At 30.9% G+C, this 57,671-nt stretch carries 59 protein-coding genes, 2 tRNA genes and 1 riboswitch (1 of these 62 running past the window's edge); of the genes, 28 read left to right on the forward strand and 33 right to left on the reverse strand.

All coding sequences use genetic code 11. The annotated features are described in order from the left end of the window. Window positions 1–179 precede the first annotated feature (179 nt). The 3 genes from rpmB to OWM07_RS04605 form a co-directional block, all read right to left on the reverse strand. Complete coding sequence (gene rpmB / locus OWM07_RS04595) at window positions 180–368, reverse strand: 50S ribosomal protein L28 (RefSeq protein WP_423302497.1); 189 nt, start codon at window positions 366–368, stop codon at window positions 180–182. Window positions 369–557: 189 nt separating this feature from the next. Beyond that, window positions 558–1,826: an ATP-binding protein gene (locus tag OWM07_RS04600; RefSeq protein ID WP_423302498.1), complete on the reverse strand. Its 1,269-nt coding sequence runs from the start codon at window positions 1,824–1,826 to the stop codon at window positions 558–560. Next, a complete protein-coding gene (locus tag OWM07_RS04605; RefSeq protein WP_423302499.1) occupies window positions 1,792–2,967 on the reverse strand; it encodes a PAS domain S-box protein in 1,176 nt (391 codons plus the stop codon). The genes OWM07_RS04600 and OWM07_RS04605 overlap by 35 nt, the downstream gene beginning before the upstream one ends. A gap of 177 nt (window positions 2,968–3,144) precedes the next feature. Between OWM07_RS04605 and glyQ the strand changes: the two genes are divergently transcribed. Further along, complete coding sequence (gene glyQ / locus OWM07_RS04610; protein ID WP_423302500.1) at window positions 3,145–4,014, forward strand: glycine--tRNA ligase subunit alpha; 870 nt, start codon at window positions 3,145–3,147, stop codon at window positions 4,012–4,014. Between the two features lie 67 nt (window positions 4,015–4,081). Further along, complete coding sequence (locus tag OWM07_RS04615) at window positions 4,082–6,109, forward strand: methyl-accepting chemotaxis protein (RefSeq protein ID WP_423302501.1); 2,028 nt, start codon at window positions 4,082–4,084, stop codon at window positions 6,107–6,109. Window positions 6,110–6,232: 123 nt separating this feature from the next. On the opposite strand, the gene OWM07_RS04620 is transcribed toward OWM07_RS04615, so the two are convergent. The 5 genes from OWM07_RS04620 to OWM07_RS04640 are packed head-to-tail and all read right to left on the reverse strand — an operon-like array spanning window position 6,233 to window position 9,974. Continuing rightward, the gene (locus tag OWM07_RS04620; RefSeq protein WP_423302502.1) at window positions 6,233–7,810 is read right to left on the reverse strand and encodes a lytic transglycosylase domain-containing protein; all 1,578 of its coding nucleotides are present in this window, start codon (window positions 7,808–7,810) and stop codon (window positions 6,233–6,235) included. 21 nt (window positions 7,811–7,831) lie between these two features. Continuing rightward, window positions 7,832–8,614: a glycosyltransferase family 2 protein gene (locus OWM07_RS04625; RefSeq protein ID WP_423302503.1), complete on the reverse strand. Its 783-nt coding sequence runs from the start codon at window positions 8,612–8,614 to the stop codon at window positions 7,832–7,834. Window positions 8,615–8,620: 6 nt separating this feature from the next. Further along, window positions 8,621–9,073: an Lrp/AsnC family transcriptional regulator gene (locus tag OWM07_RS04630; protein WP_423302504.1), complete on the reverse strand. Its 453-nt coding sequence runs from the start codon at window positions 9,071–9,073 to the stop codon at window positions 8,621–8,623. A gap of 3 nt (window positions 9,074–9,076) precedes the next feature. After that, the gene (locus tag OWM07_RS04635) at window positions 9,077–9,739 is read right to left on the reverse strand and encodes an endonuclease III domain-containing protein (RefSeq protein WP_423302505.1); all 663 of its coding nucleotides are present in this window, start codon (window positions 9,737–9,739) and stop codon (window positions 9,077–9,079) included. Then, window positions 9,723–9,974, reverse strand: coding sequence for a hypothetical protein (locus OWM07_RS04640; RefSeq protein ID WP_423302506.1), 252 nt, complete (start codon window positions 9,972–9,974; stop codon window positions 9,723–9,725). Before OWM07_RS04640 ends, OWM07_RS04635 begins: the two co-directional genes overlap by 17 nt. A 181-nt stretch (window positions 9,975–10,155) precedes the next feature. Further along, window positions 10,156–10,263: riboswitch (SAM riboswitch) on the forward strand. A gap of 75 nt (window positions 10,264–10,338) precedes the next feature. Between OWM07_RS04640 and metX the strand changes: the two genes are divergently transcribed. From metX to OWM07_RS04670, 6 genes are all read left to right on the forward strand, one after another. Continuing rightward, window positions 10,339–11,472, forward strand: a complete 1,134-nt coding sequence (gene metX, locus OWM07_RS04645; RefSeq protein WP_423302507.1) for a homoserine O-acetyltransferase MetX — start codon at window positions 10,339–10,341, stop codon at window positions 11,470–11,472. Next, window positions 11,469–12,182 carry a class I SAM-dependent methyltransferase gene (locus OWM07_RS04650; RefSeq protein ID WP_423302508.1) on the forward strand — a complete coding sequence of 238 codons (714 nt, stop codon included), beginning with the start codon at window positions 11,469–11,471 and terminating at the stop codon, window positions 12,180–12,182. The genes metX and OWM07_RS04650 overlap by 4 nt, the downstream gene beginning before the upstream one ends. After that, window positions 12,179–12,862, forward strand: a complete 684-nt coding sequence (locus tag OWM07_RS04655; RefSeq protein WP_423302509.1) for an ABC transporter ATP-binding protein — start codon at window positions 12,179–12,181, stop codon at window positions 12,860–12,862. Before OWM07_RS04650 ends, OWM07_RS04655 begins: the two co-directional genes overlap by 4 nt. Then, on the forward strand, window positions 12,855–13,637 hold the full coding sequence (locus OWM07_RS04660) for an ABC transporter permease (RefSeq protein WP_423302510.1): 783 nt from the start codon (window positions 12,855–12,857) through the stop codon (window positions 13,635–13,637). Before OWM07_RS04655 ends, OWM07_RS04660 begins: the two co-directional genes overlap by 8 nt. Continuing rightward, window positions 13,630–15,411: a chloride channel protein gene (locus OWM07_RS04665; protein WP_423302511.1), complete on the forward strand. Its 1,782-nt coding sequence runs from the start codon at window positions 13,630–13,632 to the stop codon at window positions 15,409–15,411. Before OWM07_RS04660 ends, OWM07_RS04665 begins: the two co-directional genes overlap by 8 nt. Window positions 15,412–15,570: 159 nt before the next feature. Beyond that, on the forward strand, window positions 15,571–15,933 hold the full coding sequence (locus tag OWM07_RS04670; protein ID WP_423302512.1) for an STAS/SEC14 domain-containing protein: 363 nt from the start codon (window positions 15,571–15,573) through the stop codon (window positions 15,931–15,933). Here OWM07_RS04670 and OWM07_RS04675 read toward each other — a convergent pair. Genes OWM07_RS04675 through pdxA form a run of 3 tightly spaced genes read right to left on the reverse strand, consistent with a single transcriptional unit; the run spans window position 15,927 to window position 18,283 of the window. Continuing rightward, complete coding sequence (locus tag OWM07_RS04675; protein ID WP_423302513.1) at window positions 15,927–16,523, reverse strand: 3'-5' exonuclease; 597 nt, start codon at window positions 16,521–16,523, stop codon at window positions 15,927–15,929. The two genes, OWM07_RS04670 and OWM07_RS04675, sit on opposite strands and share 7 nt — an antisense overlap. Next, the gene (gene rsmA / locus OWM07_RS04680; RefSeq protein ID WP_423302514.1) at window positions 16,516–17,325 is read right to left on the reverse strand and encodes a 16S rRNA (adenine(1518)-N(6)/adenine(1519)-N(6))-dimethyltransferase RsmA; all 810 of its coding nucleotides are present in this window, start codon (window positions 17,323–17,325) and stop codon (window positions 16,516–16,518) included. The genes OWM07_RS04675 and rsmA overlap by 8 nt, the downstream gene beginning before the upstream one ends. After that, a complete protein-coding gene (gene pdxA, locus OWM07_RS04685; RefSeq protein WP_423302515.1) occupies window positions 17,309–18,283 on the reverse strand; it encodes a 4-hydroxythreonine-4-phosphate dehydrogenase PdxA in 975 nt (324 codons plus the stop codon). The genes rsmA and pdxA overlap by 17 nt, the downstream gene beginning before the upstream one ends. 138 nt (window positions 18,284–18,421) lie before the next feature. Between pdxA and rpmH the strand changes: the two genes are divergently transcribed. The 7 genes from rpmH to fsa are packed head-to-tail and all read left to right on the forward strand — an operon-like array spanning window position 18,422 to window position 22,156. Then, complete coding sequence (rpmH, locus tag OWM07_RS04690; protein WP_149265878.1) at window positions 18,422–18,556, forward strand: 50S ribosomal protein L34; 135 nt, start codon at window positions 18,422–18,424, stop codon at window positions 18,554–18,556. 3 nt (window positions 18,557–18,559) lie between these two features. After that, the gene (gene rnpA, locus OWM07_RS04695; protein ID WP_423302516.1) at window positions 18,560–18,907 is read left to right on the forward strand and encodes a ribonuclease P protein component; all 348 of its coding nucleotides are present in this window, start codon (window positions 18,560–18,562) and stop codon (window positions 18,905–18,907) included. After that, window positions 18,861–19,088, forward strand: a complete 228-nt coding sequence (yidD, locus tag OWM07_RS04700; RefSeq protein WP_423302517.1) for a membrane protein insertion efficiency factor YidD — start codon at window positions 18,861–18,863, stop codon at window positions 19,086–19,088. Before rnpA ends, yidD begins: the two co-directional genes overlap by 47 nt. Window positions 19,089–19,109: 21 nt before the next feature. Beyond that, window positions 19,110–20,624 (forward strand): membrane protein insertase YidC, encoded by a 1,515-nt coding sequence (yidC, locus tag OWM07_RS04705; RefSeq protein WP_423302518.1) that lies wholly within the window; start codon window positions 19,110–19,112, stop codon window positions 20,622–20,624. An 8-nt stretch (window positions 20,625–20,632) separates the two neighbouring features. After that, entirely contained in the window at window positions 20,633–21,265 is a 633-nt protein-coding gene (jag, locus tag OWM07_RS04710; RefSeq protein WP_423302519.1) for an RNA-binding cell elongation regulator Jag/EloR, read from the forward strand. After that, window positions 21,265–21,510, forward strand: coding sequence for a YHS domain-containing protein (locus OWM07_RS04715; protein WP_423302520.1), 246 nt, complete (start codon window positions 21,265–21,267; stop codon window positions 21,508–21,510). The genes jag and OWM07_RS04715 overlap by 1 nt, the downstream gene beginning before the upstream one ends. Window position 21,511: 1 nt before the next feature. Then, window positions 21,512–22,156: a fructose-6-phosphate aldolase gene (fsa, locus tag OWM07_RS04720; protein WP_423302521.1), complete on the forward strand. Its 645-nt coding sequence runs from the start codon at window positions 21,512–21,514 to the stop codon at window positions 22,154–22,156. 8 nt (window positions 22,157–22,164) lie between these two features. Here fsa and OWM07_RS04725 read toward each other — a convergent pair whose 3' ends face one another. From OWM07_RS04725 to OWM07_RS04755, 7 genes are read right to left on the reverse strand one after another with little or no spacing between them, the layout of a single operon-like run. Beyond that, window positions 22,165–23,706, reverse strand: a complete 1,542-nt coding sequence (locus OWM07_RS04725) for a fatty acid--CoA ligase (RefSeq protein WP_423302522.1) — start codon at window positions 23,704–23,706, stop codon at window positions 22,165–22,167. Further along, window positions 23,706–24,293, reverse strand: coding sequence for a Maf family protein (locus OWM07_RS04730; protein WP_423302523.1), 588 nt, complete (start codon window positions 24,291–24,293; stop codon window positions 23,706–23,708). The genes OWM07_RS04725 and OWM07_RS04730 overlap by 1 nt, the downstream gene beginning before the upstream one ends. Window positions 24,294–24,301: 8 nt before the next feature. Further along, window positions 24,302–24,802, reverse strand: a complete 501-nt coding sequence (locus OWM07_RS04735; protein ID WP_423302695.1) for a Gx transporter family protein — start codon at window positions 24,800–24,802, stop codon at window positions 24,302–24,304. After that, window positions 24,783–25,139 carry a NusG domain II-containing protein gene (locus OWM07_RS04740; RefSeq protein WP_423302524.1) on the reverse strand — a complete coding sequence of 119 codons (357 nt, stop codon included), beginning with the start codon at window positions 25,137–25,139 and terminating at the stop codon, window positions 24,783–24,785. The genes OWM07_RS04735 and OWM07_RS04740 overlap by 20 nt, the downstream gene beginning before the upstream one ends. Further along, on the reverse strand, window positions 25,126–25,986 hold the full coding sequence (locus tag OWM07_RS04745; RefSeq protein WP_423302525.1) for an FAD:protein FMN transferase: 861 nt from the start codon (window positions 25,984–25,986) through the stop codon (window positions 25,126–25,128). Before OWM07_RS04745 ends, OWM07_RS04740 begins: the two co-directional genes overlap by 14 nt. 59 nt (window positions 25,987–26,045) lie before the next feature. Next, complete coding sequence (gene amrS, locus OWM07_RS04750; protein WP_423302526.1) at window positions 26,046–27,029, reverse strand: AmmeMemoRadiSam system radical SAM enzyme; 984 nt, start codon at window positions 27,027–27,029, stop codon at window positions 26,046–26,048. Next, a complete protein-coding gene (locus tag OWM07_RS04755; protein WP_423302527.1) occupies window positions 27,026–28,009 on the reverse strand; it encodes a polyprenyl synthetase family protein in 984 nt (327 codons plus the stop codon). Before OWM07_RS04755 ends, amrS begins: the two co-directional genes overlap by 4 nt. A 95-nt stretch (window positions 28,010–28,104) precedes the next feature. On the opposite strand from OWM07_RS04755, the gene OWM07_RS04760 reads away from it, so the two are divergent. The 8 genes from OWM07_RS04760 (at window position 28,105) to OWM07_RS04795 (ending at window position 32,705) form a co-directional block, all read left to right on the forward strand. After that, window positions 28,105–28,788 carry a hypothetical protein gene (locus tag OWM07_RS04760; RefSeq protein WP_423302528.1) on the forward strand — a complete coding sequence of 228 codons (684 nt, stop codon included), beginning with the start codon at window positions 28,105–28,107 and terminating at the stop codon, window positions 28,786–28,788. Between the two features lie 11 nt (window positions 28,789–28,799). Beyond that, window positions 28,800–29,183 carry a RidA family protein gene (locus tag OWM07_RS04765; RefSeq protein WP_423302529.1) on the forward strand — a complete coding sequence of 128 codons (384 nt, stop codon included), beginning with the start codon at window positions 28,800–28,802 and terminating at the stop codon, window positions 29,181–29,183. Then, window positions 29,184–30,038 carry an NAD(P)-dependent oxidoreductase gene (locus OWM07_RS04770; RefSeq protein ID WP_423302530.1) on the forward strand — a complete coding sequence of 285 codons (855 nt, stop codon included), beginning with the start codon at window positions 29,184–29,186 and terminating at the stop codon, window positions 30,036–30,038. 36 nt (window positions 30,039–30,074) lie between these two features. Beyond that, window positions 30,075–30,147, forward strand: a tRNA-Gly gene (locus tag OWM07_RS04775). 379 nt (window positions 30,148–30,526) lie between these two features. Further along, window positions 30,527–30,976 carry a PepSY domain-containing protein gene (locus OWM07_RS04780; RefSeq protein WP_423302531.1) on the forward strand — a complete coding sequence of 150 codons (450 nt, stop codon included), beginning with the start codon at window positions 30,527–30,529 and terminating at the stop codon, window positions 30,974–30,976. Between the two features lie 45 nt (window positions 30,977–31,021). Next, the gene (locus OWM07_RS04785) at window positions 31,022–31,267 is read left to right on the forward strand and encodes an SHOCT domain-containing protein (RefSeq protein ID WP_423302532.1); all 246 of its coding nucleotides are present in this window, start codon (window positions 31,022–31,024) and stop codon (window positions 31,265–31,267) included. A gap of 65 nt (window positions 31,268–31,332) precedes the next feature. Beyond that, window positions 31,333–31,788, forward strand: coding sequence for a hypothetical protein (locus OWM07_RS04790; RefSeq protein ID WP_423302533.1), 456 nt, complete (start codon window positions 31,333–31,335; stop codon window positions 31,786–31,788). Window positions 31,789–31,886: 98 nt separating this feature from the next. Beyond that, window positions 31,887–32,705, forward strand: a complete 819-nt coding sequence (locus OWM07_RS04795; protein WP_423302534.1) for a DUF169 domain-containing protein — start codon at window positions 31,887–31,889, stop codon at window positions 32,703–32,705. A gap of 266 nt (window positions 32,706–32,971) precedes the next feature. Here OWM07_RS04795 and OWM07_RS04800 read toward each other — a convergent pair whose 3' ends face one another. From OWM07_RS04800 to acnA, 8 genes are all read right to left on the reverse strand, one after another. Beyond that, entirely contained in the window at window positions 32,972–34,342 is a 1,371-nt protein-coding gene (locus tag OWM07_RS04800) for an efflux transporter outer membrane subunit (protein WP_423302535.1), read from the reverse strand. Window positions 34,343–34,345: 3 nt separating this feature from the next. Then, entirely contained in the window at window positions 34,346–37,456 is a 3,111-nt protein-coding gene (locus OWM07_RS04805; protein WP_423302536.1) for an efflux RND transporter permease subunit, read from the reverse strand. A 2-nt stretch (window positions 37,457–37,458) separates the two neighbouring features. Continuing rightward, window positions 37,459–38,532, reverse strand: a complete 1,074-nt coding sequence (locus OWM07_RS04810) for an efflux RND transporter periplasmic adaptor subunit (protein ID WP_423302537.1) — start codon at window positions 38,530–38,532, stop codon at window positions 37,459–37,461. 13 nt (window positions 38,533–38,545) lie between these two features. After that, window positions 38,546–39,115 (reverse strand): TetR/AcrR family transcriptional regulator, encoded by a 570-nt coding sequence (locus tag OWM07_RS04815; protein WP_423302538.1) that lies wholly within the window; start codon window positions 39,113–39,115, stop codon window positions 38,546–38,548. Between the two features lie 240 nt (window positions 39,116–39,355). Next, window positions 39,356–41,317, reverse strand: a complete 1,962-nt coding sequence (locus OWM07_RS04820) for a monovalent cation:proton antiporter family protein (RefSeq protein ID WP_423302539.1) — start codon at window positions 41,315–41,317, stop codon at window positions 39,356–39,358. A 96-nt stretch (window positions 41,318–41,413) separates the two neighbouring features. After that, window positions 41,414–41,499 (reverse strand) — tRNA-Leu (locus tag OWM07_RS04825). A 45-nt stretch (window positions 41,500–41,544) separates the two neighbouring features. Further along, on the reverse strand, window positions 41,545–42,093 hold the full coding sequence (locus tag OWM07_RS04830) for a hydrolase (protein WP_423302540.1): 549 nt from the start codon (window positions 42,091–42,093) through the stop codon (window positions 41,545–41,547). Next, window positions 42,086–44,734 (reverse strand): aconitate hydratase AcnA, encoded by a 2,649-nt coding sequence (gene acnA, locus OWM07_RS04835; RefSeq protein WP_423302541.1) that lies wholly within the window; start codon window positions 44,732–44,734, stop codon window positions 42,086–42,088. Before acnA ends, OWM07_RS04830 begins: the two co-directional genes overlap by 8 nt. A gap of 125 nt (window positions 44,735–44,859) precedes the next feature. Between acnA and OWM07_RS04840 the strand changes: the two genes are divergently transcribed. Further along, window positions 44,860–45,450, forward strand: coding sequence for a helix-turn-helix domain-containing protein (locus tag OWM07_RS04840; RefSeq protein ID WP_423302542.1), 591 nt, complete (start codon window positions 44,860–44,862; stop codon window positions 45,448–45,450). A gap of 22 nt (window positions 45,451–45,472) precedes the next feature. Here the strand turns inward: OWM07_RS04840 and leuB are convergent, their stop codons facing one another. Further along, the gene (gene leuB / locus OWM07_RS04845; RefSeq protein WP_423302543.1) at window positions 45,473–46,549 is read right to left on the reverse strand and encodes a 3-isopropylmalate dehydrogenase; all 1,077 of its coding nucleotides are present in this window, start codon (window positions 46,547–46,549) and stop codon (window positions 45,473–45,475) included. Window positions 46,550–47,024: 475 nt separating this feature from the next. On the opposite strand from leuB, the gene OWM07_RS04850 reads away from it, so the two are divergent. The 3 genes from OWM07_RS04850 (at window position 47,025) to OWM07_RS04860 (ending at window position 49,880) form a co-directional block, all read left to right on the forward strand. Then, entirely contained in the window at window positions 47,025–48,014 is a 990-nt protein-coding gene (locus OWM07_RS04850) for a TRAP transporter substrate-binding protein (RefSeq protein ID WP_423302544.1), read from the forward strand. Window positions 48,015–48,075: 61 nt separating this feature from the next. Next, on the forward strand, window positions 48,076–48,600 hold the full coding sequence (locus OWM07_RS04855; protein ID WP_423302545.1) for a TRAP transporter small permease: 525 nt from the start codon (window positions 48,076–48,078) through the stop codon (window positions 48,598–48,600). Next, window positions 48,600–49,880, forward strand: a complete 1,281-nt coding sequence (locus OWM07_RS04860; protein WP_423302546.1) for a TRAP transporter large permease — start codon at window positions 48,600–48,602, stop codon at window positions 49,878–49,880. Before OWM07_RS04855 ends, OWM07_RS04860 begins: the two co-directional genes overlap by 1 nt. Before the next feature lie 36 nt (window positions 49,881–49,916). Here the strand turns inward: OWM07_RS04860 and OWM07_RS04865 are convergent, their stop codons facing one another. The 6 genes from OWM07_RS04865 to OWM07_RS04890 are packed head-to-tail and all read right to left on the reverse strand — an operon-like array spanning window position 49,917 to window position 56,865. After that, on the reverse strand, window positions 49,917–52,418 hold the full coding sequence (locus OWM07_RS04865; RefSeq protein ID WP_423302547.1) for an ABC transporter permease: 2,502 nt from the start codon (window positions 52,416–52,418) through the stop codon (window positions 49,917–49,919). Beyond that, a complete protein-coding gene (locus OWM07_RS04870; protein WP_423302548.1) occupies window positions 52,411–53,067 on the reverse strand; it encodes an ABC transporter ATP-binding protein in 657 nt (218 codons plus the stop codon). Before OWM07_RS04870 ends, OWM07_RS04865 begins: the two co-directional genes overlap by 8 nt. A 28-nt stretch (window positions 53,068–53,095) precedes the next feature. After that, window positions 53,096–54,130, reverse strand: a complete 1,035-nt coding sequence (locus OWM07_RS04875) for a lipocalin-like domain-containing protein (protein WP_423302549.1) — start codon at window positions 54,128–54,130, stop codon at window positions 53,096–53,098. After that, window positions 54,127–55,458 (reverse strand): deoxyribodipyrimidine photo-lyase, encoded by a 1,332-nt coding sequence (locus OWM07_RS04880; RefSeq protein WP_423302550.1) that lies wholly within the window; start codon window positions 55,456–55,458, stop codon window positions 54,127–54,129. The genes OWM07_RS04875 and OWM07_RS04880 overlap by 4 nt, the downstream gene beginning before the upstream one ends. Then, window positions 55,445–56,089, reverse strand: a complete 645-nt coding sequence (locus tag OWM07_RS04885) for a DUF2867 domain-containing protein (protein ID WP_423302551.1) — start codon at window positions 56,087–56,089, stop codon at window positions 55,445–55,447. Before OWM07_RS04885 ends, OWM07_RS04880 begins: the two co-directional genes overlap by 14 nt. 26 nt (window positions 56,090–56,115) lie before the next feature. Next, entirely contained in the window at window positions 56,116–56,865 is a 750-nt protein-coding gene (locus OWM07_RS04890) for an NAD(P)H-binding protein (protein WP_423302552.1), read from the reverse strand. A gap of 108 nt (window positions 56,866–56,973) precedes the next feature. Between OWM07_RS04890 and OWM07_RS04895 the strand changes: the two genes are divergently transcribed. After that, on the forward strand, window positions 56,974–57,671 hold the 5' portion of the coding sequence (locus OWM07_RS04895; RefSeq protein WP_423302553.1) for a metal-dependent hydrolase. Its footprint extends 229 nt past the window's final position; the window shows 698 of its 927 coding nt (coding positions 1–698); the start codon lies at window positions 56,974–56,976; its stop codon lies off the right edge, out of view.

Consider the following 57,671-nt stretch of genomic DNA (forward strand, 5'->3'; position numbering starts at 1 on the left):
ATATCAAGTAAATGGAATGGTAGGGTAAGAGATTGGTCAAAAATATATCCGCAATTATATATTTACTTTCAGGAAAGGATTGACAGGTTTACAAATGGTTAATATTGTAGATAACAAAATGAGGATTTACACAAATAATGTTACAGGGTCGAGGGTATTGACTAAAACAATACCCGTTTTTATGCCTTTTGAACTTTTCCTGCTTTCAGACATTTTGTACAAACTTTCTTTCTAACAACTTTCCCATTTTCTATTATTCTCATTTTGTGCACATTTGGGTAAAACACTCTTCTTGATACATTGTGAGCATGGCTAATGGTATGTCCAAACATAGGGCCTTTTCCACATATATCACATCTTCTTGCCATTATCCTACCTCCATAAAAATAGCGAAAAACTCATATATATTAATTTTAGAAATTTTGCAACGACTTTATTAAAAAATCGATAATCTATTTAAATTACCAGAAAGAATTATCTGTAAGATAAAATGTATATAAAAGTAACATGATAAATTTATAAATCTCATATGGGATTATTACCTCACTACTTTAATATTATTGTTTTGCAAAATATTTTTCTAACTCATTGACTATGGTTTTTACACTAATCGGTTTTTTTAAAATTATGGGATTATCTAAAAGTTGATTTGCCAAATCTGTCTCTCTTTCAGAGTTAGTTAGCACTATTTTAAATATATCTTTGTTAATTTCATAATTTTCATTGTAAAGCTTTACTATCAAGTTGTTTTCTATAAATAAATCACTTATTACTGCATCGATTTTTTCTTCATGTAAAATCTTTTTTGCTTCATCAATAGAAGTGGCAGTAAAAATCTTTAAATTATATTTAGATAGAGCTTCTTTTAAAGTATCTAATACAATTTTATCTTTATTAACCAAAAGTATTGATAGCTTTGGTTTAAATTTGCTTAAATCGACTTCTTTATATTTATCTATGGTTGAAAAGGTGTTTGTAATAGTCGGTAGGTATATTTTTACTTCTGTTCCCACATTTTCTGAAGAATTTACAATAATATGGCCATTATGCTGTTTAATTATGCTGTATGTTACATATAATCCAAGTCCTAAAGCTTCTTTATCTTTTTTAGTGGTGAAAAAAGGCTCAAAAATTTTGCTTAAATATTCTTCTTTAATACCTAACCCGTTATCTTTAAAAATGATTTCAATATATTCTTTTTCATAATCTTTTATTTCTACAGGTAAGTGCTCTGGAGAAATCTTTTTAACAAAAATATCAACTATCCCACCATTTGGCATAGCTTCAATTGAATTTGTAAGTATATTTTTAACAACTTGTAGTAGTTGGTTATAATCTGCTTCAATTGCAGAAATATTTTTATCATAATGGGTTTTTATAAGAATATTTTCAGGGATGTTAAATTTAGATAATTTCAAAAAATCATTTATTATACTTTGAGGTGAAACGATTTTTTTAGTTGTTTTTTCCTCTAATGTAAATTCAAGTATCTGATGTATAATTTTTGATGCTTTAAAGGCAGATTCGTTGATAAGCTTTAAAATATTTTTTATGTTTTGTTCAAACATTTCACTTTTTAATAGATAGCTTGATAAAGTTGTAACTGGTGTTAATAGGTTGTTTAATTCGTGAGCTATATTGCTAGTTAGTTCAGTTATACTGATAAATTTTTCGGTATTAATCAAGTGCTTTGCAATTTTATGATGAAAAGATATATCATATATAAAACTAAAAATATATTTTAGCTCCCCTTTTTCAAACTTTCCTATGGCATTTTCAACAACATAAACTTCATTGCCATGTTTGTCTAAATAAACCATTTCCATATTTTTTACTGTTTTTTTTCTTCTTTAATAAATTTAAAAAAAACTCTCTCTGTTTTGGATCTTTATAAAAAGTTAAAACTTCCTTGTTTAAGATTTCATCTTTAGTAGAGTATTTGAAAAGATTTAGAAAAGCTTGGTTGCAATCTATAAATTTTCCATCTGGAGTAGTGATAGTTATGCCTGCAATGTTATTTTCTATAAAGTCTCTAAAATTTTCTTCAAGATTATGAAGTGCTAATGTTTGTCTTATTTCATAGATAGATTTTGATACTGTGTTAATTATTTGAGACAACAAAATAAGTTCGAATTGCTCTAATTTTTTATTAGGCCTATTAAAATTTATAGAAATATAACCGATGAGTTTATTTTTGTATTCTAATCTTTTTAGCACTATAATTGTTCCTATTTTTCTTTGAGATAAATAACAACAAATTCCAAAATCTTCCGTATTATCTTTTTTTAAAACAACAGTTTTTTTATTTTTTAAGAGCTTAAAGCATGCTGGCATTTTATCAATAGGTTGATTTAGCAAATTTTTAAATATACTTTTTCTTGCATTATAAGTTGTATAATTAACTATGCGTTTTTCATCATCAAAAAGAAAAAGTAAGATATGCTTTATATCGGGATGTTTTTTAAGATAATTTTTAGTAAGTATCATTATATCTGATTCAGTCAATGCGTCTTTGAGTTTGTTATTGAGATTATTTAAAATGGAGAGTAAAGTGGCTTGATATTTTAGTTGTTTTTGTAAAACTTTTTTTTCGTGTATATCGATAGCAGTGACTAATCCTGCTGGTCTTCCTCTAAATATGGTAGTTTTACCTTCCAGTAATACCCATCTTTTTTCCCCATCTTTTCTTTTTACCAAAACTTGATATTTATGATGACTCTCGATCCCTTCTTGTCTTTTTGTTCCCCGCTCTTTTACTATTTCTTTAAATTTGTCATCTACAAGTTCCCAAAAAAGCATCCCAATTAACTCTTCATGTGAATAACCTGTAATTACTGATGTGGCGGGGTTGGCATAAATTATTTTATTGTCTTGATAGATTAAGATTGCTACAGTAGTTTTATTGGCAAGGTCATTGAATATATAAAAAAACTCCTGACGCTCAAGGTTCATATTTAATTTTAACATTAAAATTAGAACAAATCAAATTTTATTAAGAAATTTAATGTTAGAAATAAACTATCTTAAACTTTTTTTGATTCTATTAAAAATATTAATTATTTCTTTTATTTTTTTATAATTATATTGATTTATCGTTGTTTTTTTTGTAGTGAAATTATAATTTACAAAATATAGGGAGGTATTATGTACTTTCAAGAGGTGATTTTAAAGCTTCAGCAGTTTTGGTCTGACTATGGCTGTATCATATACCAGCCTTATGATATAGAGGTTGGAGCAGGTACTTTTAACCCAGCTACATTTTTAAGGTGTCTTGGACCTGAGCCATGGAATGTGGCTTATGTTGAGCCAAGTAGAAGACCTACTGATGGTAGATATGGGGAAAATCCAAATAGGTTGCAGCATTATTACCAGTTTCAAGTTATTTTAAAACCATCCCCTGATAATATTCAGGAGATTTATCTTTATAGTTTAAAGTATCTTGGGATTGATCCTTTAGAACATGATATAAGATTTGTAGAAGATGATTGGGAGTCACCTACGCTTGGTGCTTGGGGGCTTGGTTGGGAAGTATGGTTGGATGGAATGGAAATTACTCAATTTACCTATTTTCAACAAGCTGGTGGTATTGATTTAAGCCCTGTTTCTGGTGAAATAACTTATGGTTTAGAGCGAATCGCTATGTATTTACAAAAAGTGGACTCAGTATTTGATTTAAAATGGAATAAAGATGTTACTTATGGTGATGTTTATCATAGAAATGAAGTGGAGTTTTCAAAATATAATTTTGAAGAAGCTGATACGGAAATGTTATTTACTCTTTTTAATATGTATGAGAAAGAGTGTGTAAGGCTAATTGAAAAAGGATTGCCTTTGCCAGCTTATGATTTCTGTCTAAAGTGTAGCCACACTTTTAATCTTCTCGATGCCAGGAATGCAATATCAGTAACAGAAAGGACAGGTTATATAGCAAGAGTTAGACATCTTGCTAAGCTTTGTGCAGAGAACTATCTCAAAACAAGAGAGGAGCTTGGCTTTCCTTTACTTAAAAAATAATTTAATGGTTAAGATTTAAAAATTTAGTACGATAATAAAATATAAACAATTATTAAGGAGTGTAGCTGTGTTGAGAGTAAAAAGTAATAAAAATCTTTGGAAAGATATGAATATTTCCACGAAAATATTTCTCTTTTTGGTAGTAATTCTTGTTTTAAGTTATGTATTTTCTGTTTATTTTATAATCAATTCTACCAAAAAACATGTATCAAAAGAGATTGGAAAAGAGTTAACCGCTCAAGTAGAAACATTGAAATCGTTCTTGGATTCTACGGATAAAACTAGTGATGAGATTAGAAAAGAGATAGAGGATAATGCTTTATACGATTTAACAGAAAGAGTTCAGAGTTTGAAAAGTACCCTTACAAAGCTTTATTCCACATACACTTCAGTGGGCATGACACCTACAGTAATAAAGTTTCAATTGAGCACAGAAATTTTACAGACAAAAATAGGTGAGACTGGTTATGCTTATGCATTAGATTCCAATGGTAATCTTGTGGTGCACCCTACAAAGCAGGGGACTAACTTAAAAGGAGTTAAGCATATTGATAAAATTATAGAGGAAAAAAATGGAGTGATTGTTTATGAAAGGGTAACAGATAAAAGTCGTCCAAAAGTTTATGCTACATATAGATATTTACCTCAACTTGATTGGATTATTGTTTTATCTATACCTGAAAAAGAGTTGATGAAAATTGCTCAAAAGGTGCAAAATGAAATTTTGAATGATGTTAAAAAGACTGTGAAAAACCTTAAAATTGGAGAAACTGGTTATTTTTATATTATGGACTCAAAAGGTGTTTTATTGGTCCACCCATCTAAAAAATATGAAGGAACGAGTATTTACAATTACGATTTTGCAAAAGAGATGATAAAGAAGAAAAGTGGAGTTATAAGATATAAATGGGAGGGGAAATATAAAATAGTCGCTTACACATATTATCCGAAAAGGGATTGGATTATTGCTGGTGGAAGCTACGAAGATGAGTTTATTGGGCATACAGTTAAATCCACAATTAATACATTTTTATTAACAAGTATAATAACATTTGTAGTTTTGATGGGTGCACTTCGCTTAGTATTTAAAATAAATGTAATAAAGCCTATCGAAGCTTTAGAATCACTTTTTGCAAAGATTGCTCAAGGTGATTTAACACAAACTCTTAAAGTTGAAAGAAGAAACGAGATAGGAAGAATTATTGAACATGTAAACAATATGGTAATTCAGATGAACAAAGCGTTGTGTGAGGTTAATAACTCAACAAAAACTGTGGCAAGCTCTGCAGAAGCGTTGTCTGCATCGAGTAACCAGATGACTGCAGGTGCAGAATCTCAGGCTGAAAGGGTTTCATCTGTTGAGGTTGCAGTGCAGGAGATGACAGCAACAATTACTGAGATAAGTAGAAATTTAGAAGAGATAAATAGTGAGATAAATACCATTAGAAATTCTGCAGAGACTGGTAGAGAAGTTATTGAAGAAACAGTGGAAGGAATTAGTAATTTGTCAAATAATGTTATAACATCTGCTGATAAGATAAAAGAGCTTGGTAAAGCATCTGAGCAGATCGGAGAGATTTTACAGGTAATTTCTGATATTGCAGACCAAACAAACTTATTGGCCTTAAATGCTGCAATTGAGGCTGCAAGAGCAGGTGAACATGGTAGAGGTTTTGCAGTAGTTGCAGATGAGGTGAGAAAACTTGCAGAAAGAACAGCCAAAGCAACAGGTGAAATTGATGAAATGATAAAGTCAATACAAAATGAGGTTCAATCCTCAGTTGTCCAAATGGATAAAGGGGCAAAACTTGCCGAAGAAGGTTCAATGCTTGTGGGTAATTTGAAAATGAGCTTAGAAGAGATAATAAATGGTGTTTTAGATGTAGCAGATAAAATAAATGCTGTGGCATCAGCAGTTGATCAGCAGTCAGCTACTAGTCAAGAGATTTCTAATAATATGGCTGAAATAGCTACAATTTCGCAAGAGAATGCATCTATTGCTCAGGAAAATCACAATCAGGCAGAGATGCTTAAAGAATTAGCAGCTAAATTACAGCAAATTGTTGATGCTTTCAAACTGATGGAATGTAAATAAGATTTTAAAGTTATTTAATAAATTTAGGGATTTCTTCAAAGCTTAGAAGAAGTCCCTAATTATTTTTTTAATAATATTAAAATAAAAATTTAAATTTATTTAGTCGTTATGACTCGATAAATTTTAATTAGGAATTATTAAATAATCTCCAGGGGTTAGGAGGGTTGTTTTAAGTTTATTTTTTCTTTTTAATTTTTCAACGGTTGTATTGAACCTTTTAGCAATATCCCAAAGTGTATCCCCTTTTTGGATTCTATACTTTCTTGTTTTCTTATTATAGCTGTATTTATAACTTTCTTTTGAAATAATTATTGGGTCACCTGGTCTTATCAATCTGGGGTTTATCCCTTTATTCAGTTTTAACAGTTTGCCTACAGTCATTCCAAACCTATGTGCAATCCCGTAAAAGGTGTCCCCTCTTTTTACAATATATACTTTCGGTATTATGGCATTGATATCGTTTTTAAAGTTTTGCATTGCTAAAGATTTTTCGTATTTTTTTATTGGTATGAAAATAGGTCCAGAAAACAAAATATAATCATAATATAATCCGTTTAATTTTTTTATAGAGTTTACAGAAATATTAAATTTTTTTGCTATCCTTTTTAAAGATTCTTTCTTTTTTGCGTAATAAATTTTTACCTGAAGCAATTCTTCAGGGCTCATATTTGCTATCTTTTGTTCGAGAATATGTTTTGTGCCAAAAGGGATTCGTAATGCGAATTCATCATCAGGTGGTGTGATAGGTTTTTTTAGTGCTGGGTTAAGTTCCTTTAAAGTATCAAAATCAGTATTTAAAAGGTCTGCAATAACATACAAGTTTACTGGTTGATTTAATTTGATTTTATCAAATAAAAGTGGATCTGAAGTGGGAGGTTCAAAACCATATCTTAAATAATTTTTGTAAATAATAGTCAGTGCTATGAATTTTGGGACATAATCCTTAGTCTCTCTTTTTAAATATCTATATTTACTTAGTTTGAAAAAATCTTTTGTTTTATATCTTTGGGTAGCTTTCATTACTTTATAAAAACCACCGTTATATGCAGCTATTGCTAAATACCAGTCATTAAAATATTCATATAAATATTTAAGATATTTTGCAGCTGCAATAGTTGCTTTTTCAAAATCTCTTCGCTCATCCATCCAGAAATTATTTTTGAGTCCATAAATTTTTCCTGTGGATTCCATAAATTGCCACATACCACCAGCACCAGCAGGTGAGTAAGCATAAACATCAAAACCACTTTCTGCAAATGGTAGACAAGCAAGATCCGTAGGTAATCCCATTCTTCTGAATATATCTTTTACAATATAGATATACTTGTTAGCATTGTTTAACCATTTTTGAAAAGTTGTGGGGTAGGTTTTGGTATATCTTTTTATAAAATATTTAACTCTTTTGTTAATTACTATTGGTATATCATAATTTTTTTGGTCATAATTTTCTGAATCTAGATTTAGGCTTAATTTTTTATCAAAAATTTCATTAAAGTTTATTTGAAAATTAAAAGTGTCTAATTGAAACTGAGATTTGTCTAAATCTTTTATTAGTTTAGTTTTTTTAACTGGGATTGTTTTAGGAGTTTGAGTATTTATTTGATTGTTACTAATAGATTTGTTTATCTCACCTTTAAATTCAATGTAAGAACAGGAAGAAAGAAAAATCAATATAAAAATTAATCTAAAAATTTTTCTCATTGATAAACCCTACTATAAAAATCAAAACTTTTCAATGCTTTTGTTAATACCTTGTGATACTATTTTAAATTTATAATTTAATGTGTGCATTATTTCCCTTTTTGCTTTTAAATCAAGATATTTATTATATCTATTTAAAAATTTTGCAAGAGATAAAAGCCTATAAAATTCTATATGTTTTTCATGAGTACTTAAGTGGTCATTTAAAAAGAATCTTTTTACAATTAGAGGAGTTTTTAGATAACCAATTTTATAAAAAAGTGAAACTCTAAGCCATAGGTCATAATCTTCTGCAATTTTTAAGTGTTCATCAAAATATCCTACCTTTTCAAATACAGTTTTCTTGGCAATAAAGCTTGAAGGGCTTATTCTGCAATGGTCTAAAATTTTTAATAAAATATGACCACCAAATTTTTCATGTTTCTTGCCTTGATTTATGAATTTCCCTTTTTTATACCAAAATTCATTGGTATGGCATACTTCTACACCTTCTTTTTCCATATAGTTTAGCTGCATTTCCAATTTTTTTGGTAGCCATAAATCATCTGAGTCTAAAAAGGCTATAAATTCACCTTTTGCGGCCTTTATACCAGTATTTCTTGCTGCACTTACCCCTAAATTATTTTCTAATTTTATAAATTTTATCAGATTTAAATAAGGGGTTAACTCCTTTTTGATATCTATTGATGAGCCATCATCTATTATTATTATCTCAAAGTTTTTGTAGGTTTGCCATAAGACAGATTCAATGGCATCTTTAAGAGAATCAATTCTATCTTTTACAGGTATAATTACAGAAACCATTAAGCTTTATATATTTCTTACCTTATTCATGATTGTAGAAAATACCAGTATTGTATTAGTTTGTCGTACACCAGGGATGTTTCTCAATTTCTTTATTAACTTTGAAAGGGTATCAGTATTTTTAGTAATGACTTTTAAAAGCATGGTAAAATCACCAGTCACATGATGACACTCTACTACATCGTCATCAAAATTCTTTAGTGTTTCTTCAAACTCTTCAATATGTTGGGCATTATCAATTGAAATCCCTATAAAAGCCAATATATCATAACCTAAAGCTTTGTAATTTATTTTAGTTGTATATTGTTCTATTATACCTTCTTTTTCTAACTTTTTTATTCTTTCTATTACTGAAGGTGGCTTCATCCCCACTGCTTTTGATATATCAGCATAAGATATCCTGCCGTCATTAAGCAGAAGCGTAATTATCTTTTTGTCAGTTTCGTCTAATTGTTTCATCGATTACCTCCATCTCTTTACATCTATTTTATCACAAAGTTGTGAAATTTGACAAGTGGAGCATTTTGGTGAAATAGGTGTGCATATATTTTGGCCATAACTTACTAATATCTCATTCCATTTTTTCCACATATATTTGGGTAATATCTCTCTAAGTTTCATTTCAGTATGCTCAGGTGTTTTTGTATTAACTATACCAATACGATTACAGATTCTGTGAACATGAGTATCAACACAAATTCCCTCCTTTCCAAACCCTTCTACTACAACTAGGTTAGCCGTTTTTCTGCCAATGCCTTTAATGGTAAGCAATTCTTCTATATTATCAGGCACTTTACCATTGTATTTTTCAAGTAGTGTTTTTGAAACTTCTTTTAGAATTTTTACTTTTTTTCGGTAGAAACCTGCTGGGTATAAAACTTTTTCTAATGTATTATCATCAATTTCTAACAATTTTTCAGGTGTATCTGCAATTTGGAATAATCTATTTGAAACTGATTTAGTAATTTCATCTTTTGTTCGTAGTGAAATTAGACAGCTAATTAATACCTTGAAAGGGTCTGAGTTGTTTTCTTTCGAAATTGTGGTTACAGAAGGTGGGTTTAGGTTCTGATAAGCTTTAGTTAGTAATGAATAGATTTTTTTAATTTTATTCGAATTCTTCAATTAACTCCCTCAGTTTTGGTTTAAGATGCACTTTGGAAAGATCAAATCTTTTTAGAGAATTAACCAAAATATTAATTTTATATTCTATAGAAGCTTTTTTATCAATTATTATGTAATATGTATCATTAACTCTGCACAAGCCACCTCTGGCATTTGTATTTTCAAATCTAACTGTTATTCCAAGTAGTTTTGCTATTTCTACCAGCTCTGTAAGTAGCTTTTTTTTATCTTTCATTTTTACCTCAAAGCTACATAATACACTTACAAAATAAATTTTCTATTGGCTAAAAATTTAACTACTTTTAATATTTATAATTTATTATCTTTTAAATCAACTAAAATAATTGACATTTTTGTGTTATAAGTATTATATGTATAAATGCCATCTGCTTTGTATGGGTAGTTGGCATTGTGAACTCTTATCAAGAGTGGTGGAGGGAACGGGCCCTGTGAAACCACAGCAACCGGTCAGTTTTATACTGATGTCAGGTGCTAAGTCCCGCCCGAAAAGGGGAAGATAAGAGGTGTAGAGTATTAAGCCTCTTTATCTTCGTATAAAGAGGCTTTTTTTTATACATAAAATTAATAGAGGATAGATTATGAAAGAAAATTCAGTAGGATTGGTTAAAACTAAGTATGTAACTTTTAAAGATGATTTTTATTTTGAGAGTGGTCGTATATTGTCCCCTATTACTGTAGCTTATGAGACTTATGGAAAACTTAATGAAAGAAAAGATAATGCTATACTTATCTGCCACGCTCTAACTGGGAGTGCTCATGCTGCAGGTTATAATTCACCTGATGATCAGAAGCCAGGTTGGTGGGATGATATGATAGGCCCTGGTAAGGCTTTTGATACGAATAAATATTTTGTGATTTGTTCTAATTTTTTGGGAAGCTGTTATGGAACAACAGGTCCTGCTTCAATTGATCCAAGCACTGGCAAACCTTATGGTCTAAAATTTCCAGTTTTTACTGTAAAGGATATGGTAAAATTACAGAAAAAATTAATCGATTATCTCGGAATTGAAAAGCTACTTTGTGTAGCTGGTGGTTCGATGGGAGGGATGCAGGCTTTAGAATGGGCTGTTACTTTCCCGGAAAAAACTCACTCTATTATCCCTATAGCCACTGCTGGAAGGATAACACCGATGGCTATAGCATTTAATACTATTGGAAGATTTGCTATTATGAAGGATCCAAATTGGATGAATGGTGATTATTATGGAAAAACTTTTCCAAGAGATGGTTTAGCAATAGCAAGGATGGCTGGGCATATTACCTATATGTCTGATAAGTCTTTTCATAAAAAATTTGGTAGAAGGTATGCAACTTTTGGTGGTATTTATGATTTTTTTGGTTATTTTGAAGTGGAAAATTATTTGAGATATAATGGGTATAAGTTTACAGAAAGATTTGATGCTAATAGCTATCTTTATATAATCAAAGCAATGGATATATTCGATTTATCATACGGATATGGATCATTTGAAGAGGCAATTAATCGTATTGTGGCAGACACTTTGTTTATAACATTTACTTCAGATTTTCTTTTCCCTACATATCAAACAGAGGAGATAGTGCAGATTATGAAGAAAAATGGTAAAAATCCAGAATGGGTAAATATTGAATCAGATTATGGGCATGATGCATTTCTGTTAGAATTTGATACTCAAACAGCATGTATAAAAGATTTTTTAGATAGGGTTTATAAAAAGGTTAGTAATCAATGAGTTTTGATGAAGCGGCACATAATTATTTAATAAGCAGTGATCATAAAGAAGGTTTCGATCTTGATTACTGTAAAGATTTTTTTAGAGATTTTAATTTTAACTTTTTATTGGATATTGCTACAGGAGCGGGACATTTTTTAAAAGTCTTTAATGTAAAAAACAAGATTGCAACAGATATAAGTTTTAATATGCTTAAAATGGTAAAATCGAATGATGATAATATATTTTGTGTCCAAAATAGTTATGAAAACTTGGCATTTAAAAACTCCTTTTTTGATATTGTTACTTGTCGAATTGCATTGCACCATTTTAAAAAACCTTCAAAGTTTTTTGAAGAAGTTTATAGGGTGTTGAAAAATAATGGTTTTTTTGTTTTGATTGATAGTATAGTTGATATTGAGGATGCTTATTTAAATGTGATAGAGTTTATAAGAGATAATACTCATTTTAGAAGTTATACTTTTAAAGAAATAGTTGAGTTTATTAATGGAAAGTTTAGACTTTTAAATTATCAACTTCAGTTTAAAAAGCATGATTTTAAAGAGTGGGCTACAAGATTAAATGATGATGAGGATTATTTTAATAAAATAAAAGAGGCATTTTTAAGTTTACCAGAAAATATAAAAGATGCTTTAGCTCTTGAAATAAATCAAGGTGAAATTTTATCTTATACTGATAAAAAAGGGATTTTTATTTTTCAAAAATTATGATTAGATTAAAAAATGTTATTTTTGAGAGCAATGGTAAACTTATCTTAAATAATATCTCCTATACATTTTTTCCTAATCACATATATGTAATTTTTGGAAAAAGTGGAATAGGCAAAAGCACTTTGCTTAAAGCAATAGTAAATTTGATAAACTATAAAGGTGATATTTTTTTTGATGATGTAAACAGTTTATCAATACCTCCACAGATATTAAGAACTAATATTATTTATATTCATCAAGAGCCACTGCTTTTTGGAGAAAGGGTTATTGATGATATAAATTTAGTTTATAATTTAAAAGTGAATAGGAATAAGAAATTTGATAAAGATGCCTACATATCATTTCTAAAACAGTTTGGATATGATGAATCATTTTTAAATAAAAAAATAAACGAATTGTCTGGTGGGCAAAAGCAGATTGCTGCTATATTAAAAGCGATGACATTGAAACCAAGATTTTTAATGTTGGATGAGCCTACTTCTGCGCTTGATGTGGAAAGTGAACAAGTTCTTTTGAGAATCTTGCAAAATTTAAAGACGAATATGGGGCTTATTTTGATTTCTCACTCTTTAAATGTAATTAAAGATTGTGATAAGCAAATACTTTTTTCAAAAGAGGGGACTTTAAAAGTTTTTGAGAAAATGGATGAAAATGAAATCAAAAAGGTGTTAAATGAATAATATAGTTGATATAAATTTTAAGGGTTTATTGATAATATATTTTCTTGTTTTTATAAACTTATTTGTTGTTGAGCTTTTAAAATTTAGATTGTTTAAGCAGTTTTTAATTGCTGTTTTAAGGATGTCAGTCCAACTATTTTTTGCTGGATTCATTCTAAAGTATATTTTTAATTTAAATTCTTTTTATCTGATATTTTTAACTTTTTTAATAATGGCACTTTTTGCCAGTAATATTATTTTAAAAAAGGCTAATGTTCCTACAAAAAAGCTTTATTTTTTTATATTTTTATCTATTACTTTTGTAAGTTTAATTGTAGGTTTTATTTTTATCAAGATTATTATAGGGCTAACACCTTGGTATGAAGCGAGATATTTTATCCCGTTGATTGGTATGATTTTAGGAAATTCTATGAACGGGTGTTCATTAGCAATAGAGCGATTTTATACACATATAAAGAAACAGCAAAAAGAGATAGAGACACTTTTGTGTTTTGGTGCATCTACTTTTGAATCTGTTAAGGAGTTTATAATTAATTCGCTAAAGGCTGCTTCTTTACCTTATATAACTTCGATGAGTGGTATAGGGCTTGTATTTTTACCCGGTATGATGACTGGGCAAATATTGTCAGGGACAAACCCCATTGTAGCAGTAAAATATCAACTTTCGATTATGGTAGTTATTTTTACCAGTGTAATATTTTCCTCTTTACTTGTAATTTTATTTAGTTATAAAATATTTTTCGACAAATATGGTAAAATAAAAAAATATGAATGATTTTTTAAAAAAGATAAATTTTCCAGTTATTGGTCGGTGGTTCATTTTAGGGACAATTGTTGGGATAATAGCTGGGCTTGGTGCGATTATATTTTTTATTTTGCTACAAGGCACTTCATATTTTTTTCTTGATTACCTAACAGGTTTAAGAATTGGTGAAACAGCAGGCGAGCCTTCACTATTTGGTCATGCTACTACTGAGTTTAAAAGATGGATGTTATTTATTATCCCTGCTTTGGGAGGTTTATTAAGTGGCTTTATTGTCTACCGTTTTGCTCCTGAGGCTGAAGGGCATGGAACAGATGCTGCAATAGATGCAATTCATTTTAAAAATGGATACATCAGATGGCAGGTACCGATAGTTAAAACAATTGCTAGCGCTATTACAATTGGGACTGGCGGATCAGGCGGTAGAGAAGGCCCCATAGCTCAGATTGGTGCAGGTTTTACATCTTTTTTAGGTAGGAAACTAAATATTACTGATAGAGAGAAAAGGATATTAACAGCAGCAGGGATGGGCGCTGGAGTAGGGGCTATTTTCAGAAGTCCTTTAGCTGGTGCGATTTTTGCGGCAGAAGTTTTATACTCTTCGAGTGATTTGGAGGCAGAAGTTTTACTACCTTCTACCATAACATCTATTATTGCCTATTCAATATTTTGCAGTATTTTTGGATGGGATTCACTATTTCTAACACCTGATTTCAAGTTTACAAACCCATTAGAGCTTTTTACTTACACTATACTAGGTTTTGCATGTGCACTTTTTGGTTATTTTTATGTAAAAATCTTTTATAAAACTCACAATTTTTTTAAATCATTAGAGGTATCCAATTATATTAAACCTGTAATTGGTGGGTTTTTAACAGGGGTAATCGGTTTTTTTATACCTCAAGCTTTGGGTGGTGGTTATTCAAATATTGAAAAGGCTATGAATGGTGAGTTAGCAATCTGGTTTTTGTTAATTTTAATTTTTGCGAAGATTTTTACCACTTCATTTAGTATTGGAAGTGGTGGAAGTGCTGGGATATTTGGTCCTTCGATGGTTATTGGGGCGTCAGTTGGTGGATTTATGGGGCTTCTACTTCAAAAAATTTTCCCTACGATAGTTGCAAATCCAGGGGCTTATGTTCTTGTGGGGATGGCAGGTTTTTTTGCAGGGATTGCAAAAACACCTTTATCTACTATTATAATGGTATCAGAAATGACCGGGAATTATCATTTATTGGTTCCAGCTATGTGGGTATCAACTATATCGTTTCTTGTGCTTAGAAATACCACGATATATAAATCACAAGTTAAATCAAGAAGTGATTCTCCAATTCATAAAGGTGAATTTTTCTTACAGATCTTACAGGAGATAAGAGTTGGGGAAATAATGCGTAAAGATCCTATTGTAATTAGGGCTGATATGCATTTTAAAGATATTTTAGAGTTTATTCCTACAACAAAACATAACAGTTTCCCTGTGATTGATAATCATAATAGGCTTATAGGTGTTCTGAGGTTTGAGGAGATAAGAGAATTTGTGTTTGAAGAAGGGTTAGAGGATTTGGTTGTTGCTAGTGAAATATGTGACACAGAAACTCCTGTGATAATGCCTGATGCTACACTCGCTGATGCTATAGAAACTATTGGTTTTAAAAATATTGAGCTACTACCTGTGGTGAACAATTTAGATGATCGTTTGCTTATTGGCATAATAACCAGAAGAGACATTATAACAATTTATAATAAAGAAATGAGAAAACAGAAAAAACAAGAAGCTTTGTTCTAAAAATTTCAAAAGAAGTATTATTGTATGTGAATTTCTAAGATAATATTTAACATATTTTATTAATAAGTTAAAAAAGTGATGTCACTTTAAAATATCGCTTGATTTATTCTTTTTTCTTTTCTATAACGATGTTTAAATATACACAAAGAGGTGTTCAGTATGGAAAGATTGCATATAATAAATCATAAAGGTAAGACAATAATATATTTGGATTTTTCAAAAGCGACCCCTATCGAGTTCTACAAATTAATTGATGAAGGTAAGAAAGTTATAAGCAGTCTACAACCTGGAACTGTTTATACTTTGGTAAATGTAACAGATTTGATGGGTGGTAAAGAGCAACAGCTGGCGTTGAAAGATTTTGCAGAGCATAATAAGCCTTATGTTAAAATGGGCGCTGTTGTAGGTGTTACGGGTTGGAGAAAAGCTGTTTATAGCCTGATATTGAAGTTGACTGGTAGAAAAAATTTAAAGTTATTTGATGATGTAGAAGATGCAAAGGATTGGTTAGCTACTCAATAACAATAAGTTACTAAATCACCTAAGGTCAATAAACCTTTTTTATTTTTTTCTATAGTAACAAGTTTTTTAAAAATAAAAGCAGTATGAATGGCGTCAAAAATGGCTCTGTGTCTATATGTGCCAGGTAATTCTATTTTTAAATTAAAGTAGTTGATTAAAGAATCTAAGCTATAACTTTTTAATCCAGGAATAACCCTTTTTGCAATTTTTATTGTGTCTAAAACCGCTATTAGAGGGCAAGATAATCTACAAGCTTTATAAAAATAATCTATGAATTTAAAATCGAATGGAGCATTATGTGCAACAAAAACCGTATTTTCTACATAGTTTGAAAAATGAGGTAATACTTTCTCTATTGTTGGGGCATGTCTAACCATGTCATCATTTATTTTATGTATTTTATAAGCAGAATAAGGTATAGGCTTTTCTGGATTTATAAGAGTAGAAAAACCTCTTTCCAAATTAATCTTCAGACCTTCGTCAATCCTTACTGCACCAATTTCTACAAGCTTTGCACCTTTGTAAGGGGTTAAACCAGTAGTTTCAGTATCAACAACAGTAAATTTGTATGATGTTATATCTTTATTCATAATTGATGACTTCATAGAGTTTTATAAAATCAGTAAGAGTTAGTTGTTCTGCTCTAATTTTTTCTCCAAAAATTTCATCTAATTTGGTGAGTATATTTTTATCTAAAAATGACAGATTGTTTTTTAGTGTTTTTCTTTTACTTTTAAAGCATTTCATAACAAAGTTAAAAAAGTTTTTTTCTATGTTTAAGTCATTAAAATATCTTTTTGCAGGGAAAAATCTTAACACAGTTGAGGTTACTTTGGTGTTTGGCCAAAAATTTGCTCCAGAGATGTCTCTGACTTTTTCTATTTTAAAATAGTATTGGGCAAAAATTGATAAGGAGGAATAAGTTTTAGAATTAGGTTTACTGATGAGTCGTTCAGCTACTTCTTTTTGAAACATAAAAACCATCAGATCTATTTTATCGATAAAATCTACACATTTTTCAAATATTTTTACAGAAACATTGTAAGGTAAGTTCCCTACAAATTTTATTTTTGAATTAGGTAAATCAGTAGATGTAATTTGTGTAAAATCTTTGTTTATTACATTTAAGTTATTAAAATAAAAAAGATACCTTTTTAAAAAGTCACAAACATCTTTATCAATATCAACAACAGTCAAATTTACATTTTTTTGAAGTATTTCATAGGTTAAAACACCACAACCTGGGCCAATTTCCACTACATTTTCATTTTCTTTTAAATTTAGTGCCTCTACTATTTCACTTATAAAATGCTTGTTTGTTAAAAAATGCTGGCCCAAGGATTTTTTAGTTTTTCCAAATTCAGATTTATAGGCTTTAAGCAAATTTATCATTTTTTACCATTTCCTTGGCAACTTCGATTGCTCGCTTTAGACTGCTATAGTTTGCAATATTTTTTCCTGCAATATCATGAGCGGTACCATGGTCAACAGATGTTCTAATAAAAGGTAAATTCAAAGTTACATTTACAGCAGCGCCAAAACTTTCCATTTTTACTGGGATTAACCCCTGATCATGATACATACATACAACAAAATCGTATTCACCAAATAAAACTTTTGGAAAAAGAGAGTCTGCAGGAAAAGGACCAAAGACATTTATCCCTTGTTGTTTTGTTTCTTTAATTGCTGGCTCGATCAATTTTGATTCTTCATCGCCAAGCACACCTCCATCACCAGCATGTGGATTGAGTGCACACACAGCTATATTTGGCTTATCTTTCCCAAAAAAACGACCAGCATTGTGTGCATTTATTATAGCTTTTTTTATGGATTCTTTTGATATATTTTTGGCAACATCTTTAATGGGTAGATGGGTTGTTACTAGTACTACCCTAATTTTGTTCCCTACAAGCATCATACTGAAATCGTATGAGTTGCTCAAAAATCCGAGATATTCTGTGTGACCAGGGAAATCATATCCAGCTAAATTTATAGCTTTTTTATTGATTGGTGCAGTTACGAGCGCATCAGCTTCGTTATTTAAAATCATTTTAACGGCTTTTTCAACAAAAAGCATTGATGCTTTACCATATTCTTTCTTTATTGTGCCGTATTCGATTTTGGAAAAATCTATTTTCTCGTCAGGCTCTATTATGTTTATTTTATATTTATTTATATCATCTTTCAAAATGTTACTAAATGCATCTTTTAAGATGTTGTAATAACCCACAATGATAAGCTCATAATCTTCTGGTTTGCTGTTGCAGTAATCTTTAATCATTTTACAGGTAATTTCAGGCCCAATACCTGATGGGTCACCTATAGTAAGAGCAATTTTTATCTTTTTCATAGATATCATATTATTAATTATTACTAACTTTCGCAAGAACTTTTAAAGATTATGATTATTTTATGGTAGTTGACAAAATTGCTTTTGATATATATAATCATGCGCTCTAAAAAATGGAGGTGTGTGTAGATGGCTCAGATGCTAACATTAAAGAAACCAAGTAATCTTAAAAGAAAACGCAAACACGGTTTTCGTGCAAGGATGAAAACAAGAGGTGGTAGATTGGTTTTAAAAAGAAGAAGAGCTAAGGGGCGTAAGAGATTAACAGTATAGTTAATGAGATTTACATTTAAAAAGGATGAAAGACTTAGGAAACAGAGAGAGTTTGAAAATGTCTTTGAGAATGGTCGATGGGTAAATGGAAAATATGTTGATATTTGTTTTGCCCTCGACCAGAGTAGAAAAGTTGGATTTATAGTAAGCAAAAAGATCAGCAAAAAAGCTGTTATTAGAAACAAAGTAAAGAGAAGATTAAGAGAGATTTTTAGATTAAACAAATACGATTTACCAGATACTGTTAATTTAATTATCGTAGCAAAAAAAGGGGTAGAAAAAGTAAGTTTTAGTGATTTAGAAGATGAAGTTAGAAAATTATTTAAAAAAATTTCTGATATTGTTGATTAATCTTTATCAAATATTATTATCCCCTTTGTTCGGTAGAAATTGCAGATATTACCCAAGTTGTTCTCAGTATGCTAAAGAAGCTATTGTTAAAAAAGGGATTTTAAAGGGCTTATTATTATCTGGATGGAGAATTTTACGATGTAATCCATTTAGTAAAGGTGGATATGATCCAGTAAAGTGACTACAAGGAGGAAATTAATTTATGGATAAAAGGACTCTTTTAGCTGTGATTTTGAGTATTTTGGTTTTGATGATTTTTCAGTATATGTATGCTCCATCACCTCAACAGGTTGTTTCAGAAAATGCAACTGCTGACAATACTACTATTAAAAAGCCTGTTGTTGAACAGGTTGATGTAACACAAATCGAAAAAGATAATAACCAGGTGTTTAAACCTGATTTATTTAATATAACAACTGATTATGTTGCAATAAGTTTTGATAAAAATAGTGGAGATATTTATTCCGCATCTATTTTGAAATACAAGGATAAAGATATTGGAAAAGTTGTTTTCAAAAGCAAAGAAAAAAATTATTTAGCATTAGAAAATATTAGTTATGATAAAGTTGAGTATATTATTGAAGATAAAGGGGATGAAATATCTGTTAGTTTTAACTGTTTTATAAAAGATGTTGTTATCACAAAAAACTATTTTATTCCAAAACATAACTACCTTATTCGTTACTCTTTGAAGTTAAGTAATACAGGTAGCAAAACGATTAAATTCCCGTTGACTTTATCAGTTGGTCCAGATTTGGGTGAAGGTTTTTCAGAAAGTAAGTATGAGTTTGAAGGTGCGATAGTTTTTAATGGTAAAAAGGTTTATAGAGAAAGACCTGAAAAGTTGAAGAAGGATGTAATTATAGAAAAACCTAATTGGCTGGGTTATACATCAAAATATTTCTTATTTGCTATTGCTTCGGATTTTGATAAGAGTATCATAAAAAAGTTTAAAGATTCTGCAGTAGTTAATGGTATTAAAGAGTTAATTTTAAACCCTTCTGAATCAAAACAGATTAATATGTCGATTTTTACAGGTCCAAAGGAATATAAACTGTTAAGAAGCACTGGATTAAAATTAGAAAAAAGTATCAATTTTGGTATTTTTGCCTTTTTGGCTATCCCTTTGCTTTTATTGATGAATTTATTTTATAGTATTATTCATAATTATGGTGTTGCTATCATTTTACTTACAATAATAATAAAAATTGTGACATATCCATTAACACTAAAAAGTATGACATCAATGAAGAAGATGCAAAAAATTCAACCTGAAATCCAAAAGATAAGAGAAAAATTTAAAGGTGATCCACAAAAGATGAACGCAGCAATGATGGATCTTTATAGAAAATATGGTGTCAATCCAATGGGTGGTTGTTTACCTATGTTAATTCAAATACCGATATTTTTTGCATTATACAAAGCTTTATTAGTATCGATAGAGCTAAAAGGTTCTCCATTTTTTGGCTGGATCACAGACTTATCTGTGAAGGATCCTTATTATATAACCCCAATACTTATGGGGGTTACAATGTTTATCCAACAGAAAATGACACCTCAAGTTGGTGATCCTACGCAGCAAAAATTATTTATGTTTATGCCAATTATATTCACTTTCTTATTTTTGAACTTCCCATCAGGACTTGTTATATACTGGTTGACAAACAATATCCTTACAATAATTCAGCAATATTTTATTAATAAGAAAACTACGTGAGGAGTGAAATGAAATATTTTGAGGTAGAAGGTAGTAGTGTTGAAGAAGCTTTGAATAAATTTTTGTTGGAGAATAAAATACCAAGAGAATTTTTAGATATAGAAGTTATAGACCCTGGTTCAAAAGGGATATTAGGTTTTGGTAAAAGAAATGCGAAGATTAAGGTAAAGTTTGACGAAAATGAATATATTAAAAGGAGATCAAAAGTATTACTTTCAGAGATTTTAGATAAAGCAGGTTTTACAGAATATAGAATTGATGTGAAGGAAGATTTCCCAAATATAATATTAAATATAGAATCTCCCGATTCAAATCTTTTAATTGGTAAAATGGGGCAAACTTTAGAAGCATTGCAATATATAATAGAAAAATTATTGAATATTGATGATAACTCTGATGTAAAGGTTATAATCGATGTAGAAAATTATCGTAATAGAGTTATTGAAAATTTAAAAGAAAGAGCTGTTGAGCTTGCTAAAAAAGTAGTAAAAACTAGAAAAGTGGAAAAGCTACCACCAATGATCCCTATGGTTAGAAAAGAGATTCATAATACTTTAAAATCAGTTCAAGGGGTAAGGACTGAAAGTTATGGAGATGGCAACATAAAAACTATTTATATTATCCCAGAGGACTTGAAATAATGCTTAAATTCATATTAACTGCAGCTTTAATATATTTTACATTTGTATTGTTTAGAAAAAAGAAGGTAAATGATGATAAGAAACAGTTAGAGGAAGCTGTTGATTTGGCCAAAGATGAAATTTGTGGTACTTATATTGAAGTTACTACCCCTTATAAAGTAAAATATTATGAAAAGATTTATCATTTTTGTTCTAAAGAGTGTATGGATAAATTTATAGAAGAAAAGAAAAAAAGAGAGGTGTAAAATGAAAATCTTTTTAGATACAGCAAATATTGATGAGATAAAAGAAGCCGTTTCTTATGGTATCGTAGATGGTGTAACTACTAATCCGAGTTTGATAGCAAAAGAGAAAAGAGATTTTAAAGAAACAATTAGTAAAATCTGTGAAATAGTAAAAGGCCCAGTGAGTGCTGAAGTGATTGCAACTGATTACGAAGGTATGGTTAAAGAAGCAAAAGAGTTGGCATCAATTAGTGAATATGTGGTTGTAAAAATCCCTTTTACTGAAGATGGGCTTAAGGCAACATATACCCTAAATCTAGAAGGGGTAGATGTAAATATGACTTTGATATTTTCTCCAAATCAAGCATTACTGGCATGTAAAGCAGGTGCGAGGTATATTAGCCCATTTGCTGGTAGATTGGATGATATTGGACACGATGGTATGGATCTTGTATTAGATTGCCAGGAGATTATCTTAAATTATGATTTTGATACAGAGGTAATTGCAGCTAGTATTAGGCATCCTATGCATGTTTATCAGGCTGCTATTAATGGTGTAGATATAGCTACTATACCATTTAAAGTTTTAAAACAGTTGTTTAAACACCCTTTAACAGATATTGGTTTAGAAAAATTTTTGAACGATTGGAAAAATTCTCAAAAATAAAGGGGGAGTTACTCCCCTTTTTTCAATACCTGTTCTTTAAGTTTCCTTTTTAGTACTTTTCCTGTAGCAGTCATAGGTAATTCGTTTACAATATAGATTTTTTTAGGAATTTTAAAGTTTGCTAGATGTGACTTTAGATAGTTTTTGATATCTTTTTCATTTAGAGTTGCCCCTTCTTGAGGCATAACATAAGCCACAGGAACTTCTCCACTTGCTTCATCAGGGATACCAATAACAGCAGCAGCTTCTACACCAGGGTATTGATACAATAGTTCTTCGATTTCTCTTGGGTAGACATTAATACCTTTTACGATTATAAGATCCTTTTTTCTATCAACTATATATATAAAACCATCTTCATCAACTTTTGCCATATCACCAGTGAATAACCACCCATTTCTGATTGCTTGATCAGTTGCTTCTGGCAAATTCCAATACCCTTTCATAACATTTGGGCCTTTAACAATAAGCTCACCAATTTCTCCAACTGGTAATTCCTCTTCATCATCATTTACAACTTTTACTTCCACACCCGGTAAAGGTAATCCAACGGAATAAGGTTTTTGCCACTCGAGCCTGTTTACAGATACAACAGGGGAAGCTTCGGATAACCCGTAACCTTCTATAATTGGTCTATTAAACTTATTTTTAAATTCATTTAAAATCTCTTCTGGTAAAGGTGCCCCACCACTAACATGAATTCTTACTGGGTATAAAAACTTTATAAACCATTTAGGTAACTTAGCCTTTGATAGGGCAGAAAATACTTGGGGTACTCCGAGGAAAAAAGTAGGTCTTTTAAACAATAAAACATTTTTAAACTTTTTACTTCTTAACTCCATAACTGATCTTAAAATAATAATTGAGCAACCTAAAAAGGTAGGTAAAAGAACACATGTAGTAAAAGCATAAGAGTGGAACATTGGTAAGAAAAGTAAAAATCTATCGTTCTTTTTCACTTTAAATGCCTTGTTGCAGGCATCACAATTTGATAATAAATTTTTGTGAGTTAGCATTGCACCTTTTGGATGTCCAGTTGTACCTGATGTATAAATTAAAACCGCTAATTCATCCATATCGAAATCACATGGCAAATCTGAATCAGGCTCATCTTTAATTAATTCATTTAAATCGACTGAGTGGGGAGATAGATAATTATATGTTAGAATTGCTACTAAAGAGTCTACTTTATCTTTAAGGTATGCAAAATAATCTTTGTAATTTTCAGTAGAAATCAGATATTTAACCTGACAATCGTTTAAAATATATTCCACCTCTTCCTGCTTTAAGAAATTATTTATAGGGACAGCTATTGCCCCACATTTTGTAATAGCAAAAAATGAAAAGAGAAATTCTGGAGAATTATCCATTAATATTGCTACTCTATCACCTTTTTTTAGTCCAAGGTTGATAAGTGCATGGGCAATTTTGTTAGTAATTTTGTTAACTTCCATATAAGTGTATTTTTTATCTTCAAAGAAAATATATTTTTTTGATTTTAGTCTTTTTGCATTTTGAATTAACATATCACCTAAATTTTTAAAGTTCATTATAACCCCCTGTATGGACTTATTCCAATTTCTTTAAAAATATCAAAGAGTTTTGATACTGGAAGACCAACAACATTTTCATAGCTTCCATGTATTTTTTCTACCAATATACAACCCATAGTTTGGATCCCGTATGCTCCAGCTTTATCAAAGGGTTCATCATTTTCAATGTACCATTTTATTAAATCATCGCTGAGCGTTTTAAAAGTTACTTCTGTGATATCATAAAATTGTCGTATAAATTTTTTATTTTTATTGATAACTGCTACACCTGTAATTACCTGATGTGTTTTTCCACTTAAAAACTTAAGCATTTCAAAGGCTTTGTCATAGGTAATAGGTTTACCAAGCACTTTGTTTTCGCAAACCACAATTGTATCAGCACCAATTATAAATGCTTCATCAAAAATTCTTGCTACATCATAAGCTTTCATTGTAGCTAATCTGACAACTTCATCTGTAAAGTTATTTTTTTCATTAAACTCCTCTTTGATACTTGAAGTTACATATTGAAAGTTAATGCCTAATTTAGATAGTAATTCTCTTCTTCTTGGTGAGCCGCTTGCTAAAATCAGTTTCTGGTACATTTATTACCTCAATCATGATAAATTTTTAAAACCTTGTATGTAATTATTCCCGTTAAAATTCCTGTTGTTATTGATAGTAGTGAGAAATAAGGGAAAATTTTAAAAAAAGCAAGATTTTTTATGAAAAGGTGTTTAATTATAATAAATTGTGAAGCTATATGGAAAAAAGCACCAATAGCCCCAGTGGAAACAGGAGTGGCAAATTTTTTTGTTAAATAGGAATAAAAATACATCACTATGGTAGCTATTATTGTTGAAGGCAGGCCTATACTCATTTTTAATAAAAAATTTCCGGAAACTATAGGAATGATAATGGATTTTAGAAAACCAATTATAATAGCTTCACGAAAACTTAGTAAGTATATTGCAAGCATTATTCCAATATTGCTTAAACCCAGTTTCACTCCAGGAATAGGTATAGGGAACAGATTTTCAAAAAAACCTAAAACAATTGAAATGGAAGCAAATAGTGCTATTAGTGAAATTTTATTATTTTGATATTGCATCATATTCTGATTCTTCACACTCTATTGTAAGAGCAACTTTATTAGGAATACATATTGCTGCATCATTACATTCTGAAATCCAGCCTGTTTTTACACATATTTGTAATGGGCAGTCAGACTCTATTATTCTTGCTTTTTCGTCATGTATTTCAACTATCATATTTTTGTTAAAAGAGGATCTTAAATTTATTTTTCCATTTTTAAAGGGGAGTTTTATCTTTTTATCCTCTACTAATAGGTAAAGTTGCTTTTTGCCTACATCTTTCTTAATTAATGGATAAAACGATATCAATACAAGTAATGTAACAATAAAAATATCAAAAGGCTTAATTATTCTCATACTGAGCCCAGTTACAAAGCTTGAGAAGTTTGTTGTCAAGTGTGTATATCAATACAGGAGTGTTCAATTTTTTACAAAGTGTTTTTATTTTTTCTATAGGGAGCAAAAAGTATATTGTGCTTAAAGCATCAGCTGTTTTGGTATCATTTGCTATCACAGAAACACTTTTATAATTATTTGCAGTTTTACCTGTTTTTGCGTCGAATATATGAATTATTCTTTCTCCTGTCTCTGAAATAAAAAATCTTTCATAATTACCACTAGTAACAACTGCTTTGTTAGCTATAGAGATTACGCTTAAAAAATCATCATTTTTGTCTGGATGTTTTATTGCAATTTTCCATTTTTTCCCATTTTTATCCCCTAAAGCAAATAAATCTCCACCGGCATCAACTATTGCATTATTTACCCCTTTTGTTTTTAAAAAATCAATTACTCTATCAACTATATATCCTTTTGCAAAAGCTCCCATATCAATCAATATATTGGTATCTTTATAAATAAAATTATCTGATAAGTGAATGTGCGAAATACCAATTTTCTTTTTTGCAGCTTCTAATTCATTATTTGATGGAGTTTTAAAAGGGCCTTCTGGAAAGCCGAAAAGGGATGTTATAGTATATATTGTTATATCAAATCTTCCTTCAGAAATTTTTGAATATTTAATGGCATCAGCTAATAAGCTTTTAATTTTGTTATTAATTACTATTTTTTCGTTTGGTTTGCTATTGTTAAACTCTTTGTAAAAATCAGTAATTTCTGTCTCTTCATTTTTTATTAGTTTATAGCTTTCGTCAAAAAGTGAAGTTTTATTTGATGGTAAAGTAATATTGATAATAGTACCCAAAGCATAAAAACTCTTTGAGGAAAATTTTTTACTATTTTCACAGGAAAACAATATGGTTATTAAAATACAAAATATAAAGAATTTTTGCAATTTGGGCATAATGGCTCTTTTATATAAGTTTTAATATTGTAAAAAGTTCTTTCTATTAGCAAATTATTGCAGTGGGGGCAATAGCTGTTAGAAGTGTCTTCAATAAGAGCATTTCCAATATAAACATAGTGCAAATAATTTTTAGCTATTTCGTAACAGTTTCTTAAAGTATTTAGAGGAGTAGGTGGGTTATCTAATTTGTAATTTGGAAAGTATCTTGAAATATGTAAAGGGATATCAGGGCTAATTGAGGCTATGTATTTACACATTTCTTCAACTTTGTTTAAGTCATCATTTTTATCAGTAATTACAAGATTGGTTATTTCTACATGAATATTGTTTTTGTAATAAAGTTTTATACTTCTTTTTACAGGATTAATATCACCTTTTATCCATTTATAAAAATCTTTAGTAAAGCCTTTGAGATCAACATTTACTGCATCAATAAAAGGGATCAGTTTTAATAATGGGTCTTCATTGATATATCCATTGGTAACAAGTACATTTTTTAAACCTTTTTCATGAAAAAATTTTGAGCAGTCAAGTACAAATTCGTACCATACTGTGGGTTCATTATAAGTATATGCAATTCCGATAGAATTTTTTTCGATAGCTAACTGATAAAGTAAATCTATCGATATATTTTCTCTATAAGTTATTTGTGTCGATATTTGCCAGTTTTGACAAAAAGGGCATTGTAGATTACATCCGTTTGTACCAATAGATAGGATATAGGAGCCTGGATAAAAATGATATAAAGGTTTTTTTTCTATTGGATCAAGTGCAATAGATGTTACTTCGTTGTAACTGGTTAAATATAGTTTTCCATCAATATTTTCTCTTATTTTGCAAATTCCAGATTTTCCAGGTTTGATTATACAATGGTTTGGACAGATGTTACATTTTACTGTTTTTTCATCAATATTTTCATAAAATAGTGCTTCTTTTATCATCTGTCTCGTTTTATGACATATTCACTTAGATAAATTAGAGCGTCTTTATAGATTGAATTATCAAAAATTGATAGCTGTTCTTTAGCCTTTTCAATAAAACTGTCAACAAACTGTTCTGCTTTTTCTTTTATATTATATTTTTTCATTAATTCTATTATATAATTTAGGTCATCTTCGTTTGGCTCATCTTTTAAAATTATCTCTTTAATTTTTTCTTTATTATTAGCGTCTAAAATATCACGAAGAAGTATAAGTGGCAGTGTCATTTTCCCTTCTTTAAGGTCTGTCCCAGGTTTTTTACCAGTCTTATTTTCATCTCCAAGGTAATCTAAAATATCATCACTCATTTGGAAAGCTAAGCCTATTAACTTGCCATATTCCTTTAATCTATTGCGAGTATCCATATCCTTTTTTGCAAGAACTGCTCCTATCTCACAGCAGCTCGAAAAAAGAACTGCAGTTTTACTAAAAATTATTTTAAGATAATCATCCATTGATAGATCAAAGTTTGCAGTTTTTACCAGTTGGAAAACTTCCCCTTCACTCATAGTCTTGGCAGCATTTGCCAAAATCATCTGTACATCAGGATCTCCATCTTTTACAAGATTTACAAAAGCACGAGAGTATAGAAAATCTCCACACAATACAGTGATATCATTACCAAAAACTCTATTTGCAGCCTTTTTACCTCTTCTATACATAGCTCCATCAATTACATCATCATGTAATAGGGTAGCAGTATGGATATATTCTACAACACCACTAATAACGATGGATCTTGGACCATCATAACCAGAAAGTTTTGAAGATAAAATAAGGAAAACTGGCCGTAACCTTTTACCACCACTTTTGAATACATAGGAAGCTACTTCGTTTACCATTTGAACTTCAGAATCAAGGTTTCTTAAAAGCTCTTCTTCTACATTTTTTATTTCATCTTTCAAGAGGTCAAATACCTGATTGATCTGATTAATAGCCAATTTGTTTTACCTCTCCACTTTATTGTATTGAAAATTATTTTTGATTTATATATCTTAAAAAAACGGTAGAGTAAATATGAAATTAGGGGAATTGCATGAATTTTACACAAATTGAAGAGAAATATCTTACTTTTTTAAAGCTTTTTGATGGTTTGGATATAGAAAGTGGTGTGGGGTTGACGGTATGTGATGTTTCTTTTAATGATTTTATATCAGCAAAATATTTAGTTGATAAAAAAGATTTTAAAAGGATTTATGTAATCAATAAAGATAATACATTAAGTTATAAAAATACTATTCCTGTAAGATACGAAGTAAACTTAGCCTATACATTAGCAAAGGTTAAGGTAGATTATTTAACTTCATTTTGTGGGACTTTTCATTTTCAGCCAATGTATGATGTAATTTACGCAGTTAATATGAGCTTAAATGTTGGGGGGAAATTTTTATTTGTAGTTTACCCTCAGGTGTATGGGAAAAATGGTAAAAATGTTCTTGAAGTATTAAGCTCTGGTAGTGAAATTCCCGTATATGAAAAGTTAAAAAGATGGTTTATTTCTTTAAAAAATGGACTTAGTAACATTTTTATAAATATAAAAGAAGAGGAATTAATTCAGGATGTAAGTGTGGATGAGATAATAAATTTCTTCTCTTCAAGAAACTTTAAGCCTTATTTATTTAAGGATAACAGTGAACTTAATAAATTTTTCAAATTGATTGATAGGATTGATAATGAGTTTTATTTTGTTTGGAAAATAATTTCTGGGATGAAAATATAAAAGGAGGGAAAATGAAGTATATATCAACAAATAAAGCACCAAAAGCAATAGGCCCTTATTCACAGGCAGTAAAGGTTAATAATATGCTGTTTATTTCTGGGCAGATACCTATAAATCCTCAGAATAATGAATTATTTGAAGGTAATATTGAAGAGAAAACTGATTTGGTATTAAACAATTTAAAAAATGTTATAGAAGAAGCTGGCTTTACCATTAGTGATGTGGCAAAAGTTACAATTTATCTAAAGGATATGAGTAATTTTACAAAAGTAAATGAAGTATATGCAGCTTTTTTTGGTGAGCATAGACCTGCTAGAGCTGTTGTTGAGGTTTCAAATCTACCTAAAAATGTTGATATAGAGATTGAAGCGATTTGTGTGAAGGAGGAAGATTAAATGAAGCTTGGTTTTATTGGTTTTGGAAAATTAGGCTCAGCAATGGTGGAAAATCTTTTAAATCACGATATTGAAATTATTGGCTGGAATAGAACAAAAAGTAAAATGGAGCAATTTGATAAAGTTGTTAAAAAAGATACCCCTTTTCAGATTTGGGAAGATGGTGTTGAGGTTGTAATATTAAATTTATTTGACAGTAAATCAGTAAAAGAGGTTCTTTTTGGTGAAAATGGCCTAATCAATGACCAAGTAAAAAATAAAATTATAATTGATACCACAACAAATCATTATGAAGAGGTATTGGAAATATCTGACAGAGTTATTGAGAGTGGAAATGAATATATTGAAGCCCCAGTAATTGGGAGTGTAGTGCCAGCAAAAAATGGTTCATTAGTTGTATTAGCAGGATGTAAGAAGGTATTATTTGATAAATATGAACATATTCTTTCCCTTTTTGGTAATAAGATTTTTCACTTTGAAGAGTATGGTATAGCGACAAAGTTTAAATTGATTAACAATATGGTACTTGGTAGTTTTATGGCTGTTCTAAAAGAGGCTATTAATATGGCAGAAATGATAGGTTTGGATAGAAATACTGCTATAAATCTCCTTGAAAATGGGGCAGGGGATAGTCTTGTTTTAAGGGGTAAAAAGAGTAAAGTGCTGAGTAGAGATTATACTGCTCATTTTGATGTTAAAACATTACTCAAAGATCTCGACTATTATTATGATATGGCAAAGGAAAATAATTATCCTACGATAATTTCATCTATGATAAAAGAAATTTACAGAGCATTAGAAAAAAATAATTTAGGTGATAAAGATTTTTCTTCGATTGTTGATGAACTATATTGACATTTATAAAAAAATTGTTAAATACAATATTTTGATGCGGGCGTAGCTCACCTGGTAGAGCGCAAGCTTCCCAAGCTTGAGGTAGCGGGTTCGAGCCCCGTCGCCCGCTTTTAGATGCTCAAGCTACCCAGATTTTTTCAAAAATTTCCTCAATGATAATATATTTAACATAAGCATAATGGGGTTATTGCAAGGCAACAAAATTATCGGAAAAATCTCAAAATTGTTTTATCTTCAATAACTCTGATTGTTGTGAATTGTTATCATTCTAAATTTATTTTAAATACTGTATTAAGCCAAAAAGCGCTATTTTTTAATTGTGTAAATTTTACACATAACTGTTACCTCATTACACAGCTTAAATTGTTATTATATTTCTAAGTCTTTGAATTATCAATAAGTTAAGAATATTTGGCATTTTGGCATACACTATGCATATACATTAATGATTTCGCTTATAAGTAACAAAAAATAAAGGAGGTAGAGCGATGAAAAAACTTTTAATTTTAGGAGCAATTGTAGTATTTGGAGCAACTTTAGCATTTGCCCATGGCCCTTGGTATGGCAGAGGATATGGAATGGGGCCTGGTATGATGGGGCCTGGATACGGTTATCAGGGTGATGGTTATGGCCCAGGTATGATGAGAGGATATGGCAGAGGCTTTGGACCTGGATATTGTATGGGATATGGCCCAAATTATCAGGGTGAAGTAAAACAGATTACTGAAGAGGATGCTAAAAAAGCGGTAGAAAAAGTATTAAAAGAGAATTTCAAGGGTTATAAGATTAAAGATGTAGAAAAGTTTAGAATGCCAATGGGAACAATGTATGAAGTGGATGTGGTAGATGCAGCTGGTAACAAATTTGAATTTCATGTAAACCCATGGGGAAATGTGATGGGACCTTTCCCAGATAATTTTGATAAGGACAATGATTAGTAAGAGGGGTTAATCTCCCCTCTTTTTTTTAAAAAGGGGAAAATTATGATGCATGGATATGGTGGTTTTGGAGGCTTTGGTTTTATGGGGATATTTAGTATGGTTATATGGCTAGTTATCTTGATAGTGATAATCTATTTTCTTTTTATGTTTATAAGGGATTTTGGTTCAAAAAATAGTATTACAAAAACAGGGAAGAGCCACGCTCTTAATATTTTAAAAGAAAGGTATGCCAAAGGTGAAATAACAAAAGAAGAGTATCTTTCAATGAAAAAAGATCTTGAAAATTAAAATATTGTATTTTGATCTATAATATTTATCTTTATTATCAATAAATTCATAAGAGTAGAAAATTTATGTGTGCTGGGCTTATTTTTCATGAAGGTATGAAAAAACAGGAAATAAAAGTATTTTTCCCAAGACCTTATGCAAAAATCTATTATCTTACTAAAGATGGGAATAAAGATACTGCAATATGGGGTATAAGAAATGAGAAAGAGAAAGAAGAATTAAAGGTTAATCTACCAATAACTGGTTGGTCTAAAATAGAGAGTATAAAAAAAGGTTACTGGGATAAATATAATCCAGAGAAAGTATATATACCAGCAGTAAAATATATGGAGAAAGATCAGAGTAGAAAATCACATTGGTTTGATTTGGAAAATGATGAATTTTTGCTTGGGATACTAATAGAAGAAAACAACTCAAAGATTTGTTACCTTGTTACTCAACCATCACCTGAAAGATACAGGCACATACACGATAGATGGGTAATGATAACAAAAGTAAATAATCTTTTGAAATATATATGAGTTATTAGTTTTATAAGTATTTTTTAGATATAGCGATAAACTTGACTTTTTTAATTAAATAAACTAGTATAAAATTAAAATGCTTTTGGGGGAGTTTTATGAAAAGCAAAATTGCTGAAGCAATCAAAATGGATTATAATCCAGTGGCATTGATATGGTCTGATGAGAAGCCTGAAAATGCGATTCAATTTCAAAAAGGTAAATGGGGTTGTATTATGTGGCTAGCAACAAGTGCAGCTAAAGGCAAAACAGCAGTCTGTGATCGAGAAACATTTGGATGCTGGGGAGGTGGAGTAGGGGTAGGGTTTGGAAATCAATATGAAAATTTTCCAGGTGGGGAGGAGTGTTTTTGCCGTTTTCTTTCATCAGGTAATAAAAATTATGCTAAGGGTGAAGCAGTAGCTAATGATATGAAACCTTATATTAGAGAAGAATTTTACAATGATTTTTTATATGGAGAAAGATATCTTAAAACACCTGAGCTTGTAAAAGATTTTATCAAGGACTTGCCAATAATAGATATTCCTGCAAAATATGTTGTTTTTAAACCATTAAAAGATGTGGATATTGAGAATGAAAGTCCAGAGATTGTGATATTTTTTGTTAATCCAGATCAACTTTCTGCACTTGTAATATTAGCTAATTATTATAGAAAAGGTAATGAAAATGTAATTATTCCTTATGCTGCAGGTTGTCAAGCACTTGGCATATATCCCTATAAAGAAGCTAAATCAGAAAATCCTAGAGCAGTTATTGGTATGACAGATATTTCAGCAAGGCTTTATACCAGAAATCAGTTGGGAGAAAATATAATGTCCTTTGCATTGCCATACAGGATGTTTAAAGAGATGGAAGAAAATGTTGAAAATTCTTTTTTGTACAGAGATACATGGAAATCATTAATTGATGAGAAATAAAATATGTTGATTAAAGAAATAGAATGGAAAATTTAGCAATAAAAATATCATAAAATTAGGAAAAGTTAGGAATTCTTAGGAAAAGTTAGGAATTTTCCGAACTAATGATTTGAGGCTGTTGCACAATGGAACAATTTTCTGATATCACTATAGTTTCAGATTGCTTCGGCAGCTTACACTGCCTCGCAATGACCCAAAATTGCTGTCATTGCGAGCGTTAGCGAAGCAATCTGAGGTGCTTAAGCTGCAACACCTTAAACTTATTTTTAACTTCCACCTAATGCTTTATATAAGAATATTTGCTGCTTGAGATATTCTTTATTTAGATTGACAAGATTTATATATGTTTTTTCAAGGTGTTGTTTAGCCTCTATAACAGTTATGTAGTCAATGAGACCGTTTTTATACTGTTTTTCTGCAATATAAAGAATCCTTTTGAAATTTTCAATTTGTGTTTTTTGAATTTTAATTTGTTTTTGTATAGATTCAAGTCTAATAAATGCATCATGAATCTCTTTGAAAGCATTTTTTACTGTAAATATATAGTTTAAAAGAGCTTGTTTCTGTTTTGAGTTGGCAATTTTTACATTTGCTTTTATCCTTCCAAAATCGAAAATTGGTGCTGTAATACTACCACCTATATTCCAAAAGTTTGCTGAAGGCTGAAAAAGATTTGTTAAATCAGTACTTTGTAGCCCAAGTGCGCCGGTAAGAGAAATGTTTGGGAAATATGCTGCTTTTGCTACACCGATAGCAAAGTTTGCAGCCTTTAAGTTTTCTTCCGCCTGTATGATATCAGGCCTTTTTTCAACAACATCTGAAGGGATAAATGGTGGCAAACTAATAGGCTCAGGCATCTTTTCACATACATTATAACTGCTACCAAAAATCTCAGAAGGGCTTTTACCAAGAAGTAGTGACAATACATTTTCAAGCAGCTTTCGGTTTTCCTTTAATACTTCAAGGGTAAGTTTTGAGCCGTCAAGATTAGCTTTTTCCTGTTGCACGGTAAGCTCGTTTATAAGACCGTATTTAAGTTGCTTTTGCCTGTAATTGTAGCTTTCCTCATATCTTTTTATGAGCTCATTTTCGATTTGCAGTTGTTTGTCAATAGCACAAAGCTCAAAGTAGGTAGTAGCTACATCTGAAATCAGCTTTATCCTTACAGCATCAGCATAGCTTTTCTGGGAAAGTAAAAGGGCAAGTTGAGCCTTTTTCTGATTTTTAAGTTTGCCAAAAAAATCTATTTCATAAGACACGCCACCTGAAATTGAAAAATTGTTTGTAGTATAGCTTTTTCCTGTTGCTGAAACTTCTTCGCTCACTTTAGTCCTTGATGCACTACCTGCGGCATAAGTGTTAGGGTAAAGATTTGCTTTTGCCAGATTAAAAGCTGCTGAGGCTTCATTTATCTTTTCAAAGGCAATAAGAAGATTATCGTTGTTCTTTAGAGCATAATCGATGAGTTTATTTAATCTTTCATCATTATATCTTTTCCACCACTGAGTAAAAGGTTCACTTTTATTGTCTGTTATTTCAGCTTTTGGCAGCTCAATATTAGGCCTTACATATTTTGGGGCAAATGAGCATGAAACCAAAAGTAAGCCTATGGTTAATGAGATTACTATTTTTTTCATACGCTACTTCCTTTTAAATATCATTTTTATTCTAATTACCATGTAGTAAAGCCAAGGGATAAAAAATGTGCCAATGAATGTTGCTGCTACCATCCCCCACACTACTGTATGACCGATAATGTGTCTGCTGTTGGCACCGGCGCCACTGCTTAAAATGAGCGGTACAGTCCCTGCAATAAATGCAAATGATGTCATCACAATTGGTCTGAATCTGATTTTTGATGCCTCAACAACTGCATCTAAAAGATTCATCCCCATCTTTTTGTATCTTTCTTCGGCAAACTCTACAATTAGAATAGCATTTTTAGCTGCAAGCCCGATAAGTGTAATAATACCTACCTGCAGATAGATATCATTTTCCAATCTAAAGAAAAATACACCAAGCAGTGCCCCAAATATAGCAAATGGAATAGATAGTATAATGGAAAGTGGTGCCATCCAACTTTCATAAAGGGCTACCAATATTAAAAGCACAAATATTACTGAAAAAATATAAGCAGTACTGCCAGACTCTTTCACTCTAACTTCCTGAAAAGAAGTCCCTGCCCAGGCAGTAGTATAGCCTTCAGGCAACACCTCTTTTGCAACTTCAAGGATAGCTTTCATAGCATCTCCAGAAGAAAACCCTGGCTTTGGGTCACCTAATATTTTTGCAGCTGGAAACATGTTAAATCTTTCCACTACTGATGCAGAAACTATTCTTTTTAACGATATGAGTGAGCTTAGAGGGACAAGTTTGCCAGTATTTGATCTCACAAAAATATTTCTGTAATCGTCAATATTATCTCTAAACTCTTCGCTTGCTTGAATATTAACGTGGTATGTCCTTCCAAAAAGGTTGTAGTCATTTACATACCCTTTTGCAAAAGTCAGTTGTATTGTAGAGTAAATGTCAGAAATAGAAACACCGAGTGCTTTTGCCTTTTCTCTGTCTACTTCTATCTTGTATTGAGGTACATTAGTATTTAGCGTAGAACGTACCCCCATTAACTCTTTTCGCTGATTGGCTTTTGCAACAATTTCCTGAACATATTTATTTAATACCTGTATGTCAGCACCTGTTCTATCCTGGATATAAAGCTCAAACCCACCTGTCATACTCATCCCCATTATCGGGGGAGGGTTTACTGTAAAGATTAAAGCTTCTTTGCTTGCGGAAAACTGTCGCATAAAATTTGCTGCAATTGCCATTGACGATTCACTTTTATTTTTCCTTTCGCTCCAATCTGTCAATTGGGAAAAAGTAATGGCTGCGTCTGTTTTGTATGAGAAAGATGATAAATCAAGCCCTACAATAGAGATTTCTTTTTTTACATATTTATTTGCCAAAAGCTGTTTCTCTACCTCATTGTTAATTACATCGCTTGTCCTTTTTAAAGAAGAGCCAGGCATTAGATAAGTTAATGTAAATATTGAGCCTTTGTCTTCTATTGGAACAAGGCTTGTAGGAAGTATTTTGTATATTTTATAGGATGTAAAAATTACTATACCGAAGATAAGTACATTTAATATTGACATCTTAATTATTAGTTTTACACCTTTAGTAAATCCATTTGTAGCTTTTTGAAAAAATGCTTGAAATAGCCTGATAGGTAAAATCGGTTTTTTTTCTGTTTCCCTCAAAAACATTGCACAAAGTGCAGGGGTAAGTGTCAAAGCAACGACACCGCTTAATATCATTGATATTGATATTGTAATTGCAAATTGTTTAAACATTTCGCCGCTAAAACCCTTTATAAAAGATGCCGGGATAAATACGGCTGAAAGGACGAGGACTATTGCAATAATCGGTGAGGTTATTTCTCCCATCGCTTTTATTGTAGCTTCCTTTCTGTCGAGACCTTCTTCTCTCATAACCCTTTCAACATTTTCAATAACGACAATTGCATCATCCACTACAAGCCCGATTGCAAGAATCAGACCGAAAAGAGTCAGAAGGTTTATGGAAAACCCAAGAGCATATAGCCCGGCAAATGTCCCGATTACGGAAACAGGGATTGCAAGCAGAGGAATAAATGTAGCTCTGAAACTACCAAGGAAAATGTAAATTACAAATACTACCAATACTACAGCTATCAAAAGTGTCAAAATTACTTCATGTATGGATTCATTTATAAAAACCGTAGGATCGTAAGGCACATGAAATTTTATATCTGCTGGGAATGATTTTGACAGCTCTTCAATTTTCTGATTAACGGCTTTTGACACTTCCAGGGCATTTGCGCCTGGCGCAAGAAATATACCCATTGGAATAGCCGGCTGACCATTGAAGTATGCATTGACATAGTAATTTTCAGACTCAAGCTTTACTTCTGCAATATCTTTTAACCGTATGGAAGAGCCGTCGAGGTTGGCTTTTACGATTATATTTTCAAAATCTTTTATTGTTTTAAGTCTGCCTTCCCCTTTTACTGTGTAGCTAAATGATGATTCTTTGGATAAAGGCTCTTGAGATATACCTCCTCCTGGATTTTCTTCATTTTGGGATGAAATTGCTTGATATACTTCTAATGGTGTCAGGTTATAAGATGCAAGTTTATCAGGTTTTATCCAAACCCTTACGGCATATTTTTTTTCACCAAATATTACCGCATCACCTACACCTTTAATCCTTTTTATGTCATCGAGTACATTTATTTGAATAAAGTTGCTTATTTCAATGTCACTTCTCTTTTCCCCTTCAGATACAAAGGCAAAAACCTTTAAAAGGTCAGGAGTTCTTTCCCTTACCTGTATACCCTGTCTTCTCACTGCTTCGGGCAAAAGATTGAGAGCTGTTTGTATTCTATTATTGATGTCGACTTTTGCAATTTCAGGGTCGGTGCCAATTTCGAAATATGCACTAATAGTCAAAATCCCGGAAGATGCTGTACTTGTCATATAAATTAAATCGTTTACACCATTTATTGCTTCTTCAAGGGGTGCTGCAACTGTTTTAGAAATGGTATCTGCATCAGCACCTGGATAAAAAGCTGTAATATTTACCTGTGGTGGTGTTAGGGTAGGGTATTCTTTTACAGGTAGGTTTTTAAGCGCTATAAGTCCCAACAAGATTATTATTATTGCAATAACAGTTGAAAACCTTGGTCTTTCTATAAAAAATTTAGAAAACATAGTTAGTTAACCTCTTTTATTACTTTATCAATTTTGACCTTTGATCCTGGTTTTATTTTGAAAAAATTGTTTATAATTACTTTATCTTTAGGTTTGAAAGGCCCTTGTACAAAATAAAAATCATCTTTACTTTCTACAATTTGAATCGGTCTAACACCAACCAATTCATTTTCAACTACAAAGCAGATTGTTCCCAAAGGATTTTGCAAAACAGCTTTTTGTGGAATTTTTACGAGATTTTTAGAAGTTACACCTTTTAAGATAACTCTAACAAACATACCAGGAGTGAGTAACCCTTTTTCATTATCAATCAGGCCTCTTATTTTTACTGTAGAGGTAGCTTCATCAACCTTAGAATCCACAAAAGTAATTTTGCCACTTAAATTGAACCCTGATAAGTTTAAATTAATCTTTGAAAAATCGTGGATACTTTCTTTAAGATTAAAAAAATCTTTATCAGGCAGCGAAAATTCCACATATACTTTTGTGCTATCAGTGATAGTAATTACAGGTGTTCCAGGAGTAACAAAATCACCGATATTTACCATTTTAAGTCCAAGATACCCTTTTTCAGTTGCCAATATATTTGTATATTCAAGATTTATTTGAGCTTTTTTTAGTTGACTTTTAATTAGAGCAACATTTGCTTTAGCTTGCTCGAGGGCAAATTTCGCATTGTCATAATCTTGTTTGCTTACAACATTTTCCTGAAAAGATTTGCTTATTCTTTCAAAATCAGTTTTTGCTTTTTCAAGTTGGACATTTGCAACTTCAAGCTGTGATTTGATGATTTCTACATCACTTTTGTAAACTTCATCATCGATTTTAAAAAGTGGTGCTCCTTTTTCTACAAAATCCCCTTCTTTGAAAAATTGGTTTAAAATAGTGCCTGATACTTTTGCTACAACCGTTGCCACATTAAATGCTTTTATTTTTGCAGGGTATGTAGCTTCAAATACATATGGCTGAAATCCGCTGATTTCAAAGACGTCCACGTGTGGAGCAGGCATCTCTTGAGCGTTTGCCGCTGCTAAAAAAATAAGTAAAAAACTTGTAACAAATAATTTTTTTAACATATATCCTCCAGTTTTATAAAATTCCTTTTAGAAAAAAATCTATTTTCTTTTCATAAACACTTCTCAATGTATTTAAATCTAAACTTTCATTTTTAATTATTTCATTCTCAAGAAAATAACCAAAAATCATAAACCAAAACATTTTTGTGATTGTTTTTAGATCTTCTTCATCATATTTTGAAAGTTTTGACATTAAAAAATCGGTTAAAATTCTATCCATTTCATCAACTAAAGCATTATGACTTTCTCTAATCCTGTTAGGATATCTATCAACCTCTGAGAAGAATATTTTTATTGCACCTTTTTTTGAGATTAGTGTTTTTGTATATTCCAAAGCGATTTCAATTAAAGCGTCTTTTAAGCTTAATGAGCTTATTTTTGGAATTAAACTTTTTAAGTTAGGCAGGAATGATTTTGTCTGAATTACAGCATCAAAAATATTTTCCTTTGTTTTAAAATGTCTAAAAACAGTGACTTCAGAAACATTTGCAAGCTGAGCTATCTCTTTGGTAGTAGTACCGAGATAACCTTTAGTAGAGAAAAGCTGAAATGCAGCATTAATAATTTTCTCTCTTGTACTCATTATTGCCTCCAATGCAAGTAAGCGCTTACATAACCTATATGTAACCAGATGTCAACTGAAAAAAATAATTTTTAAAAAATGTAGCTGTATAAGTTTTTGTCGATAAATAATAATTTATTTATTTATGCTGCTTTATTATGACCACATAATCCGTTCTTTTAGAGGTTAGAAAAGCAATTTTGTGCATTTAAGCGAATTTATTAAACATTTTAAATTTTGTTGTTCCATTCAGTTAAGGGATTATTCTATTTGATAGACTTTTTTAAATTCGTCTATTTGTTTTCTATTGCCAATAACAGCTAATATATCATCAGAAGAAAAGATAAAATCTTTATCTGGATTGGTGATCAGTTTCCCTTTTCTCATTATTCCGATTACTGATACTCCTGTTTTTTCTCTAATATTTAACTCTTTAATTGATTTCCCTATAAGTAGACTATTGCCAGGTATTTTCAGCCAAGTAAGGTCAAAAAGCTTTGATGCAATCTGGATATTTTTCAATTCATTTAAATTGTTTTTATCTTCATAAAAGGATGAATATAAGTCTTTTCTTACTGTATCTGTAAATTTTTCAATCTCAGAAATTGGAACATCGTAATGAATTAGTGCCTGTCTTGCAATTTCGAGACTTGCTTCAAACTCCGGTTGAACAGCTTCATAAATCCCAAGCTCATTCAAAAGTTTTAAATGTTCAATACTGCTGGCTCTTGCGACAATGTGAAGTGAGTTTGTTAAACTTTTTACTTTTTCGACAATAGTTTTACTTATTATAATATTTGGTATTGTGATAAGCATTAATTTTGCATTTTCAATTTTTGCAGCTTTTAATATTAATTCTTGAGATGCATCACCGTAAATAACTGGATAATTTTTACTTTTTGCATATTCGTATTTTCTGTAGTCCATATCAATTAAAATAAAATTAATCCCAAATTTAGATAAAATTTCTGCAATATATATTCCAAGTCTACCTGCACCTGCTATAATGACATGGTCAGAAATTTCCTTTTTTGGTATGCTAATGGTATATAGGGGTTCTTTTTTACTTACTTTTTTCCTCCATGCATAAAGTGGTGATGTTAAATTTGATATAAAAGGTGTTAACACCATTGTAATAATTGCTGTATTTAAAACCAGGTAGTATAGTTCTTGTGATATTGAGTTTGTACTGATACCTGTACGCGCAATAACGAAAGAAAACTCTCCTACCTGAAAAAGTCCTAAGCCAAGAGCAAAGGGGATAACATTGTGATATTTAAATATAATTGCTAGAGTAGAAAATATTGTACCTTTTATAATTGAGATAAATAGGGAGGCTATTAAGATCATTTTCCAGTGCTTAATAAGAAAACTAGGGTCAAACAGCATACCTACAGAAACAAAAAAAAGTAAAACAAATAGATCTCGCAAAGGTGTTACATCATTTAATGCCTGATGTCCAAAATCAGACTCACTCAATACTATTCCTGCTACAAATGCTCCAAAAGCATAAGAAAGCCCAAAAAGATATGATATATATCCTATTCCAAGCCCCATGGCTGTTATAGATAGTAAAAAAAGTTCTCTTGAGTTCCAGCTTACGACATATTTTATAATTTTAGGGATAATCTTTGTCCCAAGAAAAAACATTGCTACCAAAAAAACTATAGCTTTTACGCTTGCAAAACCTAAAATACTTAGGATATTTTGAGGATTACTAAGTTGAGGTAAGATTATTAGGATCGGAATTACAGTAAGATCCTGTACTATGAGCATTCCAATCATTACTCTGCTTGAGAGTGTCCCAAGTCTTTCTTGTCTCATCAATGTTTTTAGTACAACCATTGTACTAGAAACAGAAACTGTTGCTCCAAACCAGATAGAATTTATTTTATCAAATCCTAATAAGCGTCCCAATAAATAACCAAAAAAAGTGGTGAGAATAATTTGAATAGGGGTACCTATCAAAGCTATATTTTTGACAGGCTTTAATTCTTTTAAAGAAAATTCAATCCCAAGTGTAAAAAGTAATAATGCTACACCAATTTCTGCAAGGAGCTCTATATTGTGAGTATCAGTAATTGTTAGCCATGTTGTTGACGGACCAACTATAATCCCTGCAAGGATATATCCAAGGATAAGCGGTTGTCTGAGTTGTTGAGCTACTATTCCGCCAATTAATCCTGCAATAAGAATGATAGATATATCGGTTACTATGCCCAATTAGTTCTCTCCAGATCTTAAATAATTATTATTCTATCAAATTATTTTTGGAAATTCTATAAAGAATACTTTTTATGATGGATAAATTTTAAAGAATGCCGGAGGCGGGACTCGAACCCGCAGAGCCATTTCTGGCCACAGGATCCTTAGTCCTGCGTGTCTACCAGTTCCACCACCCCGGCGTTAGACTGAGACCGCTTATATTATTTTTAACATTTTTTGTCAAGTTATTTTATTAAAGCCTGAACTTCTTTAAATTCTTTAGCATCAGACCTTTCGAGCAATTGGAACAGTACTGTTTCTACCACCGTGATTTTAGCTCCAGCATCTCTCATATACTCTAAACCAAACTTCCAGTTGTCTTTAAATCTCGAGCAAACTGCATCAGCAACCGTAAAGACATTGTATCCATTTTCCAATAAATCGATTGCTGTTTGCAATACACAAATATGTGCTTCCATACCTGTTAAAATAACACTTTTTCTACCAATGGATTTTAATTTTTCTAAAAATGATTGTTCTTTACAGCAAGAAAAGGTTAATTTTTCTACATGTTCATCAGTCAAAAGTTCTTTTAGTTCGTCAACAGTTTCACCTAAACCTTTGGTATATTGCTGGGTGTAAATTACTGGAATATTTAATATCTTAGCAGCTTTAATTAATATTTGATTATTTTTTAAAATTTTTTCATAAACTTTTTCTGGCATAATTTTTACCAATTTTTTTTGAATGTCTACCACTACTAAAACAGCGTCATCTCTTTTTAAGCTATACATTTTTACCCCCTTTATTTTCTTTTATAATATTTCGTAAAACATAAGGTAAAATCCCATCATTTTTGTAATATTCTACTTCAATTTCTGTATCAAGACGAGCTATTACAGGGATTTCTATAGTTTTATCTTGTTTTTTGACCAAAAGAGTTAATTGTTTTTTTGGAGAAATGTTTTCTATACCTAAAATATCGATTAATTCATCTCCACTAATATTGTATTTTTCGTAAGAATCACCAGGTAAGAATTGTAAAGGTAAAACACCCATCCCAATAAGATTGCTTCGATGTATCCTCTCAAAAGATTCTGCTATTACAGCTTTTATACCAAGAAGCTTTGTTCCTTTTGCTGCCCAATCTCTAGAGGAGCCAGATCCGTATTCCTTTTTAGCAAAGACAACAAGTGGAGTTCCTTCTGATAAGTATTTCATTGCTGCATCGTAAACAAACATCTCTTCATTTTCTGGATATTTGATTGTAAAACTACCTTCTTTTCCTTGTAAAATTAAATTTTTAACCCTAACATTTCCAAAAGTACCTCTTATCATTACTTCATGATTCCCTCGTCTAGAACCATAACTATTAAAATCTTCTATTTTTACGCCATTTTCTAATAAATATTTTCCAGCTGGATAATCAGCCCTTATTGCACCAGCAGGGGAAATGTGATCTGTTGTTACACTATCACCTAATAACAACAGAATTCTGGCATTTTTTATATCTTTAGTAAGTTCTAAATCTTCCTTAAAATTTTCAAAATAAGGGGGTTTTTTAATATATGTAGATTTGTTGTCCCAATTAAAAGTATCAGACGTAGTTATAGAAAGTGCATCCCAATTTTTATCCCCTTTGTCAATCATACTATACACTTTTTTATAATCACTATTTGATAATACATTTTTTAGATATTTATTTATTTCTTCATCAGATGGCCAAATATCTTTTAAGTAAACGGGATTGTTGTTAGGGTCATACCCAATTGGTTCATTTTCAAAGTCGATATCTATCCTTCCAGCAATTGCATAAGCTACTACGAGGATAGGGGAAGCTAGAAAATTTGCTTTAACTTTATTATGTATTCTAGCTTCAAAATTTCTATTCCCTGAAAGGACTGATGCAACAGTCAAATCAAAATCATCAATCGCCTTTTCTATAACTGTAGGTAGAGGTCCGCTATTTCCAATACAAGTAGTGCACCCATAAGCAGATACATGAAACCTTAAAGCCTTTAGATATGGTAATAGGTTACTTCTTTCTAAATATTCTGTTACAACCTTTGAGCCTGGTGCCAAAGAAGTTTTTACATAAGGTTTTACTGTGAGCCCTTTTTCAACAGCTTTTTTAGCTAAGATTCCAGCACCCAGCATTACCTTAGGATTGGATGTGTTTGTACAAGATGTAATAGCAGCTATAACAACAGAACCATCTTGCAAGGTAACTTTTTCATTATTTATTTCTATTTCTACCTTTTTAGTCTCTGGTTTTATTTCTTTAAATTTATTTTTTAAATCTGTTAAAAATATTTTATCATGTGGTCTAGAAGGACCTGCAACTACAGGTTTTACATTGGATAGATTAAATTCTAATATATCTGTATAGTTTATACCATCCCAGTTTTCGGCAAATAGTAAATTTTCTTTTGTGTAATTTATAAGAAGTTTAGCATCTTCTTCTCTGTTTGTTAAAATTAGATATTCAGCAGTTTTTTCATCCATAGGAAAGTAAGTTACTGTTGAGCCATTTTCTGGGCTCATGTTGGATATTGTGGCTCTGTCAGGAACAGATAAAGTCTTTATGCTATCACCTAAAAATTCTACAAATTTTTCCACTACACCATATTTCCTTAAAAACTCTGTTAAAGATAAGACTAAATCTGTGGTAGTGCAATTGTTGGGAAGCTCACCAGTTAGATGTATACCAATGACCTGTGGAATACTTAAATAATAGGGTTGTCCAAGCATTACAGCTTCTGCTTCTATTCCACCGACCCCCCATGATAAAACTCCAATACCATTTACCATAGGTGTATGAGAATCAGTACCGATTACTGTGTCAGGGAATGCTATAGTTTTGTCATCTATCGTTTTGGTTCTTATTGGTTTTGATAAATATTCAAGGTTTATTTGATGGCAAATCCCATTATTGGGAGGGATTACTCTAAAATTATTAAAGGATTGTTGAGCCCATTTCAATACCTTGTATCGTTCGCTATTTCTTTCAAATTCCTTTTCAACATTTTTATCTAATGAATAGGAGGTTCCAAAATAGTCTATTTGTACAGAGTGATCTATTATCAAATCAGTTTGAATTACTGGATTTACAATTTTAGGATCGATACCTTTCTCTTTAGCTGCATCTCTCAAGGCAGCTAAATCAACAACTGCTGGAACTCCTGTAAAATCCTGCATCAATACTCTTGCTGGAAAGTAAGGTATTTCAGTTTTTTCATTACTTTTTGGATCCCAGTTAAGTAGGGCATCAATATGTTCTTCTTTTACAATTTTACCATCAAAATTTCTTAAAAGGTTTTCTAATAAAATTCTTAGTGTAAAAGGGAGTTTTTCAATTTTTTTATTTTCATTTAAATTTTTTAGGTTTATATAATAAATGTTATCACTTTTTAATTTTGAAATATTTTTATACATAAAGGCACCTCACTTTTTTTATTATTTATTATAGCATTATTACTTTAAAAATCAAAAATATATTGACAAAAATGCTTGAATATAGTTAAACTTAACAAAATAAAATTACCATAAACGGGTGAATTATGGCAGAATTTGAAATTAACATAGGAGAAAGAATTAGAAAGCTAAGAAACGATAGAGGGATGACATTACAGGATGTGGCGAACTTAACTGGTTATTCAAAGGCTTTAATATCTCAGATTGAAAACAATGTGGTGATGCCTCCGATTACTACTCTTGCCAAAATTGCAAATGTGTTAAATGTAAAAATGACCTATTTCTTTGAAGAAGAGATAAACTATAAAGATTATTATATTGTAAAGAAATCTGAGAGACAATTTGTGTTTAGGGAAGGGGCAAAGCATGGTTATCTTTATGAAGAGCTTGCTCATATTAAAAATATAGACCTTTTTGAAACATTTGTTGTGACTATAAAACCTGGTGATCAACACAAGAAACTTTTTAGTCATGAAGGGTATGAATTTATGTATATTTTAGATGGTAAGATAAGACTGTATTTAAATAATGATGTGCTTGAATTAGAGGAGGGGGATTCAATAGCTTTTAATTCAAAAATACCTCATTATGCGGAAAGTATAATTAATGGCCCTTCTAAGATTTTGAGTGTTAGGATGAAAAAGATAGATATTCAAAAATTGAGAGCTAATAAATAAGTGGAGGCTTATCACCTCCATTTTAAATATTTTCGCAAATCAAATCACCCATTTCATCTGTATTAACTTTTTTCTCATATTCTTTGTTGGTAAAGATATCTGCAGTTCTGTAGCCTTCATTTAAAACTTTTTCAATAGCATTTTCAATAGCTGTAGCTGCTGCATCATTTTTTATGGAGTATCTTAACATATAAGCTGCAGATAAAATTTGAGCAATTGGGTTTGCAATATTTTTGCCTGCAATATCAGGAGCTGTTCCACCTATGGGCTCATAAAGCCCAAAACCAGACTCATTAATAGAAGCTGAGGCAAGCATCCCAAGTGAACCTGATAACATAGCAGCTTCATCACTTAATATATCACCAAACATATTACCAGTGAGGATAACATCAAATTGATTGGGATTTCTTACAAGTTGCATAGCCGCATTATCCACATACATGTGTTGTAGCTCGATATCAGGATAAAATTCATTATGTATTTTAGAAACAGTTTCTCTCCATAAAACACTGCTCATTAAAACATTTGCTTTATCAACAGAGGTTACTTTTTTATTTCTTATTTTTGCAGCCTCAAAGGCGAGGTGAGCAATTCTAGATATTTCATCAATATGATATTTCATTGTATCGACAGCATAAGTTTTATCTTCACTAATATATTTAGGTTGACCGAAATAGATACCACTAGTTAACTCTCTAAAAATTACAATGTCTATCCCTTCACTGATTAGTTCATTTTTAAGGCTACAAGCATCTTTTAAAGGTTTAAAAACCTTAACTGGTCGAATATTTGCAAAAAGATTAAAATGCTTTCTTAAGGGGAGCAAAGCTCCTCTTTCAGGCTGTTTTTCAGGTGGTAAATTTTCCCATTTTGGACCTCCAACCGATCCAAAAAGAATAGCATCCGAATTTTCGCATACTTTAAGTGTGTGTTCTGGTAAGGGTGTGTCATATTTATCAATTGCTATCCCACCAACATCAGCAAATTCATATTCTAACTGAATACCAAACTTTTTTGAAACCTTATCTAAGACTTTTAAGGCTTGCTTCATGACTTCTGGCCCTATACCGTCGCCAGGTAATACTGCTATTTTGTGCATTATCCACCCCTAATAGTTTTTTTAATATTATATTTGAAATGATAGTAAAGTCAAATTAAAAAAAGTTTAATAATATTTAGGTGAGTGATAGTTTAATAATGAAATATTGTTTTTGTTTTATAAAAACAAAGTTTGATAAAATGATTTATAAAATTTTTAAAGGATGAAAAATTTTATTTAAAAGGTTAAAAATTTTTTTATTGAGATTCAATATTGTTTAAATGCAAAATTGTAATATTTGTTAGTTGCAAATTTGCAACATTGGAACGGTTTTAAAATATATTGATAGTTAAAGATAAATATTAAAATCAGTAAATTACTTGTTGTTTATATTGCTAAAATGCAACTTCTAATATTATTTGATTTTGGAAAATTGTTATAAAATAAAGAAAATTTAAAATTTGTAATTTTGGTATTTAAATTGCTTATTAAAAAAAAGCTTCAAACATACATAAAAATTTGAGGAGGTTGTTTTATGAAGCTTTTTAAAAATGTATTATTTTTTATGGTGATTGTATCATTACTAGTAGTTCCTGCAATTGCAAAACCTATTAATGTTAAGTTTAGCCATGTTGTTGCTGTGGAAACTCCAAAAGGGAAAGCAGCTGAATATCTCAAAAAGCTGTTAGAAGAAAGAACTAATGGCAAAATTAAAATGGAGGTTTATCCAAACGCTTCTTTGTACAACGATAGAGAAGCTGTGGAAGCTCTTAAAATGAATGCTATTCAGCTTGCTTGTCCAAGTTTTTCAAAATTTACTGGTTTTGTTCCTCAGTTACAACTTTTTGACCTTCCGTTTTTGTTTGACTCAACAGAACATTTACACAAGTATATGGATAGTGAGTGGGGGCAGAAAATTTTAAAACTTGTTGAAAGTAAAGGACTTGTAGGTCTTGCATTTTGGGATAATGGTTTCAAGGTATTATCAAACAATGTTAGACCAATAATTCTTCCTGAAGATGCAAAAGGGATAAAATTTAGAATTATGTCATCAAAAGTTTTAGAAGAGCAATTTAAGGCTATTGGCGCTATACCACACGTATTACCATTTTCAGAAGTTTATTCTGCACTTCAGCAGGGTGTAGTTGATGGTGCTGAAAACCCATGGTCAAACTTTTACACAAAGAAATTTTATGAAGTACAGAAGTATTTGACAGTTAGTTATCATGGATATCTTGGTTATATGCTTGTTACAAATAAGATATTTATGAAAAAGCTTAAAAAAGCTGGTTTAGATAAAGTATTTTTGGACGCTGTGAAGGAAGCAACAGAGTATGAAAGAAAATTAGCAAAAGAACTTGATGAATATTATTACAATAAAGTTAAAGAATACGGAAAGATTCAAATTCATGTGACAACTCCAGAAGAAAGGAAAATCTGGAAAAAGACTATGATGGCAATTTATCCAAAATTTTATGATGTGATTGGTAAAGAGTTTATCGATGCTGCATTGAATATGAAATAATTTTTGATAAAAGGCTCCCAAGACAAGGGAGCCTGATTTTTCATAAAAGAGGGTGGTGTCAATGAAAAAGATTTTTGAAACATTAGACAAATGGCTTGATTATTTGAATATGACAGTGATGACAGTAATGATGGCTTTAGCTACAATTGTAGCTTTTATAAATGTTGTATTGAGATATGTTTTTAATTCATCTTTGGTGTGGGCAGGAGAGTTGACTTCTTATCTTTTTATTTGGTCAGCGCTTTTTGGAGCAGCTTATGGTTTTAAAATAGGTTTGCATATAGGTGTAACTGCTGTGATTCAATCATTAAAACCTAAAATAGCTAAGGTAGTATTGACTATATCTTTGATAGTAATTTTTATCTATTTATGCTTACTGGTAAAATGGGGTTATGATTTTGTTATTTTTAATTATGAATTAGAGCAGGTTTCAATCGACCTACATCTACCTTTCTGGATTATTTATCTTTGCGTTCCAATTACAATGAGTATAGCTGCATATCAGGTTTTATTAAAAATAATAGCGACATTAAAGATACCTGCAGATAAATTTAGTTATGATATGATTATGAAGGAGCAGCACTAATGGTGGCGATAACATTATTTGGACTTTTGTTTTTGTTTTTATTAGTTGGGATACCAATTGCTGTGTCATTAGGCTTATCAACTACAATAACAATGCTACTGTTTACTGATCAGCCAACACTCGTTATTGCTCAAAAAATGTTTACTTCGATAGATAAGTTTGCCCTTATGGCAATACCTCTTTTCGTTTTGGCTGGAAACTTTTTATCTCAAGGTGGAGCTGCTGAAAGAATAATAAGATTTGCAAAGGCTGTTGTGGGGCACTTGCCTGGTGGCCTTCCAATGAGTGCTATTTTTGCATGTATAATTTTTGCGGCAGTTAGTGGTTCATCACCTGCTACTGTTGCAGCTATAGGTTCAATTATGATTGGTGCTATTCAGGAAGCTGGTTATTCACCTAAATTCTCTGTAGGTTCAATTGTGTGTGCAGGGTCTCTTGGTATTTTAATACCACCTTCCATTGTATTGATTGTGTATGGTGTTACAGTTGACCAATCTATTGGTAAGTTATTTATGGCTGGTTTTGTTCCAGGTGTTTTTCTTGGGACAATGTTGATGGTAGTGACATATATTGCGGCAAGAAGAGCAGGGTTTAAAAAGGAAAAAAGAGCTCCATTTTCGGAAATATGGAAATCATTTAAAGAGGCTTCATGGGGGCTTTTTGTTATTGTAATAGTTATTGGTGGTATTTATGGAGGTATATTTACACCAACTGAGGCTGCTGCTGTATCAGCTGTCTATGGATTTTTCGTAGTGAAATTTATATATAAAGATTTAAAATGGAAGATGATTCCAAGAGTTATCATGACATCTGCAGCTACATCTGCTATGATACTGTTTATTATTGCTAATGCAATGCTTTTTGCTTACTTTTTAACAATCCAGCAGATACCTCAGGCTCTGGCTCAGTGGATTATTGATATGAATTTTAATAAAGTGGTATTTTTGATATTTGTAAACATCTTGTTGTTGATAGGTGGTAACTTTATGGAGCCATCAAGTTTGATTATGATTGTAGCTCCATTGATATATCCTGCAGCTGTGAAGCTTGGAATTGATCCTATTCATCTTGGTGTAATTATCACTGTAAATATGGAAATTGGTATGCTTACTCCCCCAGTAGGTTTAAATCTGTTTGTTGCTAGTGGTATTTCAGGTATGAACTTGCAAGATGTTATTAGAGCTTCTATGCCTTGGTTCTTTGCTCTTTTAATAGGATTACTTATAATAACCTATATTCCACAGATATCGCTATTTTTACCAAATCTTATTTACCGTTAGTCAATGGGGGAGGGCTACCCCCTCCCCCCTCTTTTTTTACTCATAACTTGCAAATTTTTTAGGGTCGAGATGTTTAATAGTTTTGATAGGCAATAACCCCGCAAAAATTACAAACAGCACAAGGACTAAGAGTAAAAGTGATGTTTTTAAAAAATTGACATGATACTCAATTGACCAGCCAAAAGATTTTGTATTTACCACTTTGATGATTATTACACTTAAAACACTTCCAAGTAAGACTCCGTAAAAAACACCAAAAAAACCGATTACAGCTGCAGACAGTGTGTAGATTTTAGATAAAAGTCTGTTATTTGCACCTAAATATTTTAAAATGCTAATCTCTTTTCTTCTCTCAAGGGCTACTGCATAGAGCATATTCCCCACGCCAAGCAGTGATACAATAAGAGCTATCCCCTGAATAGCATATGTAATAGCAAAGCTCTTATCAAAGATTTTGATAACCTTTTTCCTGATAACATCGTTATTGAAAATATCTAAACTTCCATCTTGATTAATTAAGTTTTCTAATTTGCTGATAACACTATCTGCATCAACCCCTTTTTTGAGATAAATACTGACCTGAGTAAATTTTAATTCGTCCCAATACCTTTTTTGAAAAGAGTTATCAAAGATTATAAATCCATTTACAGTAAAATAACTTGTAAAAATTTCTCTGATTTTAAATTTTTCCTTCCCATTTGGCGTGTCAATTTCTATAAAATCCCCTACTTTTAAACCGTACCTAATTTTAAAATACTCTGAAACAGCAACACTTTTTGTTACTTCAAAATTATCGATACCGTTATGATACTTTTTAACAACCTTTTCCTCCCCGAAACCTAAAAGTATCTCTTTCCCTTTAAAAGTCCCCGGCATAGCACGAAAAGTGCTGACAGCTTCTACCCCATCAACAGTTTTGATTTTATATAACATATTTTCATCAAGGGGCTCAAAACAAAAATTGGACGAACAACTTGCGGACTTGATAAAAATATCTGCTCTAAGGTTGTTATCTATCCATTTTGTGAGTGAAATTTTAAAGGAATCTATTAAAGTAACCATGCTGATAACAAGCGCCGTTGAAATAGCTACACTTATTAGTGCAATGGCAAATCGGTATGAGCTACTGAAAATATCTGCAAAAGATATAAAACCTGCTGTCTTAAATATCTTTTTCATAAATTTTTCTATAAAAAGTATAAGCTTTTCAAGATATAAAAACGCGGCAGCACAAAAACCAATCAGTATAAAAAAAACTCCCACATATGATAGATAAGGATACTCAGAAATATTGTAGTAATAATCAAAAAAGCTAAACATTATTCCAACCGCGATGAAGAAAAGTCCAACTAAAAACCAAATTTTATAATATTTTTTAAATTTAAGCTCAAAAGTCCCTCTTCTTACAGTTTCCACAGGGTTTACCCTGGCTGCTTCTATCGCAGGAAAGACAGAGGATAAGAGTGAGATGCAAATACCCAAAAAAACAGCATAAAATGAATATGAGTTAAACGAAAAAATGTTTTTTATATAAACAGGTTTGAAGATTGTGCTAATTGTCTCTTCAACTACTGCTGAAGAATATATGTTTAAAATTTGTCCTAATAATAGCCCTAAAATTGAACCCAAAATACCAAGGAAAAGTGACTGAAAAATAAACAAAAATAAAATCTGCAATTTTGAACTTCCCAATGCCCTCAATGTGCCAATTTGTTCTCTTTTTTTGACAACGGTAATAAAAATAGTATTAAAGAGCATAAAGAATCCTACTAAAAAAGCTATAAAGCTTATAAAATAAAGGTTCATCTTGAATGATTTTAAGATTTCCCCCTGATTTTTTATAAGCACAGACTTCTTTTGCAAAAGAAGATTTTCAGGCAACAAAGATTTTATCTCATCAACCTGTTCTTGTTTTAAATTTACATCAATCCTTGATACTTTCCCAAAGAATTTAAATTCTTCTTGAAAATTACCAATATCCTGATAAATACCAGAAGGCACTTGCTCTGAATTTATGATACCAGCAATAAAAAACTTTTTTCTTCCATCTGCATTTAAGAAAAGCTCATCATTTATTTTTACATTTAATCTTTTTGCGATGTCATCAGTAATAAATATTGTATTTTGTTTTTGAAAAAAACTCTGCAAATCTAAATTTGAGTCTGTTATGTTAATATTACTGTTTTTTATTACTTTAAGTGAATCTATTGCAAATAAAGGGATAACTAATCTTTCTCTTTCTGATTGAGCATTAATTTTTATGACAGGGTAATTTCTTATCTGTTTACCATTTAAAATTTTAATTATACTCTCGTCAAAAGGTTTGCCAAATTTGTCATTTATCTCATAATTTGCTATTGGATTTAATTTTTCAATATCACTTGACATACTTTTTATTGCACTTTGGGTGGAATTCAAAATAGATAAAAACATGCCCACTCCAAGAGCTACACCAAAAATGGATATAAGGCTAAAGAGCTTTTCTTCTTTTAGATTTCTCAAGGCAAAAATAAATATAAGTCTTAAACTGTTAATCACTTATCTCATCTCTAATACGGCCATCTTTAATACGGATTACTCTATCGGTAAATTTTGCAATCTCTTCGTTGTGAGTGACCATAACAATCGTAGTATTATATTTTTCATTTAAACTCTTTAAAATGTTTAAGATTTTTTCACCAGTGAGTGTATCAAGGCTTCCTGTGGGCTCATCAGCCAAAATAATTTTAGGCCTTTTTATTATTGTGCGTGCTATTGCAACTCTTTGCTGCTCACCACCTGATAGTTGATGTGCAAAATTATCTATTTTGTGTTTAATATCAAGGATATCTAATATCTCTTTTATCTCATCTTCTTTATTAATGCCATTTATCAAAAGTGGGATTAAGACATTTTCATAAACTGTAAGATTGTTGAATAAATTAAAAAACTGAAAAATAAAACCTATATACTTTTTTCTAAATTCAGTTAATTCTTCTTCATTAAAATTTGTAATATTTATACCATTAATTATAACTTCTCCAGTATCAGGTTTATCCATTGCACCTATTATATTTAAAAGTGTGGATTTGCCTGAGCCAGATGGGCCCATTATTGATACAAATTCTCCATCTTTGATATATAAATTAATATCTTTTAAAACTTTTGTTTCGCCATAACTTTTACATACATTTTTAAGAGCTATCATCAATTTCTCCAGTATTTTTTACAATATTTCAATATCCAGTGAGCTCCATATAAGCTTTCCCCTGAAAATCCCCATAAACCTTACAAGCACCTTCGTAATAATAATTAAACGTTGATTTTGAAGCTATAAACTCTTGATTCTTAACAAGAGATTCCACAAATATCTTTTTATCATCAATCTTAATTTCCCATTTTATAGGGTATTTTGCAGAGGTTATTTTTGATTTGTAAAATTTTAAAGGCTTAAGTTTTACTCTATCAAAAACAAGATTCATTTTATTGCCGTTTTTATCAATAATTGCAGCGTATGAGCTTTTGTCAATTTTACCATCTTTATTTTTAATTTGATAAATGATAATCTCTTTGCCATCATCAAGCATAATTGAAAACCAGTCCCAACCTTTTAATTTATCGGTGCTGTAATCTGAATTAATTTCTCTGTCAAACCAGCTTTCCCCCGAAACTGAATATTTTTTCTCATCAATCTGTAAATATCCGGTCGTTTTCATCCTTGTAATTGAAAAATATAGTGAAGCACATTCTTCACATCCGTAAATCTTATTTGAATAACCGTTTTCCCCGTTTAAAATAGGATTTTTGGTAGGTATCAATTTAATATCAATACTAAAGTTTTTAGCTTTTGCTTTTATGTCAAATTGTTCAATGCTACCGGTAACCAAATCATCAAAAACCTTTACATACAATTTATTATCACTTGCTGCAGCTTCATTATAAGCTCCTCTTGATGTATCATCTTCAAAGTAATATTTTTGATTGTTTATATCTGTTATTGCAAAATGAGAAATATAAATCCTGTTTAGCCCAAATTTGCTTTTATACTTTTTCTTATTCACATTTACTACAAATATTGTAAGCTCATAGCCAAATTTTTTCCCATCATTTGAATTTAAATGCCCTGTAAAATACCACCACTGACTTACAAAATTATCTTTATAATAAAGGTCATTAGGCAAATTTATACGGTCAGTTGCCTTTAATTTTACAAAGTCTGATGCAAAAGCAAAATTTGTAAACAAAAGTAATATCAAAATAACTATTCTCAAACACCAACCCTCATAAGATATCTATTCATATTAAATTTCCTTTTAAGGCCATTTTCTGACATATACCTCACTTTGTCAAAAATTTCTCTCTCTTTAAATGCTCTGTCATGCATCCCAAAACACCATGCAATACCCGCATAACCGTTTGGATCTCTTCCATCAAGAGCATATTTGTCATTTAAAAAGATTAGATTTTCGTAGGCAGGCTTCATCGACTTAGACCACTCTATGACTTTTTTACCCCAATACATACGCATATAATTGTGAATTTTACCTTTATTTATAAGCTCATATTGGGCTGCATTCCAAAACTTGTCATGAGTTTTACAACCTTCTAACTCATTTAAAGTATAAATATATTCTCTTTTATCTTTTTCATGGGTTTTTAATGTATTTTTAGACCACTCAGGCAAAAATGTGTAAAGATTATGAATATCATCAGTATAGTAAGTAAAGTTGTGGGCTAATTCCCTTCTTACAACAAGCTGCTCAAATAGGGTTTCATAATTTTCAGGATTAGTTTCTATTTTTAAAGCCTCTTTTAAGATTTTAATAGGACTGATAAATCCAAAATGTAGATAAAAACTCAAATTTGACTCAAAATCAAAGGCAGGGTCTCCTCTTTTCTCTGCAAAGTTATCATACTTTTCATTTAAAAAATCTCTCAGAAGCTTATCAGCTTCACTTTCTCCACCTTTGAAATCAACTGGTTTGAGGTAATAAACTGATTTTAATTTATCAATAACCAAACTATCCAAATCATTTTCCAGCTCAAAATTATTATCCCTATAATCAAAAATCACAAAATCGTTTAAAAATTTTTCTTTTAATTTATTAATTTTAGGTCTTATCGTATATGCTCCGTATTCACGCTTTGAGCTTGCAACCTGTACAGGCACAACAAGATTTGTATCAACCTCATAAATTGTAAGATCATTATTTTTATAAATTTTATTTCTCAAATCTCTAAGCCATTTTAAGTATGCCTTATCTGTTATAAGCATGTTGGCATCGTTTAGATATTGAGGCAGAATTTCTGTAAAAGAGCCTACTTTAACATGGAAAGATATCTTTAAATCATTAAATTTTTCTACAAGCTCCAAAATACCGTCGATAAAAAATTTAAAATGCCTGTTATTGGCATCTTTATAGTTAAAATCGACCACTACCAAAACTTTCAACGGCAAATTTTTATTTATAGCCAAATATTTTGCAAACTCAAGGCTGTGGTTATATTCTACTCTGAAAGCACCCTGCATCCAATAAAGGATATAATCCCTTTTTTTGGATGATTTTTTTACACAAGTAACCCTTTCAAGATAATTCATTCGCCTGCCTGATTATATCTTTTTGCATAAGTTTGAATATAATTTTATGAAATGGGAGCATTAAATACCAGTAGATTCTTCCCGCAAGCCCCTTCGGATAAAAATATGCTGTAATTGTAAAATCATCATCTAAAATTGAAAACTCTAACCACGCCTTGCCGGGTAACCTCATTTGTGCTTCAAGTAAAAGCCTTTTATTTTCAACAATATCTATTACCTTCCAAAAATCTATGCTATCCCCTATTCGCAAGTCCCCTTTTCTTCTTCCTCTGTTAAGCCCATACCCGCCAACAAGTTTATCAATCAAGCCTCTAATCCCCCAAAGGAAATTTAAGGCAAACCATCCATTTTCGCCACCTGCTGATTTGCACACCTGAAAAATGTTATACGCCTTGTCTTCATCTATTTTTGTGAAATATCTGTCCACATAAATCGCCTTTGACACTTCCGGCACAAAAGGGACATCGCAAACTTGTGATTTGCTACTGTCGCACCATCTGCTAATCACCTGATTTTTTTTAATCTCTTCTATTGATAGTCTTACAGCTTCTTCAAATTCTGTAACCTTTACATCAGGGAAAATCTTTTTTGCATTACTGTTTTCAATAATACTTTCATGTTTGAGCCCCATTACAAGCTCTCTTGCTATGTCAAAATTTACAGGGAAAAAAGTATCAACCAATAAGAAGATAGCCTTGGAGTTAAGAGTGGAACAGATAGAATATACCTTTTAAGCCCCAATACTTTTGCAGTCTTTAACACCATATCTTTGAAAGTCATAGGTGACACACCTATATCAATCTTGGCTGTTTTATAATAATCAGACAAAATTGCAGATTTTAAATATTTAATTACATCACCAATATATACTGGTGATGTAAGTGTATTTACCCATTTTGGTGCAACCATTACAGGCAATTTTTCTACAAGACTTCGAATTATTTCAAAACTTGCACTTCCTGAGCCAATTATTACCCCTGCCCTAAACCATAAACATGAAACTTTAGGTGAGCTGCTTAAAATCTCACCGGTAATATATCTGCTTTTTAGATGAACGCTTAAATTTTCTTTATTGCCAAGACCACCCATATAAATAACTCTTTTTACAGATTGCTTTTCACAGATCTTGATAAAATTTTCCGCACTCTTTTTTTCAGCCTCCAAATAATCCTTATCACTACCCATCATATGAATAAGATAGACTGCCGTATCAACACCTTCCAAAGCTTTTTCAAGAATCTTGATATTAAAGGTATCCCCTTCAAATACATTACATCTGCTTTTAAACTTTTCTTCTAATTTATTGGAGTTTCTAACTAAAAGATTAATTTCAATATTTTCGTTAAATAGCTCTTCAGCAAGTCTTCTGCCTACAAATCCTGTCACACCGGTTAATAGTATTTTCATATTTATATCTTACCATACATATATTAAAAAATAAACTTGTAATGATTTTAAATTAGATTTTTATAGACTTTAATTTTTTTATATATATTTTACTGAAAAGAGGTGAAAATGGATCCTGTTACTCATATTGGAAGCGGACTTTTAGGCGGCTCATATTTAAAAGATAAAAAAAGTGACAAAAGTATATACATAATTTCAGTGATAGGCGCACTTTTGCCGGATATTGATAATATCATTGGACTTGCTAATAATCCTCAGCTTTATCTGATTCATCACCGCGGGATAACTCACTCTTTTTTAGGTGCTATTTTACTTTCATTCATATTGGCACTTTTATTAAAATATATTTTTTTTCGTAAAACAGATTTAAAAAAGATATTTTTAATTTTTACATTTTTCAGCTTTGTTCACATATTTTTGGATTTAATTACAAGTTACGGCACACAGATAGCTCTCCCATTTACAAATGAAAGATACACTCTTGAGTGCACATTTATAATAGATCCTATTTTTACAGTCACTATATTGATATTCTTTTTCATTTCAAAAAAACTTACTTCTAAAAAAATGAGATTAATATTGTTTAGCTTTATCTTTGTTTATCCTCTGTCAAATTTAGCACTTAAGGAAATTTATACGAGCATGTTAGAAGCAAAATATCCTGATAAAAAGGTTTACTTGACTCCTTCTCCATTTACACCAATTTATTGGAAAATCATTTTAGAAGATAGTTCTTTTTACTATGTTACCACTAAAAAATTATTTGCTGAGACTCATAATGCTGATTTTGCAGTATATAAATCCCT

Origin of the sequence: Deferribacter thermophilus (assembly GCF_049472675.1) — a bacterium.
Taxonomy (GTDB): Bacteria; Chrysiogenota; Deferribacteres; order Deferribacterales; family Deferribacteraceae; genus Deferribacter; species Deferribacter thermophilus.

What these genes read in the sequence shown, in the direction of transcription:
- rpmB (WP_423302497.1), bottom strand. Translation starts at nt 368, where the DNA reads ATGGCAAGAAGATGTGATATATGTGGAAAAGGCCCTATGTTTGGACAT.
- OWM07_RS04600 (WP_423302498.1), bottom strand. Translation starts at nt 1,826, where the DNA reads ATGGAAATGGTTTATTTAGACAAACATGGCAATGAAGTTTATGTTGTT.
- OWM07_RS04605 (WP_423302499.1), bottom strand. Translation starts at nt 2,967, where the DNA reads ATGTTAAAATTAAATATGAACCTTGAGCGTCAGGAGTTTTTTTATATA.
- glyQ (WP_423302500.1), top strand. Translation starts at nt 3,145, where the DNA reads ATGTACTTTCAAGAGGTGATTTTAAAGCTTCAGCAGTTTTGGTCTGAC.
- OWM07_RS04620 (WP_423302502.1), bottom strand. Translation starts at nt 7,810, where the DNA reads ATGAGAAAAATTTTTAGATTAATTTTTATATTGATTTTTCTTTCTTCC.
- OWM07_RS04625 (WP_423302503.1), bottom strand. Translation starts at nt 8,614, where the DNA reads ATGGTTTCTGTAATTATACCTGTAAAAGATAGAATTGATTCTCTTAAA.
- OWM07_RS04630 (WP_423302504.1), bottom strand. Translation starts at nt 9,073, where the DNA reads ATGAAACAATTAGACGAAACTGACAAAAAGATAATTACGCTTCTGCTT.
- OWM07_RS04640 (WP_423302506.1), bottom strand. Translation starts at nt 9,974, where the DNA reads ATGAAAGATAAAAAAAAGCTACTTACAGAGCTGGTAGAAATAGCAAAA.
- metX (WP_423302507.1), top strand. Translation starts at nt 10,339, where the DNA reads ATGAAAGAAAATTCAGTAGGATTGGTTAAAACTAAGTATGTAACTTTT.
- OWM07_RS04650 (WP_423302508.1), top strand. Translation starts at nt 11,469, where the DNA reads ATGAGTTTTGATGAAGCGGCACATAATTATTTAATAAGCAGTGATCAT.
- OWM07_RS04655 (WP_423302509.1), top strand. Translation starts at nt 12,179, where the DNA reads ATGATTAGATTAAAAAATGTTATTTTTGAGAGCAATGGTAAACTTATC.
- OWM07_RS04660 (WP_423302510.1), top strand. Translation starts at nt 12,855, where the DNA reads ATGAATAATATAGTTGATATAAATTTTAAGGGTTTATTGATAATATAT.
- OWM07_RS04665 (WP_423302511.1), top strand. Translation starts at nt 13,630, where the DNA reads ATGAATGATTTTTTAAAAAAGATAAATTTTCCAGTTATTGGTCGGTGG.
- OWM07_RS04670 (WP_423302512.1), top strand. Translation starts at nt 15,571, where the DNA reads ATGGAAAGATTGCATATAATAAATCATAAAGGTAAGACAATAATATAT.
- OWM07_RS04675 (WP_423302513.1), bottom strand. Translation starts at nt 16,523, where the DNA reads ATGAATAAAGATATAACATCATACAAATTTACTGTTGTTGATACTGAA.
- rsmA (WP_423302514.1), bottom strand. Translation starts at nt 17,325, where the DNA reads ATGATAAATTTGCTTAAAGCCTATAAATCTGAATTTGGAAAAACTAAA.
- pdxA (WP_423302515.1), bottom strand. Translation starts at nt 18,283, where the DNA reads ATGAAAAAGATAAAAATTGCTCTTACTATAGGTGACCCATCAGGTATT.
- rpmH (WP_149265878.1), top strand. Translation starts at nt 18,422, where the DNA reads ATGCTAACATTAAAGAAACCAAGTAATCTTAAAAGAAAACGCAAACAC.
- rnpA (WP_423302516.1), top strand. Translation starts at nt 18,560, where the DNA reads ATGAGATTTACATTTAAAAAGGATGAAAGACTTAGGAAACAGAGAGAG.
- yidD (WP_423302517.1), top strand. Translation starts at nt 18,861, where the DNA reads ATGAAGTTAGAAAATTATTTAAAAAAATTTCTGATATTGTTGATTAAT.
- yidC (WP_423302518.1), top strand. Translation starts at nt 19,110, where the DNA reads ATGGATAAAAGGACTCTTTTAGCTGTGATTTTGAGTATTTTGGTTTTG.
- jag (WP_423302519.1), top strand. Translation starts at nt 20,633, where the DNA reads ATGAAATATTTTGAGGTAGAAGGTAGTAGTGTTGAAGAAGCTTTGAAT.
- OWM07_RS04715 (WP_423302520.1), top strand. Translation starts at nt 21,265, where the DNA reads ATGCTTAAATTCATATTAACTGCAGCTTTAATATATTTTACATTTGTA.
- fsa (WP_423302521.1), top strand. Translation starts at nt 21,512, where the DNA reads ATGAAAATCTTTTTAGATACAGCAAATATTGATGAGATAAAAGAAGCC.
- OWM07_RS04725 (WP_423302522.1), bottom strand. Translation starts at nt 23,706, where the DNA reads ATGAACTTTAAAAATTTAGGTGATATGTTAATTCAAAATGCAAAAAGA.
- OWM07_RS04730 (WP_423302523.1), bottom strand. Translation starts at nt 24,293, where the DNA reads ATGTACCAGAAACTGATTTTAGCAAGCGGCTCACCAAGAAGAAGAGAA.
- OWM07_RS04735 (WP_423302695.1), bottom strand. Translation starts at nt 24,802, where the DNA reads ATGATGCAATATCAAAATAATAAAATTTCACTAATAGCACTATTTGCT.
- OWM07_RS04740 (WP_423302524.1), bottom strand. Translation starts at nt 25,139, where the DNA reads ATGAGAATAATTAAGCCTTTTGATATTTTTATTGTTACATTACTTGTA.
- amrS (WP_423302526.1), bottom strand. Translation starts at nt 27,029, where the DNA reads ATGATAAAAGAAGCACTATTTTATGAAAATATTGATGAAAAAACAGTA.
- OWM07_RS04760 (WP_423302528.1), top strand. Translation starts at nt 28,105, where the DNA reads ATGAATTTTACACAAATTGAAGAGAAATATCTTACTTTTTTAAAGCTT.
- OWM07_RS04765 (WP_423302529.1), top strand. Translation starts at nt 28,800, where the DNA reads ATGAAGTATATATCAACAAATAAAGCACCAAAAGCAATAGGCCCTTAT.
- OWM07_RS04770 (WP_423302530.1), top strand. Translation starts at nt 29,184, where the DNA reads ATGAAGCTTGGTTTTATTGGTTTTGGAAAATTAGGCTCAGCAATGGTG.
- OWM07_RS04780 (WP_423302531.1), top strand. Translation starts at nt 30,527, where the DNA reads ATGAAAAAACTTTTAATTTTAGGAGCAATTGTAGTATTTGGAGCAACT.
- OWM07_RS04785 (WP_423302532.1), top strand. Translation starts at nt 31,022, where the DNA reads ATGATGCATGGATATGGTGGTTTTGGAGGCTTTGGTTTTATGGGGATA.
- OWM07_RS04790 (WP_423302533.1), top strand. Translation starts at nt 31,333, where the DNA reads ATGTGTGCTGGGCTTATTTTTCATGAAGGTATGAAAAAACAGGAAATA.
- OWM07_RS04795 (WP_423302534.1), top strand. Translation starts at nt 31,887, where the DNA reads ATGAAAAGCAAAATTGCTGAAGCAATCAAAATGGATTATAATCCAGTG.
- OWM07_RS04800 (WP_423302535.1), bottom strand. Translation starts at nt 34,342, where the DNA reads ATGAAAAAAATAGTAATCTCATTAACCATAGGCTTACTTTTGGTTTCA.
- OWM07_RS04805 (WP_423302536.1), bottom strand. Translation starts at nt 37,456, where the DNA reads ATGTTTTCTAAATTTTTTATAGAAAGACCAAGGTTTTCAACTGTTATT.
- OWM07_RS04810 (WP_423302537.1), bottom strand. Translation starts at nt 38,532, where the DNA reads ATGTTAAAAAAATTATTTGTTACAAGTTTTTTACTTATTTTTTTAGCA.
- OWM07_RS04815 (WP_423302538.1), bottom strand. Translation starts at nt 39,115, where the DNA reads ATGAGTACAAGAGAGAAAATTATTAATGCTGCATTTCAGCTTTTCTCT.
- OWM07_RS04830 (WP_423302540.1), bottom strand. Translation starts at nt 42,093, where the DNA reads ATGTATAGCTTAAAAAGAGATGACGCTGTTTTAGTAGTGGTAGACATT.
- acnA (WP_423302541.1), bottom strand. Translation starts at nt 44,734, where the DNA reads ATGTATAAAAATATTTCAAAATTAAAAAGTGATAACATTTATTATATA.
- OWM07_RS04840 (WP_423302542.1), top strand. Translation starts at nt 44,860, where the DNA reads ATGGCAGAATTTGAAATTAACATAGGAGAAAGAATTAGAAAGCTAAGA.
- leuB (WP_423302543.1), bottom strand. Translation starts at nt 46,549, where the DNA reads ATGCACAAAATAGCAGTATTACCTGGCGACGGTATAGGGCCAGAAGTC.
- OWM07_RS04850 (WP_423302544.1), top strand. Translation starts at nt 47,025, where the DNA reads ATGAAGCTTTTTAAAAATGTATTATTTTTTATGGTGATTGTATCATTA.
- OWM07_RS04855 (WP_423302545.1), top strand. Translation starts at nt 48,076, where the DNA reads ATGAAAAAGATTTTTGAAACATTAGACAAATGGCTTGATTATTTGAAT.
- OWM07_RS04860 (WP_423302546.1), top strand. Translation starts at nt 48,600, where the DNA reads ATGGTGGCGATAACATTATTTGGACTTTTGTTTTTGTTTTTATTAGTT.
- OWM07_RS04870 (WP_423302548.1), bottom strand. Translation starts at nt 53,067, where the DNA reads ATGATAGCTCTTAAAAATGTATGTAAAAGTTATGGCGAAACAAAAGTT.
- OWM07_RS04880 (WP_423302550.1), bottom strand. Translation starts at nt 55,458, where the DNA reads ATGAATTATCTTGAAAGGGTTACTTGTGTAAAAAAATCATCCAAAAAA.
- OWM07_RS04885 (WP_423302551.1), bottom strand. Translation starts at nt 56,089, where the DNA reads ATGGGGCTCAAACATGAAAGTATTATTGAAAACAGTAATGCAAAAAAG.
- OWM07_RS04890 (WP_423302552.1), bottom strand. Translation starts at nt 56,865, where the DNA reads ATGAAAATACTATTAACCGGTGTGACAGGATTTGTAGGCAGAAGACTT.